The organism is Streptomyces sp. NPDC050549, from assembly GCF_040655035.1.
GTDB lineage: Bacteria > Actinomycetota > Actinomycetes > Streptomycetales > Streptomycetaceae > Streptomyces.
In genome coordinates, this window is sequence record NZ_JBFAJD010000046.1 from 1 (window position 1) to 57,671 (window position 57,671).

A 57,671-nucleotide genomic window follows, 5' to 3' on the forward strand; every position below is an offset into this window, starting at 1 on the left:
CCTTGCCAACGGCGCCGCCATGACAGCCATACCCAGAACCCCTGGGCCCTCCGATCTTACGAATGACCAGAGCAACCACCCTTGAAAGGTAGGACAGCCATCATGAACCCCTCGCGCTGCGCTCAGCGGGAGCACCGGTCCCAGGCGCCGCGGCTGCCCGCATCCCTTCTGGCCGCTGATCGGGCCTTCGCACTGATGGGCAGACGCTGGAACGGCCTGATCATCGCGGCCTTGGCTAAAGGTCCGGCCGACTTCGCCCAGGTTCGCGATCGAATCCCTGGCATCAGCGACCGAATGCTCACCGAACGCCTCAGAGAACTGGCCACAGTTGACCTCGTAACCCGAACTGTCCCGCCCGGCCCGTCCTCGCGAATCCTTTACGCACTCTCATCGCACGGCGACGCCTTCCTCATCCCCCTGGCCACCGTGATCGTGTGGGCGGAGGACCACTTCCCCGCGACGGGTTCACCGGCATCGCACTGATGGCCTTACCGGATCGTTGAGTATCGCTCCCCCGCAGGTGCCGACATCCGCAGTTCCGGGGCGACGACTGTGCGACATCCACAGCCGCCCGGTGTCGGCGCTCGGATGCGTTGCACGTGCATTGACCTGGCTCTCCGCCCTGCCTGCGGACGCGGTTACAGGAAATCCGGGTCTCAGCGAATTCACCAGAAGGAGAAGTCCTGCCATGCGCAAGACGACACTGCTTTCCAGCACTCTCATCGCTCTGGCACTTTCGACGACGGTCGGCTGCGCCGACAATGCGCCGGCTCCGGCCCCGAGCACCGGGGCGGCGATGCGAAGCCCCGGCACTGCGCGTGGCGATGCAGGCATCACTTCACCCGCTGCTGGTTCGAAGGGCACCCCGGACACAACCGCAGCCGCTGAGGCCGGCAGTGACACGTCACTCACCATCGGCAGCAGTTACAGCACGCGGGCCACCGACTGCACGGGGCACGATGTCGTCATCGAAGGCCAGGCGAACACCATCGGGCTCACCGGTAGATGTGGAACGGTCACCATCGGCGGCCGGTTCAACACCGTCACCGTGGAGACGGCCGACACCATCAGGATCACGGGAAACTCCAGCGCGGTGATCGCGGAGACCGTCGGCGCCATCCGGTTGGACGGCGCCACCTTCGTCACCGTGCGCTGGGTCAACGGGACCGGTGGCAAGGAGCCCACCGTTTCCGGTAGCGGCAGGGCCTGCACCGTGGACAAGATCAGTGGACAGGAGTACGAGAACGGGATCAGGCGCTGACACAGTCAGGGCACGCGGCCTGTGGCCGCGGCACGCGCTCAGCAGGCGTCACGTCCGATCTTCCTCGGTTCGTGATCGCTCGATCGTGGGACTGATCGCCACGCGAGGCAACCGTTCGCCATGAGCATGCCGGGCTGCGCGTATGGACCGAATACCGCATCCGAGCGACTTGTCGGACGAGCATTGGGTGTTGATCGAGCCGATGATCACGGCCTGAAGCAGGGCGGGGTGAGGCGACCGGAGACCCCGGGACCGGTGATCTCCGGGAGGCCGTGAACGCGATCTTCTACCAGAACCGGACAGGCTGTCAGTGGCGCTACCCGTCTCACGATCTGCCGGTCCGGTCGGCGGTGTTCTACTACTTCACGCTCTGGCGCCAGGACGGGCCCGACCAGTGGATCCACGAACTCCCGCGCTGCCAGGTGAGGGAGAAGGTCCGCCGATCAGAGGACCCGTCCCTCATGATCACCGACACCCGGTCCGTGCCTGCGGCCGCGGGTGTCCAGAAGACCACGACGGGACTGGATGTGAACGAGAGGACACCGGGACGCAGGCGGGGACTTGCCGTCGACGTGCTGGGGCCGGTCAGGCCACTGGATGCCGACCGGCGAGATCATCGAAGTGCGCGCCGACGTGGCTCATCGACTGCGGCGGGAAGTTCGGCGGGATGAGCGAGTGCCTCCTCGTCGGGAACGCCACCGTCCATAGCCGCGCAGTCTTCCCCGACACCGTGCCCTTCGCCGTCGCCACCCTCAACTAGCTGATGGCAGTGGCGCGGCACGTGGTCAACCGTTCCCGGGCGGCCCCGGGGACGAGGCGTTCGACTTCGGCGCCAGGCCACGGAGGGATGGTCAGCCGACGTGGCAGCCATTGCACCGCCGTACTCCCCCGGCGATCCCTCTCCGTACAATTTGATCCCGAACGACCAGTGTCAGAGAGAGGGAGCCCCCTGTGCCCGGCCATCGATCGATTACCGAAGCCGAGAAACTCGCCGCACAGAGGCTCGGCGGTTTCCCGATACGCCGGGATCAGATGGCGGCGGTCGCCAACATCCACCGGGCCGCGGCGGCGGTGCGCCAGCACCTGGAGAACTCCGTGCTGCGGGGCTCCGACCTGACCTGGACCGCCTTCGTCGTCCTGTGGGTCGTCTGGGTGTGGGACGAGTCGGAGACCCGGCATGTCGCGGAGGAGGCGGGGATCTCCAAGGGGACGCTGACGGGTGTGGCCCGCACGCTGGAGTCGCGTGGGCTGCTCAGGCGGGCCGGTCATCCGACGGACGGGAGGCTGGTCCTGCTCAGTCTCACGGACGAGGGCGAGCAGCTGATGCAACGGCTGTTCCCGCAGTTCAACGAGGAGGAGGCCTTCGTCACCGGGCAGCTCACCGACGACGACTGCCGCGGTCTCGCCGACATGCTGCGCCGCGTCGTGCTTCAGGTGGAGGACCACGGTGAGGAGCGCCGACAGTCCCTGCTGGACGGAGCGGAGCCGGCACCCCGACGCAGCGGGCGCCGGCCCAGGGCCTGAATCTCAGCGGGCTGGCCGGGCCTCCCGGACGAGGGCGTCGAACAGGCCCTGCTGCGCGGCGTTCCGGTGCGCGGTGTCCTCGGGATGCCACTGCACGGCCGTGAACCAGCTGCGGGCGTCGGGGAGTTCGAGCCCCTCGACAGTGCCGTCGGCAGCCCGTGCGGTCACCCGTACTCCGTCGCCAGGCCGGTCGACGCGCTGGTGGTGGTAGCAGGACACCTCCACCTTCTCCGCGCCCGTCGCCGCTGCGAGGACCGACCCGGGCTCCAGTGTCACGGGATGCACGACATGGCGATGTTCGCGGTCCGTTCCGCCCATGTCCTGTTCCAGGGTGCCGCCGAGGGCGACGTTGGCGACCTGGAGTCCGCGGCAGACGGCCAGCAGGGGCAGGCCCGACTTCAGTGCCTGCCGGGCGACTTCGAGGTCGAAGCCGTCCTGCTGTTCGTCGACGTCGTACACGCTCTCGTGAACCCCGTCCACTCCGTAGCGGTACGGCGCGAGGTCCCCTCCCCCGGGCAGCAGCACCCCGTCGAAGCGGGCGAGGCGGGCGGCGACCTCCGCCGGATCGGCGGTCCCGCCGGGGGCGTGCGGGTGGATGGTCGCGGGTTCGCCGCCCGCCCGCCACACCGCCTCGACGAGGGCCCGCGCGGTGACTTCCGCGGTGTATCGCAGCGCGGAGGCGGTGGCGGAGAAGCGGGCGGGCAGGGCGATCAGCGGGCGCGGCGGGACAGTCACAGCTGGATCCAGGTCGTCTTGAGCTCGGTGTACTTCTCCAGGGCGTGCGCGGACTTGTCACGCCCGTTGCCCGATTGCTTCATCCCGCCGAAGGGCACGGTCAGGTCGCCCTCCTCGTAGCAGTTCACCCACACCGTGCCCGCCTTGAGGGCGCGGGAGACCCGGTGGGCGGTGCCCAGGTCCGAGGTCCACAGACCGGCGGCCAGGCCGTACTCGGTTGCGTTGGCCAACTCCACGGCTTCCTCAAGGGTGTTGAAGGAGATGATGGAGAGGACGGGCCCGAAGATCTCCTCGCGCGACAACCGGGCGCCGGGGTCGACCCGGTCGAACACGGTCGGTTCGACGAAACTGCCGCCGGAGTCGGTACGGGTGCGCGCGCCTCCCGTGCGCAGCCGGGCGCCCTCGTCGACGCCCTGCCGCACATGGCCGAGTACGCGCTCCAGGTGTCCTTCGCCGACAAGTGCGCCCATCTCGGTCGCCGGGTCCAGGGGGTCGCCCACCCGCAGCTCCCGGGCCCGTGCGACGACGGCCTCGGTGACCCGCTCGGCGACGGAGGAGTGCACGAGCAGCCGGGAAGGTGCGGTACACATCTCACCCTGGTTGAAGAAGATGCCCCAGGCGGCCGTCGCGGCGGCCTTCTCCAGGTCGGGGGCGTCGGGGAGGACGATGTTGGGAGACTTCCCGCCCAGCTCCAGCCAGACGCGCTTCAGGTTCGAGTCGGCGGAGTAGCGCAGGAAGTGCCGGCCTACGGCGGTGGAGCCGGTGAAGGCGAGCACGTCGACGCCGGGGTGGAGTCCGAGCGCCCGGCCGGCGGACGGACCGTCCCCGGTGACCACATTGAGCACGCCCGGGGGCAGCCCGGCCTCAGTTCCGAGCCGGCCCAGCAGCAGGGCGGACAGCGGTGATTTCTCGGAGGGCTTCAGTACGACCGTGCAGCCGGCCGCGAGTGCCGGGGCCACCTTCCAACTCGCCAGCGTCAGAGGGAAGTTCCAGGGGACGACGGCGCCCACGACACCAGCCGGCTCACGGGTGACGAGGGCGAGCGCGTCCGGTGCGGTGTGCGGGGACTCGTCCGTCAGCTTGTCGGCCAACTGCCCGTACCAGCGGAAGGTGTTGATGGCCGCGCGGAGTTCGATGTCGTGGGCGTCCGTGACCGGCTTGCCCATCTCCAGGCTCACCGTGAGGGCCAGCGATTCCCGCTGTTCTTCGAGGAGTTGGGCGAGGCGGAGCAGGACGCGGCCTCGTTCGGCGGGGGCCAGGCGTGGCCACGGGCCGGTGTCGAAGGCGCGGCGGGCGGCGACCACGGCCGCGTCCACCTCGGCGGGCCCGCCGTCGGCGACCTCGCCGACCACCTGACCGTCGCGCGGGGAGACGACTCGGAAGGTGTCACCAGCCCCGGGTTCGTCGGCACCGTCGATGTGGTGGGCGCCGTACACCTGGAACGCCTTGGCGCGACGGAGCCATTCGTCATGGGTGACGACCGGCATGGGGATCTCCACTTTCGTCATCGGGTGTGGGGAGGGCGGTGCGTTGCTTGGGGCAGGTGGTGTCCGCACCTCCGGTGCGCGCCCGTATCGTCGGACGCGCACCGGGGAAGGGACACTCAGCCGTCGGCGTTCGACGCTCCTCGGCGGCTCAGCCGCGCGGTCACGATGCTCAATGCCATGACCACCGGGACCGACAGCGCGAGCCAGAGAGCCGTGGCACTGTCGCCGCCGATGAGCGTGGTGAAGTTGGCGAGGATGAGCCAGACGGCGCCGGCGACCGCGAGCGTGGCCAGGACGGGGGCGACCAGCGTGTTCCACAGCCGGACCTCCAGGCGTTCGCGGCGGAAGAAGACCACCACGGACACCGAGGTCAGCAGGTACAGGAGCATCATCGCCAGGACGGCGACCCCGCTGAACCAGGAGAAGAGCGTCAGGACCGGGTCCTTGTCCGCGATTGCGAACGGCACCACCAGGGCCACCGCGACGAGGGTCTGCACACAGCCGGCAGTCCAGGGCGCGTGGCGGGTGTTAAGGGTGCACAGGCGGCGGGGCAGCAGTCCGTCGCGGCCGAGTGAGAAGAGATAGCGGTTGGCCGAGTTGTGGAAGGTGAGCAGGCCGGCGAAGAGGGAGGTGGCCAGCAGGACCGGCAGCACGTCGTTGACCCAGCCGCCGAACTGCGCGGCGATCGGGGTGAAGACGAACGCCGTGGAGTCCCCACTCGTCAGTGCTCTGCCCGCCGCCGCAACGGCCTTCGAGGGGCCGTACGCGGCGACCAGCATCCAGGAGGTGAGTGCGAAGAAGCCGACGACCACGACGACCGCCAGGTAGGTGGCGCGGGGGACCGTCTTCTTCGGCTCGCGCGCCTCCTCGCCGTAGATCGCGGTGGCCTCGAAGCCGAACATGGAGGCGACGGCGAACATCACGGCCACGCCCGGTGCGCCCTGGGTCACGGCGCTCGGTGAGAACGTCTCGGTGAAGCCGAGGCCTTCCGGACCGCCGCCCTTGACGAGGGTGACGAGGCTGAAGGCCAGCAGGATGCTGAACTCCGCCAGGACGAACACGGCCAGCAGCTTGGCACCCATGTCGATGCCGGTGGCGCCGAGGACCTGCACGACGGCCATGGTCAGCAGCGACCACACCCACCACGGCAGGTCGAGTCCCGTGTGGGCGTCGACCAGGCCGCTGACGATGGAGCCGTACAGCCCGTACATGGCGGCCTGGATGGCGCAGTACGCGAAGAGCGCCACGCCCGCGCTGCCGGCCCCGGTGGTGCGGCCGAGTCCGGTGCCGATGTAGGTGTAGAAGGCGCCCGCGTCGACCACGTGCCGGCCCATGGTGACGAAGCCGACCGAGAAGAGCAGGGTCACCACGCCGACCAGGACGTAGGCGCCGGCGGTGCCGGGACCGTTGCCGATGCCGACGGAGATCGGGACCGCTCCGGCGATGCCGGTCAGCGGCGCCTGGGCGGACAGAACGAGAAAGAGGATGCCCAGCACGCCGAGCGCGTTGGGTTTGAGCGTGCCTGCCGTGGGTTCGTCCCGCACGGACCGCTGGGATGCGACCGCCTGACTGTCCACTCGGATCACCTGCCATGAAAGGGGATGGTCGTTTCAGGCCAAACGAGTTGCCTCATCGTGGGGCGGAACTATCCGTTTGGCAAGGGGGTGGCGCGGGGGAATCCGTGTGCGACGCGGATTTCTTACGGGGTCGTGATCGGCGAGAGGCGGGAGCGGGAGGTCACTTCCCGTCGCGCTCCCGTGCGAGCAGCCGCAGGACGTTGCGCAGCTCGTCGAGGGCGTCCTCGATGACCTCGCGCTCGCCGAAGACCAGTTGGTGCAGAACCAGGCCCTCCAGGGTGGCGAACACCATCCGGGACAGGCCCTCGTCGACAGGTCCGGGCAGCATCTGGGTCAGCTCGCGCCGGGTGGCGGCGAAGTACTCGTCGTAGAGCGCGCGCAGGTGGGACAGCAGCTCCGGGCGGCGCCGGGACTCCAGGAGCAGTTCGTACTGGAAGGCCTGGAGGTCCGGCCCCGAGTCCACCATCTCGGTCAGACCGTGCGAGAAGTCCTCGGGCCTTCCGGTGCCGGGTTCGAGGTCGCTGCTGCTGAGGGAGGAGCGGATGGCGTGGGAGAGCGCCTCCTCGATCAGCGCGTCGCGCGTCCCGAAGTGGTGCACCACGAGCCCATGGGTGACCCCCGCCTCCTCCGCGACGGCGCGGTAGGTGAGCCCGCGCAGCCCGCCACGTGCCACCACGCGCACCGCGGCGTCCAGCAAGGCCTCGCGGCCCTCGCCGTAGGTGACACGCTTGCGGGGGCGGCGGCCGGCGGACTCGGTCATGCGGGCGACCCTACCGGCGCCGGGGTGCTCACAGGCGCGGCGGACGGATGCCACGGAATTCCCAGTCGCCGCCGAGCGCGGTGGACAGTACTTCCTCGGATTCGGTGGGCTGGGCGCCGACGTCGGTGCGGATGGCGGCGGGTCCGGTGACGACGTGGTTGGTGAGTCTGCCCAGTCCTTCGACCTCGACCTCGACGACGTCCCCGGGCTGGACGGGACGCGAGTTGGCGGGCGTGCCGGACAGCAGCACGTCGCCCGGGTAGAGGGTGATGGTGCGGGCGATGTCGGCTACGAGGTAGTGCATGTCCCACTTCATCTCGTCGGTCGAACCGTCCTGTACGACCTCGCCGTTGACGTATGTCCGCAGCCGCTTGCCGCGGAAGTCCCAGTCGGTGACCAGGCCCGGGCCGAGCGGGCAGAGGGTGTCGGAGCCCTTGACGCGGAGCATGGAGCCGGCGTCTGTGTCGCGGAAGTCATGCAGGCCGTAGTCGTTGGCGACGGTGTAGCCGGCGATGTACTCGCCGGCCTCGGCCGGGGAGACGTTCCGCGCGGTCCTGCCGATGACGATGGCGACCTCGCCCTCGTAGTTGAGCCACTTGCAGCCTTCGGGGCGGACGATCGCGCCCTTGTGGGAGTTCAGGGAGGAGGTCGGTTTGTGGAAGTAGGTCGGGGTGTCCGGGAGATCGATCCGGAACTCGTCCACCCGGCTGCGGTGGTTGAGGTGGACGGCGACCACCTTGGACGGGACCACCGGGGGCAGGTGCAGCGCGTCGTCGGTCTTGACGCGGCGGCCGTCCCCGGCGACGAGTTCGTCCCCGTCGACGGTGACCTCGACGGTGGAGCCGTCCAGCAGAATGCGGCGGTACTCGGGCATGTCGCTCTCCTAGGGGCGGCTGTGCGGGGTGCGAGGTGAGGGGGGTACCGGCAGGTCGCCGCCGGTCCAGCCCGTGGCGGGGCGGTCGAACCAGAGGTGAACCTGGCCGGTGCCGACGGAGTTCTCGTACTCGCCGTATTGGCGGGCCCTTGCCGTACAGGCCTGTTCGCCGAGGGCACCGGCCAGCATCAGGTAGTGGAAGAACTTCGCCTCGGGCTTGTACTTCCAGAACTCCTCCATGGTGTCGAGGACCTTGTCGTGTCGGCCCTCCTTGAACCAGGCGATCCGCTCGTAGTCCGCCTCGCGGGCCTCGGGCGTACGGATGTGCGCGGGGTCGCTGGCCTCGTGGTCGCGGATCTCGCGCAGCGGCCAGAAGGTATGCGAAAGGGCACCGGACGCGATGACCAGGACCCGGCGGCCGGGAGTGGCCGCGATGCCGCCGGCGAGCGCGCGGCCCAGGCGCAGATGGTCCTCCATGTCCCCGGTCTGGCAGACGCCGATGGTGACCCACCGCTTGTCCGGCAGTCCCTCGCCGAGGAACTTCCAGAGGTTGATGGTGGCGTAGTACACGGGCAGGTAGTCGTCCTCGATCGGGGTGATCCAGGTGCCGTTCCGGTCGGCGAACTCGGCGATGTTGTGGGCGAGTTCGGGGTCGCCGGGGTAGTCGTACGGCATCCGGCACATGCCGCGCGGCAGCTCCTCGGAGGTGAAGAGCCCGGCGCGCCGCTGCTGGGCGGTGACCACGAACTCGACGGTCGTCGCCCAGTGGGAGTCGAGGACGACGACGGTGTCGTAGTCGTCGCGGTCGAAGACGTCCTCGCGGAGCTGGCGGAGACCGGTGACGAGGGTGATCTCCTTGCCCTCGTTCAGCTCCAGCCGATCCGCCTCGGGCAGCACGATGGTGGGGACATGGGCCAGCAGGCCGGCCCCGACGATCTCACCCATGGTTGTTCCATCCGTTCGGGGCGGAGACGGTGTTCTTCAGGTCGCAGTAGAAGTCGAAGCTCCAGGTGCCGCCCTCGCGTCCGACACCGGAGAGGCGGGAGCCGCCGAACGGTGCCCGGAGGTCGCGCACGAAGAAGCAGTTGACCCAGACCGTGCCCGCGACCAGCCGCGCGGTGACGCGCTCGGCGCGTTCGCGGTCGCCGGTGGCGAGGGTGGCGGCCAGCCCGAAGCGGGTGTCGTTGGCGAGCCTGACCGCTTCCTCCTCGTCGGCGAAGGTCTGGAGGGTCAGGACCGGTCCGAAGACCTCCTCCTGCACGATCTCCGAGTCCTGGGCGACGTCGGTGAGGAGGGTGGGTTCGTAGTACTGACCGCCGTTGCAGTGGCCGCCGACGACGACACGGGCCCCGGCCGCGACCGCCCGCTGCACGAACCCGTCGATCTTCTCCAACTGGCGGGAGTGGATGGTGGGTCCGAGGTCGGTGGCCTCCTCACGTGGATCGCCCTGGACCAGAGCCGAGGCCTTCTCCTCGAACCGTCGCGTGAACTCCTCGGCGACGGACTCCTCGACGAGGATGCGGGTGGCGGCCAGACACACCTGGCCGGCGTTGTCGTATTGCTCGACGGCGAGGTCCACGGCGAGCTCGAGATCAGCGTCCGCGAACACCAACAGCGGTGACTTGCCGCCGAGTTCGAGGCTGAGCGGGGTGAGGTGGGCGGCGGCCGACGCGGCAATCCGCCTGGCCGTGGGCACTGAGCCGGTGAAGCTGATCCGGCGTACATCCGGGTGCGAGGTGAGGGCGTCGCCGATCTCCGCGCCGTAGCCCTGGACGACGTTGAGGACACCGGGCGGCAGTCCGGCCTCGGTGGCGATGTCGGCCAGCAGAGAGGCCGTCAGCGGGGACCACTCGGCCGGCTTGAGGACGACGGTGTTGCCGGCCGCCAGGGCCGGGGCCACCTTCCAAGTGGCCAGCATCAAAGGGGCGTTCCACGGGGTGATCAGGACGCAGGGGCCGGCCGGGTCCCAGCTCACGTGGTTGGTGTGGCCGCGCGTCTCGAAGTCGTCGTGGTCGAGGGTGAGCAACCAGTCGGCGAAGAAGCGGAAGTTGTGCGCGACGCGGGGCATGACGCCACGGCGGTGCGAACGGAGGAGAGCGCCGTTGTCGTGGGTCTCGACGATCGAGAGTTCCTCGATGCGCTTCTCGACGCCGTCGGCGATGGCGTGCAGGATGCGGGCGCGCTCGGCGCGGGGAGTGGCGGCCCAGCCGGGAAACGCCTCGCGGGCGGCGCCGATCGCGGCCCCGGCCTCGGCTGGGCCGCCGCGGGCGATCGGGCCTAGGAGTTGGCCGTCGATGGGGGAGACGTCGTCGAAGGTGTCGGGGGAGGCGACGCGTCGGCCGCCGATGAAGTGCCGGGTGTCGACGGGGACTCCGGCGACGATGATCTTCTCTGGCATGGGAAGGGCTCCTGACGCAAAGGGGCGACGGGCGGACAGGGGGGACTAGTCGGCAGTTGCCGCCGATGTGCCGGACTCCAGCAGTCGGCCGCCGTCCCAGACGACCCCGACCTGTCGGTAGTACGCGGCGATCGGCTCGCGGACCTCCAGCCGGGCCAGCTCCTCCGTGGGTGCCTCGAACAGCGCCAACTCGGCGTCTCCGACCCAGGGTTGACCGCCCTCGAAGGCGGCGGCGCCCGTCTCGATCAGTTCGTCGAGTGCCAGGCCCTTGCCCTTCTCTATGGAGGGGAGCCAGCGGTGATGAGCCATGGGGTGGGCGTTCACGAACCCGTTCGCCTCCGTGGGTTCGCGCAGGGTCACCACGGTCTCGGCGAGGCGCCGGTCGGCCGCGGCGAGGGTCGCGCCGAAGCGGGCGCCCGCCTCGACGCGGGGCGCGGGGCCGTAGGGATGCGGCCGTGTCTGGTGGATGGAGCCGAGCTTCTTCGGATAGCCCTGGTGCAGCCCGCGCGCGATCGCGAAGTCCTTGTCGACCCAGATGTACACGCACCGCGAGTACGTCCGGCCCCGGAACGAGCAGCGCACGACCGCGAACGCCTCCTTGTACTGGGCGAGCACGGGGTCGAGCAGTTCGTCCCCCGTCTGCGAGCAGGACTGCCAGTCGGCCCAGATCAGCGCGACCGCACCGGGGTCCTCGTCGGCCAACTCCAGTGGTTCTGGAAGCAGTTCACGCACCCTTGCGGGATCCGTGCGGTACTCGACGGTGAGCAGGTCGCCGGAGTAGCGCCAGGGCGGCGCGGGGATCAGTGACGACGATCCGGTCGCGGTCTTGGGATGGAAGTAACCACGGACGCTGGCCATGACGTTGGTTCCTTACGCGGTGAGGGCGGGCTGCTGGAGGAGCGCGGTGCGGTAACGGGCGGCCCGCGCGGCCGTCGTGGGTGCGCCGAGCGCCACGACGCCGACGAGCAGGTCCTCGCGGTGGTAGCCGGCGATGAGGTCGCCGTCCGGGTCGCCGTCCAGGACCCGGACGTCGTCGAGGCCGAGCAGGGGCGAGCCGAAGGACTGCAACCGGAAGTCGTGCTGGTCGCTCCAGAAGGTGGGCAGCGGCGCGAAGGCTCCCAACTCGCCCTGGGAGTCGGTGAGATGGGCGACGAGACTCCTCGCCGCGTGTTTGGCGCTGTCCGTCGGGATCGACCAGTGCTCCACCCGGCGCGGCACCCCGTCGTAGCGGGCGTTGGGGAATCGGGCCACATCGCCGACCGCGACGACGGACGGCAGCCCACCTACCCGCAGCAACTCATCGGTGAGCACGCCGTCGCTCAGGTCGAGCCCATTGCCTTCCAGCCACTCGGTGTTGGCGAGCGAACCGACCGACTCCACCACCACGTCGGCGGCCAGGACGGTGCCGTCGCCCAGCACGACACCCGTCACCCGGTCGTCGCCCTCGAAGCCGGCGACCCCGGTACCGAGCGCGAAGCGCACCCCGTGCTGCTCGTGCCGCCGTACCAGGGCACCGGCCAGCAGTTCACCGAGCGGTCCCACCATGGGCAGCGGCAGCGGGTCGACGACGGTCACCTCGGTCACGCCGAGGCCCACGGCGGTGGCGGCCACCTCGCAGCCGATGAATCCGGCGCCCACCACGACCACGCGCACGCCCGGCCGGGTCAGTTCGGCGCGCAGGCCTTGCGCATCGGCGAGGGTGCGTACGGTGTGGCGGCCGGTGAGCGGTCCGGGGCAGCGCAGGCGCCGGGGGCGCATTCCGGTGGCGACGACCAGGCCGTCGTAGGAGAGGGTCGTGGTGTCGTCGAGGGTGAGGGTGCGTTCGGCGAGGTCGGCCGCTACGGCCCTTCGGCCGAGCCGCCATTCGACGTCGGCGGTGCTTGCCTTGGGGGTGAAGGCGAGGGAGTCGAAGGAGGCCTTGCCGGCGAGGACTTCCTTGGAGAGCGGGGGGCGATTGTAGGGCATGTGCGGTTCGTCGCCGATCACCGTCACCGAGCCGGTCCAGCCCGCCGTGCGGAGTTGTTCGGCGGCGCGCAGGCCGCCCATCGAGGCGCCGACGACGACCACGTTCCCGCCGGTCATCAGTCCTCGATCCGGATGGCCTGGAGCGGGCAGACGTCCGCCGCTTCCTCGACCTCGTCGCGCAGGGCGTCGTCCGGGTCGGGGACGTAGCCGAGGTGTCCGGCGTCGTCCAGCTGGAAGACGTCGGGTGCCGCGAAGACGCACTGGCCGTGGTCCTGGCACTTGTTCATGTCGACGACGACCTTCATGGCCGGCCTCCTGGAGTGAGGGCGTCGGGGAAGTGGTGGGGAGAGGGGCCCGGCACGGTGGCCGGGCCCCGGCCAAAGGGGCTCGAAGACCGCCCCTGACTCGTTTGGCTTCAAACAAGATAGGAAGCCGCCGAGGTGGGGTCAATACCTATCCGGATGGATAATTTTCTTGCCGTCGCCTCTTGCGGGATGCGAGGACCGCTCCTACCGTTTGGCGTCAAACAACATTGCCGGGGTCGCCCGCGACCGCTGTGTCCCGGCCCCTCATTCGCCCGCCTCCGGGCTCCCGACCCGGAAGTGCCCCACCGTCCGCCCGAGGAGACAACGGTGAGCGTTCAAGACATCCCGGAAGTCCGCCGCCACATGGAGCGACTCGCCGCCGAGGGCATCGACGTGGTCCGGGTGACCTACCCCGACCTCATCGGCACCGACCGCGCCCGCGACGTCCTGCTGGAGGAGCTGCCCCGGGCCGTGGAACACGGGCTCGCCTTCTGCCGGGCCGTCTACCACACCAGTCCACAGGGAGATGTGGTCCCGGTCCGCGGCGGCCTGGACGCGGGACTGCCCGACATCTGCGTACGCCCCGACCTGGACACCCTCGCGCCCCTCCCCTGGGAGCCCGGCGTGGCCACCTGCCTCGGCGAGGTTCTGGACCCGGCGACCGGCGCGCCCGCCCCCGAGTCCCCCCGCGACCTCCTCCAGGCCGTCCTCGACCGGTGCGCCGAGCACGGGCTGCGGCCCGTCGTCGGGCCCGAGCTGGAGTACTTCCTGTGCGAGCGGGACGCCGTCGCCGGCTGGCGCCGCTACGCGTCCGACCCCGGTGTCGTCTACACGGCCGGGCTGCGCGCCGACCCCGACAACCACCTCCTGCGCACCCTGCGCCAGGTCCGCGACCTGAACATCGGCGTGCTCAGCGGCAACCACGAGTTCGACGGCGGACAGTTCGAGATCAACCTCGTCCACTCGGAGGCGATGTCGGCCGCCGACCGGGCGTTCCGCTTCAAGGCCGCCATCAAGGAACTGGCCCGCAAGGAGGGCAGACTCGCCACCTTCATGGCGAAACCCTTCAACGACGCCGGAGGGTCCGGCTTCCACCTCCATCTGTCGAGCCACGACACCGAGGGCCGCAACGCCTTCGACGACCCGTCCGGGCCCTACGGCCTCTCGGCCACCGCACGGCACTCCGTCGCCGGGGTGATGGCGCACGCGCCCGCCCTCGCCGCACTCCTCAACCCCACCGTCAACTCCTACAAACGTTTCGGACCCGACACACTCGCGCCCTGGCTGATCGACTGGGGGCTCGACAACCGCAGCACCATGGTCCGCGTCCCGCCCGAGCGCGGCTCCGGGGCCCGGCTCGAACTGCGGCTCGGCGATGCCAGCGCCAATCCCTACCTCGCGATCGCCGGCACGATCGCCGCCGCCCTGCTGGGCGTGACGGCCGCGGAGGAGCCGCCCGCCCCGCTGGAGGGCTACGGCTACGACCCGGCCCGCTCCGCCCTCCTGCCGGGCACCCTGTCCGAGGCCCTCGACGCACTGGAGGCGGACACCGCCCTGGCCGAGGTACTCGGCAAGGACTTCACCACGTCCTTCCTCTCCTACAAGCGGAACGAGGTCGAGCGCTTCCAACGGCACGTCACCGACTGGGAGTTCACCGAGTACGCCTACCACCTGTGACATGCCGTACGACCCCGAGGAGCCACCGATGACCGAGACGACCCTGCCCGCCGCCGCGAACGAACCACTGCCTCTCGCGGCCGTCGACCTCGCGAACCTCGACAACTTCACCGACGGCGTGACCCCGTGGCGCATGTTCCACACCCTGCGCCACGAGGACCCCGTCCACTGGCAGCCCGAGGAGGCCCCCAACTCCGGCTTCTGGTCGGTGACCCGGCACGCCGACATCGCCCGGGTCGACCGGGACGCCGAGACGTTCACCTCCACCCGGTTCGTCAACCTCGAAGAGGTCGACGACGACCAGATCAAGAAACGCGCCTCCATCCTGGAACTCGACGGCGTCCGCCACCGGGCCCTGCGCAGCCTGATCCAGCGGCAGTTCGGGGCGGGGGTGATCAACAGCTACGCGGACTTCCTGCGCGGCCTGACCGCGAAGACCCTGGACGCGGCGCTGGCCAAGGGCAGCTTCGACTTCGTGAAGGAGATCTCCGCCGACTTCCCCATCAATGTGCTCGCCCGGCTGCTCGACGTCCCGCCGGAGGACAACCAGCGGCTCATCGACTGGGGCAACCGCATCATCGGCAACACCGACCCCGACTACGCCGACGTGCTCCTGCACAGCGAGGAGAGCGAGAAGTACCGCGACCTGCCGTTCCGTTCGCCCGCCTCGCTCGAAGTCTTCGAGTACGGGCGGGAGCTGGCCCGCCGGCGACGCGGCGGCGAGGGCACGGACCTGGTCTCCAAACTGGTCAACACCACCCCGCGCGACGGAGTCCCGCTCTCCGTGCAGGACTTCGACAACTACTTCCTGCTCCTGGTCGTCGCCGGCAACGAGACCACCCGGCACACCATCACCCACTCCATGCTGGCCCTGCTCCAACACCCGCAGCAGCTGGCCCGCTTGAAGGACGACCCGTCCCTGATCCCCACGGCGGTCGAGGAGTTCCTGCGCTGGGCGTCTCCCGTCTACCACTTCCGCCGGACCGCGACGCGGGAGGTCGAACTCGGCGGCAAACGCATCAAGGAGGGCGACAAGGTCGTCATGTGGTATGCCTCAGGGAACCGCGACGAGGAGGTCTTCGCCGACCCCTACGACCTCGATGTGGCCCGGCAGCACAACGACCACGTGACCTTCGGCAAGGGCAGCCCCCACCTGTGCCTGGGCAACCTGCTGGCTCGCACCGAGATCCGCATCATGTTCGAGGAACTCATCCCCCGCCTCGCGGACATACGCCTGACCGGTGAGGTCCCCCGCGTGCGCTCGAACTTCGTCAACGGCATCAAGAAACTGCCGGTGGAGGTGACGCTCGCGTGAAAGGAACCGAGTGAGGGTTCCGCGAGAGGTCAATGGTTCTCATCGCACTTGAGGGCGGCTTGTCGGCTTCCGGGGCCTCCCCGTCGGCCGAGCGCGTGATCTGCCGGGAAGTGCGGACGGGCGTCAGCCGTACCCGAGTGATCCAGCGGATGCGGCATGGGAGTTGATCAGGCCGGTCGTCACGGCCTGGACGACGAGGCACTCCTCGGTCAGCGGGCATGCGGGCCAGTACGAGATGCGGGAGGTCGTCAACGCGATCCTCTACCGGGCCCGGACCGGCTGCCAGTGGCGCCATCTGCCGCACGGCCTCCGCCCAAGAGCGCGATTTACTGCTACGCCCTCTGGCGCGACGACAGCACCCCTGAGACCGTCCACGACCTGCTGTGTCGGCAGACCCGGGAAATACGCAAGCGGCATGAGGACCCCACTGCCGTCGTCCTGGACTCGCAGACAGTGCGGACCCCGGTGAACGCGCTGAAGGACACGACCGGGCTGGATCCGGGCTTGAAGAGCCCGGGCCGCAAGCGGGGCATCGCCACCGTTGCCCTCGGCCTGATCATCACGGTGGCCGTGGTCGCCGCGAGCGTGCACGACAACGCGATCGGCATCGCCCTGCTGGACATGGTCGCTGCCACCGCACCCACGGTGACCAAAAGCTGGGTGGACGCCAGTTCAAGCGGGCTGTGATCGAGCAAGTCGCCGGCCCCGAGGCATCTACGTGGAGATCGTCGCACATGCCTCGGGGCAAGAGGGTTCACCCCGGGACCGAAGAGACGGGTGGTGGAGCAGACCTTCGGCACCCTCCGGCTGCGCCGCAGACTCGTGCGTGATTACGAGGTCCGGCCGGCCAGCTCGGTGGCGGTGATCCACTGGGGCAGGTACGCCCACTGGATGCCGGTGCGCAGGACGAAGAGGATCCCGCACAGGGCCTGGCGGTCTGGAACCCGAGCTCTGCCTTCGGCCAACTTCGGACCTGGTTCGGGCAGCAACGTCCCAATGAGCGACCCCAGTTCATCCGACACGATTCACGGCCGCGACTGAGGTCGCCCCAACACCACAGCAACGAACGGACAGGCCGACAGACACATGATCGATAGCTCTTCTTGGAGCCGGGAAGCCGCTCAGTACGCTCAGCTCAGCGGTCTCCGATGAACTCGGCCCACCATGTCGTGCCGTGCTCTGCCACCCGACAGCCGTGTGCTGCGGACAGGCAATCGACGATGATCAGCCCCCGGCCGTGTTCGTCCGGGTCGTCCGGCGTCTCGATACACCTCGGATCTCCAAACTTTCCTCCGTCCGTGATCTCGACGCGGACGCTCCGTGCCTCTGTGCGGCATATCGCGAGGAAGATCGGGGGCCGAGCGTGCCGGACTGCATTCGTCACCAGTTCGGACACCACGAGGAGTACGTCATCGGCAGTTCCGCCGAGGAGCAGCCACTCATGAAGCACTGGGGCAAGGAGGCTCCTGGCCGTCTGAGGCGCCCCGGCATCATGCACCAGGGCCCAGCGGCCGGACGCGGCATTTGATGTCAGGGACGGCAGCGCGGTCGCTGCGCGATTGCCGAGTCGCCGGGGAACCGGCGTGGCCAGGACCGGGGCGGCAGCCGGATGGAGAGGTGTCCCGCCGGTCAGGGGGAGGGCGTCACGGGTGACGTGGGCGGAGAAAAAGGAATGTGCATACATCACAAGGCATTTCACTCGACGGCGTTGACTGGCGGCGCGTCACGGACGGCGAGAAGTGTCTCTGGCGCTGTGATACCGGAGCGGTCCGTGAACAGGAAGCCGATAGGAGACCTTTGTTGCTCGTTTCCTGCCCCGCCGTTCAAGCGGATGCAGTCCGTCTAGCTATATCGATCTAGCGAGATTAGCAGATGCCACTCTTGGACGCGATGTCTTCGCAAGGCTGGATCATTCAGGCAGGCGCGCCAGTCGAGTTGCCTTGCCGACGAGACCCGCTCACAGGGGCACAGCCCGTCGGGAGCCGGGCAGCCGCGCCCTGACGCTCATCATCAAGGACTGACTCTTCGGTCAATGACGGTTGCGGACAGCCCTGGTTGTCACCTTCGCCGATGACGAACACGAGGGCGCCCAGAGCCAGGACGGTGGTTGCCGCACCAGCAGCATCGGGCCAGTGGGGATGAACCTCCTTGGAGTTGGACAGGACGGCGGCAGGCGTCGCGGGCAGGTCGATACGGCGCCGGTAACAGAGATCGACCGTCAGGAGAACCGCCCCAACAGGGCTGTGGCAACGGAAAGACGTCACTGGTGTCGACGAAAGCGATCCCGGACAGCGTCAGCTGTCACCGTGATGCCGCCGGTGGTCGTCCAGTGCCGGCCGAGAAATGTTGTCCCCCAGCAGGCGGCGAGCGGCCGGTATGCGAGCCGACGAAAGACGCAAACAAAGGTTGCACCACCGCATCCTGGTGGCCCTGGATCCCTCCTGCTAGCTTCCGCCTGCGTCAATCAGACAGTGACAAATACCCGGGCCTCCGGCATGAAACCATGCAGAATCGCCTCTTCTGCATCGCCGCTGGAATATCAAAAGCAGGTCGCGAACCCGTACGAAAAAGAGCCTCGTGAGAAGCGCCATGCATCAGGACGAGATTGGAAATCCTGGCCCCCTGGCCCTGATGCCGAGGCACCCGCACGCCGAGCCGCGGACGACCGACACGATCGGGAGCGCCATCGCCGTTCGGAGTGAGCAGCAGGCCGCACGGGACGAGAGTGTCGCGCTGCTCATCCTTTGTCACACCAGTCCGAACCCGTAGTGCTGTCCGATGGACGCCGAAGTCAAGTGCAGCAGAAAGGCCCCACCGCATGCCCATGTCCATAAGACGACTGGCCGCAGCCGCCATTGGCATTGTCCTCCTGGCAACCGGATGCACTTTCCAGGCCAACGACAGCGCCCCGCACGCGGGCCCTGTCGTCTTGGGCTTCATCAACGGGGGTACCACTTCGTTCCACACTTGCCTGCAGACAGCGGTCACGAAGACAACGACGAACAACCTGGCGAAAGTGGTGGTCGCCAACTCGAACGGGAGCAAGTCGGCGGAGCTGCACAATGTACAGGACATGATCACGGACAAAGTCGACGCCATCATCCTGCTCAGTGTGGACGCCGACGCCTTGAACGCCGACATTGACGCAGCCCACAAGGCAAAGATACCGCTCATGCTGATCGCAGTGACGCCTTCGGACGACAGCGAAACCCTCGGCGCCGTCATCAGTGACCTACCCGGGATAGGCAAGTTGGACGCGCAATGGGTCGACGACGACGCCGTCGGAAATCCGGTCAGGGTGGCTGTCGTCTCCGGCGACGGGGGTACGGCATCCAACCTGATGGTCAGCGGATTCACCAAGAATCTGACACACAACGTGAAGCTGGTGGGCGGCGGGCGTGGCATGTTCAACCGTACGACGGCCAAGGATGTCGCGACTAAAATGATCAAGGATCATCCCGACATCCAGTACACATTCGTCGCCAACGAGGACATGGCCTTCGGTGTCCGTGAGGCCTTCGATGCGGCGGGAGCCAACGGAGTGAAGATCGTGACCGTCAACGGTACCGACGAAGGGCTCGCCGCGCTCAAAGATGGGAAGTTCGCAGCGACGGTCTCCAATTCGGTCCAGGACTTGGGGTCACTGGCGGTAACACACACTCTCGCCCTCCTTCGCAATGAAGAGGAGAACAAGATCTCTCGCGTCGGTGCTCGTCTGATTACCAAGGCCAATGCGGACACCGCACCCCTGTACTGCGATACGGATGGCTGAGCGTCCGAATATTGCCGTGGTTCGCCCTGTGACTGTCAGCGGCGGCTGCGTCCTCGTGCACAAGAACCGCTGCTCTCAGCGCAGTGGTGATAGTGATGCCGTGCGCAGCGGGCGAAAGCTGATGTTGCACCCTGAACGGAGCGTTGGCAGTCACAACACTGGTCAGGCACCTCTTCCAGCAAGTTGTTTCACAACCCACGGCCGGCGTCGAGTAGACGTTGGAGGCGGTCGGCGGTTGCGCGTCCCGCGCGCTCGGCCGGCCATCGGGGATTCTTCAGGCCCGCGGGCCCCGGCATGCCGCGCACCCGGCGCGTCGCACAGACCGCCGCAGCTCGACCCCCTGACTGCAACGCAGCAAGAGTTCGCCGTTCGAGTCCGCAATCGTAGTTCCTTTGATCACGCGAAGGGCTGCCCCGCCGCCATGTCAGCGGCGGCTTCACACGATGGAGAGGCGGCCGAGTGGAGAGAACGCCGATCGGCGACCAAGCCAGTTGGTTCACCAGGGCGACCATGAACTCAGCCACCACGAGCGGGAGTTGCCGCTCCACTCATACCGCGCGCCGTCACCGTCCGGCCGCGGGTGTCGGGGCGGCAGGTCGTCAACGGGATCGTCCGCAAGCCCCGGCCCGGGAGCTACTGGAGTGACCTGCCGGCACGCTACAGACAGGTGGCCTGGATCCGGAGAGTGGGGACCAGGGCCGCACGTCCGGCCAACGGCACCGCGCGCCAGTGGCAGATGCTGCCCACTGGAAGACAGGCCCGGAGCACGACGAACACAGTCCGGGCCACGTCCGCCCGACGCGCCACGGAGTTCTCCGGACGCCACCCGCCCGCCGAAGCGGCCAGGTGACGGTGGACGAAGGGCATCTGCTCCCCCCGACGGGATGCCGCCGGGCTCGGCCTGGGCCGGTTGCTCGGCCTGGGCGCCGGATCGTCGGCCCGGCGCCGGCCCGACGTGGGCACGCCGCTCCGGCCGCAGTCGCGTGGAGCGCAAATACAGTTCGGACTCACGTTGCACGAGGGATCAAGCCGACTGGGATGTCAGGCGCGTAGCGCTTCGACACGACGCATCACGTCACGACAGAACACGCCGATCCCGTCCGGGTCGTCGATGAACTGGTTCGGCTTGATGCAGAAGGTGGTGAAGCCCTGCTCCATCTGTTCCGGGATGGCCGCGAGCGCCGCGCCGAGGTCCGCCGGGGAGTGGTCGTCGGGGAACACCGCCTGGGTGCCGCCGATCATCTCCAGCTCGGCTATGTCCCGTCCGACCGCCGCCAGGGCGTCCTTGAGCACCTGGATGTCCTGCGGTGTCGGCCGCCCCAGCGGATGGAAGCCGTAGCCGTACCGCACGAGTCGGCGCAGAACGGGGCCGCCCAGGCGTTGTCCGCCGAACCACAGCCTCGGCCCCTCGGGACGGTATGCCTTGGGTTCGAAGTACACGTCCCGGAACCGATAGTGCTCGCTCTCGTGGGAGATCGGTGAAGGCCCCCAGGCCTTGGCCCAGACGGCGAGGTGTTCGTCGAGCAGTTGCCCGCGCCTGTCGAAGGGGACGCCGAGGGCGTCGTACTCGTCCTTGCTCCAGCTGACCGTCGGCTGCACCAGCAGTCGCCCCTCGCTGATCAGGTCGAGGGTGCCCAGCTCCCTGGCCATGAGCAGAGGATGGCGCAGGGGTGCCAGCACCGCGGCGGCGGCCAGGCGGAGGCGTTCGGTGACGGAGGCGATGGCCGACAGCAGGAGCAGCGAGTTCGGCCAGGGAGTGTACGGGTCCTGGTTGCCCGGGAGGGCATAGTCGCGGGGGTTTCCCATGACGCCGTTGGACGCCGCGTCCGGGCCGAGGACGATGTGCTCGCTGACCATGACCGAGTCGAAGCCGGCGTCCTCGGCCTCGCGCGCCCACCGCACGGCGGCAGGCAGGTCGGCTCGGCCACCTGTCAGGGTCCAGTTCTCGCTGAGGACGAGCAGCATGCGGGGTGTGTCAGTCATCAAGGACGTCCTTCGCTTGCGGGGGCCGTGAAAGGCCAGCATTTCATTTGACCTCAAACGTATCTAGGGGATCGTCCGACATCGGAGGCCGGTGCTGTCAGCGTTCATGGACCACGCGTCCGTCGAAGACCGTCAGGTCCACCTCGACGTCCGTGATGGAGTGCGGGTCCAGACCCAGCAGAGTTCGATCCAGCACGCACAGGTCCGCGACCTTGCCGACCTCGACGGACCCTTTCCAGTCCTCGGCAAAGTCCTGCCGGGCGGGATTGACCGTGTAGGTCCGCAAGGCTTCGGCGAGCGACACACACTGCTCGGGACCGCTCTGCCGGCCGCTGGCCTTCGACTCCCGCAGCATCATCGCGGACACTCCCTGCCGCCAGTCGGGCTCGGTGATCGGTGCGTCGGAGCTGGCACAGACCGTGACCCCGGCCTCGACGGCGGACCTCACGGGCCACTGGTACGCGGAGCGGCAGGGGCCGACGACCTCGTCCATCAGGTCGGAGATGGTCCACTTGATGGCGGGGTTCATATTGACGCCGTAGCCGTGCGCGGCCAGCTTGGCGAGGCTGTCGGCGCTGACGAAGTCTCCGTGGATGACGTAGTGCCGGGCGTCCGGGCGCGGTACGGCGTCGTTCGCGGCGAGGAAGGCGTCGACCACCGTGTCGATGGCCAGGTCGCCGGTGACGTGCACGCCGAGTTGGAAGCCTGCCTCGTGGGCGACGCGGATCATTTCGACCAGTTCGCCGCTGCGGAGTGCGGGGGTGTCGCCGTGCACGCACAGCGCGCCATGGCCGCCGTCCGCGTACGGCTCTCTCATCCAGGCAGTCCGGTTGGGCGGCACACCGTCGGCGAAGATCTTGACGCCGATGGCGTTCAGCAGACGCGGGTCGGCCGACTCGGGGCGCTGCAGTTCGACCAGGCCTTTGCGGACGTCATCGGCCGAGCCGCCCATGGGAGCGGGCAGCAGGAGGACGCTGACTCGGGCCTGTAGTTCGCCGCTCGCGGCGAGGTCGGCGTAGGCCGTCCAGTTGTCGGTGCTCAGGCCGCCGAAGAGGGAGGTGGCACCGCCCGGGCCGAGGCCTGGTTCGGTGTAGCTGGTGATGCCCCGGGAGTGCAGTTCACGCACCATGCCCTGGATGGCCTCGCGCCGTCGGCCGACTGCGGGCGAGGGCAGGCATGCCAGGACGAGCTGCTGCGCGGCCTCGCGCAGAATGCCGGTGGGCTCCCCGCCGGAGTCGAGGTCGATGACTCCGCCGGACGGCGGAACGCTCGCGGTGTCGATGCCGCAGCGGCGCAGCGCCGCGCTGTTGACCCACACGAGGTGCGAGGAGAAGTGGGTCAGACAGACCGGGTTCTCCGGTGCGATCCCGTCCAGGTCCCGGCAGTGCGGGAACCGCCGTGCATCGGCTCGGCACTCGGCCAGGTAACCGGCGTCCCAGCCGAGTCCGATGATCCACTCGCCGGGCCGGGCCGCCCGGGCCGCCCGTTCCACGACGGTGGCGATGTCCGCGATCGAACCGACCGCCGGGTGGCCGACATCGAGGGCGAAGGGCGGCTTCGTCATGCCGTATGCCGCCCCGTGCAGATGCGAGTCGTTGATGCCCGGCAGGACGGTCCTGCCGTCGAGTTCGATGATCCGGGTGCCGGGTCCGGCCAGGGCGCGCAGGTCGGCGTCGCTGCCGACAGCGACGATGTCCCTGCCGTGTACGCCCACGGCTTCGGCGACCATGAAGTCGCGGTCCATGGTGAGTACCTGGCCACCGGTCAGAATCAGGGAGGGGGTGCAGTCGCTCACGCGTGGCCTTTCTGCAGGGAGGGTTCGGGGCGAGGAATTGGTCACCGCGTCAGCCGTGGGCCGAAGCAGGCGAGCGCGGCACCGGCAACCAGAGCAGTGCCCTGCGCCATCTGTTGCCAGAACGTGGGCACGCTCAACAGCGTCAGCCCGTTCTGCAGACAGCCGAGGAAGAGCACGCCGAGCAGGACACCGAGGACGGAACCGGAGCCGCCGGTGAGCGCGACCCCGCCGAGCAGTACGGCGGTGAGCACGGTCAGTTCGAACCCGGCCCCCGACGTTCCGGACACGACACTGTCGAGCACCGACGCCTTGATCGCACCGGCCAACGCCGCGGCCACACCAGTGACGACGAACAGTGCGAAGGGCGTACGGCGAACGTTGATGCCGGAAAGATAGGCGGCCTCCCGGTTGACGCCTATGGCGAAGACGTGCCGCCCGGCCGGGGTGAGCGCCAGGAACAGAGCGCCCGCCACGAGGACGAGCACGGCGATGACGATCGGCGCGTCGATCCCGGCGATCCGTGATCCGCCGAGCCAGGCGAACCCGGACCCGAAGCTGCTCAGCGGCAGCGGAAAGAGCTGCTGTGCCAGTCCGCGGACCGCGGTCAGCATGCCCAGCGTCACGATGAACGCGGACAGCCCGAGGTAGCAGCAGAGGATGCCGTTCACGGCACCCACCGCCGCGCCCACGATGAGCGCGCCGAGTACGGCGACGACGGGCGACTGGTGCTGCTGTCCGGCGAGCCAGCCGGCCACCAGTCCTCCCAGCGCGAGCGTGGAGCCCACCGAGAGATCGAGATAGCCGCTGATGACGAGCAGTGCCAGCGGCACCGCCACGACGGCGAGGGTGGCCGCGTCTGTGGCGATCCCACGCAGGTTGCCGGGGTCGAGGAAACTCCCGGTGGTCAGCTGGAAGACCAGCACCATGAGGGTGAGGACGACCAGCAGGGGGTGACGCCGTACGGCGTTCAGCCCACCCCCGGCCAGGACACGCGGGCTCGGGATCAGGCGGTTCGCGGGGGCGGTGGTCGCGGTCGTCATGCCGCTCCTTCCGGGGTCATGGGGGCGGTGTTGTCGACGTTGTGGACGGCCGACATCAGGGCGGCTTCGGTGAGTTCGGCGCCACTGAGTTCGCCGCTGATCCGTCCTGCCGAGACGATCAGACAGCGGTCGGCAAGGGCGACGACCTCCTCCGGGTCACTGGAGGCGAACAGCACGGCCGTCCCACGCTGGGCGGTGAGCGCGGAGACGACCTGGTAGATCTCCTGCCGAGCGCCCACATCGACACCCTGGGTGGGCTCGTCGAGGAGCAGGACGTCGATGCTGCGCGCCTCGTTGATCCAACGGCCCAGAACGAGTTTCTGCTGATTGCCACCGGAGAAGGCGGCTGCCGGCAGACGCGGCCGGGCGGGGCGCAGTCCGACCGCGTCGGACAGCGCACGAAAGACCCTCCGCTCGGCAGCCAGGGCCCGCACCCGGTGTCGGGCGAGCCGACGGATCGACGGCAGCAGCACGTTGTCCTGGGCGCTCAGCAGCGGGAACAGGCCCTGCCTGCGCCGGTCCGCCGGCACCAGGGCGATCCCGGCGGCCAGCCCGTCCGCGGGACACGCGGGCGCGACGATCCGCTCCCCTACCGTCACCCTTCCGCTTGAGGCACGGCGCCCGCCGAAGAGGGTCTCCAGGATGCGCGTACGGCCTGAGCCCATGAGCCCGTACAGCCCGACGATCTCCCCCTCGCCGACGCTGATCTCCACGGGGCCGAACCCCGGGCCGCAGAGCCCGTCCACGACAAGCCCGGGGACACGCGGAAGGGCCGAGGTGCCGTCTCGTGCGACGACGGTGGCGGAAGCGGCGGTCCGCGCGGGGCTGCAGAGGTCGTCCGGGACAGGTTCGGGTCGGCCGACGATGGCTTCGACCAGCCCACGCCGCGTGTGACCCGCGACCGTCGAGTGGTGGGCGACCCGGCCGTCGCGCAACACCGTTACCGCGTCCGCCAGCCGCTCCACTTCGCCCAGCAGATGGGTGACGTAGACGATGGCCAGCCCCTGGCTGCGCAGGTCCTCGACGCGTTCGGACAGGGCATCGCTCTCGGCCCCGGACAGCGCGGCGGTCGGCTCGTCCAGGACCAGCACCGAGGCGCTACGGCTGAGAGCCTTGGCGATCTCCACCAACTGCCTTTGCCCCATGGGCAGTTCAGCGACCCGGTCGCGCGGCGAGCAGCTCGCAGCGACCCGCTCCAGCAGTTCCGCGGCCACGTCCTCCTGGGCCCTGCGGTGAACAGTGCCGTACCGCGTCCACTCCTGGCCGAGGAAGATGTTCTCGGCCACCGTGAGGGAGTCGACGACACTGAGTGTCTGGAAGATGATCGCCACGCCGGCGGCGATCGACTCGCGTGGGGTCAGACGCGCATGGGATGTCCCGCCCACCTCGATCGTGCCCGCATCCGGCGGAAAGGCACCGCCGAGACACTTGATCAAGGTGGACTTGCCGGCGCCGTTGTGACCGAGCAGGGCGTGGACCTGCCCTGCCGGGACGGTCAGGTCCACGCCGTCCAGGGCCCTGACGCCGCCGAAGGACTTGCTCAGCCCGCTGATACGGAGGTTGGGTTCCGTCATGGCGGGCGCCTAGGAGTTCTGCGCGAGAAGGTCGTCGATACGCGCGATGTCCCCGTGCCCGACGAGTGTGATCGGCACCTGGACGCTTGGGTGCGCCTTCCCGGCGGCGACGGCCAGGGGGACCTCGACGACAGCGTCCGCGATGTCCTTCGGCGCCAGAGCGGCCGAGGCCCGGTAGAAGGTGCCCTGCTTGATGGCAAGAAGGGAGGGGGCCGCGCCGTCCTGGCCGCCGACGAAGGTCCTGGCGTCGGTCGACTTGCGGCCCGCCTGTTGGAGGGCCTTGAAACCACCGTACGCGGCGGCGTCCGTGACCCCGAGGATGAGATTGAGGTCCGAGTGCTTGGCGAGGACGGCACGGGACTTGGACAGTCCGCTGTCGGGGTCGATGGCCTGCTCCTGGGCGACCACGTCGACGCCGGGCGCGTTCCTGGTGAAGGCGTCGATCATGCCCTTGGACCGCTCGCGACCGAGTTCGATGGTGCTGTCGGTGAGGAAGGCGACCTTCCCCTTGCCGCCGAGCGTCTCGTTGGCCCACTTGGCGGCGGCCTCCCCGAGGAGCGTGCCGCCCTCAAGGAAGCTGAACTGGATGTCCGCGCTCTGGTGTTGCAGGGATCCGCCGTACGTCACCCAGATCAGGCCCGAGTCCAACGCCCGCTTGGCGATCGCCTCGGTGGCCTCGAAGACCATCGGGAAGGACACGACGGCCGGCATCTTCTGTGTGACCCAGGTCGTGAGATCGGTGGCCTGGGTGTCGGCGCTGCTTGCGTCGCTCGTGGTCAGCAGGGAGACGTTGTGCTTCTTGGCCACGGCAGTGGAGAGTTTCACGAGCGTCGCGTAGAGCGGAAGCTGGGTGAAGGGATAGTCCAGGCCGATCTTGGTGAGGCTTTTCGACCCCGCCGACGAGTCGGCGGCATCCACCGTGCTCGTGCCGCCGCCCGGCGCGGAACAGCCCGCGAGGGACAGTGCGGTAGCGGCGGCAACGCCACCGGACAGAGCCAGGAACTGGCGGCGCGAGGCCGGCGAAGGACAAGAGGATCTGGACATGGCGGGGCTCTCCGAGGGGATGCGGCCCGATACCGCTGGTGTCGGGCATCCGGCTGTGCCGAACAGAAAAGACCCGGGCGTGCCGTCCCCGCCATCCGTAGAAATACCGACCGCCCGAGCCGTGCGGTGGTGAACGTCTTGTCCGACCCACCCCGAAACCCATACCGTTAGGAGCCAAACGACACCTTGGTCGTGGGGTTCCCGGAGGCCCGCATGGTCAGCTACCAGCAGCTCGCGGCAGCCACCCGCATCGGCATGCTCACCCGCGAACGCGACACCGCGTCGGCCTGTGCCCAGGCGCTGCACGAGCTCCGCCGCGCTCTGCCCCTCGACGCCGCCACCCTGCTCACCATCGATCCGATCACCGGAGCACATCTGCAGGTCGCGGGTATCGGTTACACCACCATGACGTCCGAGTCGATGGCCGCCGAGTTCGTCTCGACCCCGTGGTACGCGAACGTCGTACGGCAGACGCTCCCGCCGTCCATCACGGAAGACGCCGAAGACGCGGCATCCGGCGCGCAGCGTTTCCGCAACGGCTGGTTCTACGCCGAGCGGGTCCGGCCCGCCGGGTTCCGTGACGCGCTGACCGGCGCCCTGCGTCACCACGGGCGGGTGATCGGTCTGGTCACCCTGTCCGTCGAAGGACCGGGCACGTACGACACGAACGCGCGCCAGCTGCTCGCCTCGGTCCTGCCGGCACTGGGTGCCCTGGCCGAGCCGACGGCCCATACCAGTGACCCGCACGACCTTCCGGTGAACGCGGGGGCGAACCTCGTCACGGCCGACGGTGTCATCGACCTCCCCGGCCACGGCCCCGCCCGAGTCCTGGACGACGAAGCATTCCGACAGCTGGTGGAGGCGTTCGCCGGCTCGGACGGCTTCCGGCTGCGGGTCCTGTGGCCGGTCGGCCAACACTGGAACCGTGTGGTGCTCCGCCGGTGCACGACGGGATCACCCCTCGCACGAAGGGCGGTCCTGGTGTCCGAGGCGCCCACACAACTGCCGTACTCCCTGAGCCCCCGCGAACTGGAAGTACTCACCCGGGCCGCCAGGGGTCAGACCAACCAGACCATCGCGCAGGCGTTGTTCCTGTCTCCGCGGACGGTACACAGTCACATCGAGCACGTGCTTCGCAAGACCGGCAGCGCCTCGCGCGCCGAGGCCACGGCCCTCGCCGTACGCGACGGTGTACTCAAGCCCGGCGCTGAAGACCTGGAGCACTTCGTTGAAAGGACGGGCGCAGGGCAGGCTCAGAGGTAGAAGCCCTTCCACCGGCGCTCAGCACGGCTTGCACACTTGTGTCCCGATGCTCCGACCTACCGTTCTCGGCTGCTCCGGAGCACTCGGACACCGGAGGGGACGCATGACAAGAACCGCGCGACAGCCTCTCAAGGAACTCCGTCAATCCGGACAGCGGGCCGACTGGTACCTTCACGTGCTCGGGCACGGGGGCCGGGCTCTGTCCGACCTGGTGACACCGCTACCGCCTGCCTGGGTCTCGGCGCCGAGACCCACATGCCGTACATGTTCAGCGCGGCTTCAAAGGAAGGTTTGACTCTCTCGCGGGAGCGGCCGCATTCCACGGGCGTGGAGTCCACGATCCCCAGGTCGTCGCTCCACACGGATGTGTCCGCGGCCGGCAGCCGGGAGATCCGGTGGAGCAGCTCGACGGGCTCGCGCAGATGCTCGTTGCAGCCAGGCTGCTGGGGCACGCACGGAAACAGATGCCGCAGGTGAGCGCGGACGTGGCGGAGCCGCTTCACCTCGGAGGCGAATCCGAGCAGGGCCTGCACCACCGCGAGGGTGACCAGCTCGGCGTCGGTGAGTTTCGGAGTGATCCCGACAGCCGGTCCCCACGGCGCGAGATGCGGCGACGCCTTCAGCACGTCCTCGGTCTTCACGTACAGCGTGGCGGCGAGGGAGTCCAAGTCTGGTGTCACAACCGCACTTTGGGCTCCCCCGCCTCATGCGCGCAGTCGATGGTCGGGGGTGGTCGGGGACGGCATACATTGGCCGGGGTCGCGGGTAAGCGTTCGCTTAGCCGCGTTCGGTGCGGTCGGCGGCATCGCGAGAGAGGTAGGTGCACCTGATGCCGGTCGTTGATGCGTGGATGCAGCACCCCGCACTCCGTCACTCCAACCATGAGATGTTCGAGTCGCTGCGCCGGTGGACGGGGCGGGGCCTGCTGGAGGAACCGTTGCCGGTCAAAGTCACGCTGGCTGCGTTGACGGCCGCTGATGTGGAGATCGGACTTTCGGCGGCCTGGTACGGGCCCCAGGGGCCACTGATCAGCAACGACGAAGTGGCCGAGTTCGTCGCCCAGTCCGAGGGGCGGCTGCGCGGGGTGGCCGGCGCGGATCTCACCCGGCCGGTCCAGGCCGTGCGGGAACTGCGCCGGGCCGTGGAGGAATTCGGCTTCGTGGCCCTGCGGATCATGCCCTGGCTCTGGCAGCTGCCGCCCACCGACCGGCTCTGCTACCCGCTGTACGCCGCCTGCGTCGACCTCGGCATCCCCTTCTGCACCCAGGTCGGCCACACCGGTCCATTGCGCCCGTCCGAGACCGGCCGCCCCATTCCCTACATCGACCAGGTTGCGCTCGACTTCCCCGAACTGGCCATCGTGTGCGGGCACATCGGCTACCCGTGGACCACGGCGATGATCGCGGTGGCCGACAAGCACGCCACCGTGTACATCGACACCGGCGCCTACACCGCCCGCCGCTACCCGCCCGAGCTGGTCGACTACCTGCGCGACCGGGGCCGCAGGAAGGTGCTGTTCGGCACCAACCACCCCATGATCACCCCCGGCTGGGTGCTGAAACACCTCGGCGAACTGGGCCCGGGCGAGGAAGCCACCGAGCTGTTCCTGTCCGGCAACGCACGACGGATCTTCAGTCTCTGACCGCAGCGTCACCGCCGGGCCCAGATGAGGATCGCCGCGAGATGGAGTGCTGCTCGACGGGCGAGAGCAAGCTTGTCGGTCCGCATGGCCACGCCGCGCCGCTGCTTGAACCGGTTGATCTCCTCGTGCCGGATGACCGGGACCAGCTTCTGCGGCATCTTCGGCTGCCGGACCCGCTCCATCGGCGACCGGTCGATCTCACCCTCGTCGAGTCATCAGCCATTTGAAGAACTGCTGCAGCGCCTTGCGCTTGTTCAGCGCCGTCGACGCCGACCGCGTCCCGATCATCCACGCCTGGAACGCCTCGACATGGGTGCGGCTGACTCCGCTCGGGTCCTCGGCCGCGTCGTCGGCCTCCGGATCCGGCGAGTACTCCCCCAGACAGCGGCCCAGCTGGGCGGCCGCCAGCAGATAGTTGTAGCGGGTGGTCTCCGGATAGTTTCCCGACCGCAGCGAGCGGTTCCAGTCCCGCAGAAAACCCCACCAGGTCTTCGACAGCCCCGCAGTGATCTTGTCCAGGTCCAGCAACGGCATCTTCGCCCGCCTCCGAGCAAAGGCGCCGATGAGCGGCATGCTCAACCCCGAAGACCGGAAACGGCCCATACGAAAAGGGCCCCCGCAGGCTCTCGCCTGCGAAGACCCTTCGCACCGTCGGGACGACAGGATTTGAACCTGCGACCCCTTGACCCCCAGGAGTGAGGACCACGGGAAATATCTCCGCACATCAGGCAGAACTGGAGTGCAGGACGTGCGTCCGTGTGGGGGCCGCTCAGGGGCGCAAGCACCGTGTGGTCCCCAACTGGTCCCCAGGGCAGCGGTGCCGGCTGACATGCGGAGAACAACCGACGTCAGCGAAACCCTGTTCTCGGACCTCACGCCGGGGTGTCATATCGCCTCGCCACCAGCGTTACGGCGGCCATTTCTCGTACATGGAGATCACCGGCGACGCTTTGGATCATGACGGCGATGTCGACCTGCACGCGCGACTGGTCCACAAGGTGACATCCCGTATGACGGCCGGGAGGTCCAAGGTCACAGAGCCCCTCGGCTCGCCGGTGCGGGGCGAGCGAGCCGTACTGCGCGGCGGGGCACGGCCCTGTCGACGAGTTGCAGGAGGGGGCTGGTCAGCGCGGTGGTCACCAAGGCCATCACCAGGAACGCGACGAAGATCGGCCTGGTCAGGATCCCTGCGTCGTAGGCGACTTGAAGGACGATGATCTCCGTGAGGCCGCGAGTGTTCATGAGCGCGCCCACCCGCAGCCCCTCCCAGTGCCCGTAGCCGCCGAGTCTCGCGCCTGCGTAGCCGCCGAGCACCTTGCCGATGATGCCCAGCAGGGTGGTCAGCACGATGAGAAGGAATGGGGTCGAGTCGAGTCCCCGGGTCAGCACGGTCAGTCCGCTGACGACGAAGAAGACCGGCAGCAGGATCCGGCCGGTCCGGGTGACCGAGGCTACTGCCCGCGTCCAGGGCGACGTCTTCCGCGCGGGCACGGCCAGACCTGCGAGGACGGCGCCGAAGACGGCGGTCATGCCGGCTCCCTCCAGCACGAGTGCCATGACGATCGCCATCGCGCCGATCAGCACAGCAGCGCCTGCGGGATGGCGCCCGCACACTCTCTCGGCCCTGCGTCCGCCCAGGAGGCGGCGCAAGGTGTATGTCACGGCCAGGCCGGCCGTCAGCGCCGCCAGCGAGCCGAGGAAGCCACCGAGCCGTCCCGTCCTCAGGCCCACGGCCACCGCGAGCGTGAGCCAGGCAACGGAGTCGATCACGATCGCCGAGGTGAGCGCTGTGCGCCCGGGCGCTGTTTCGGTCATGGCGCGGTCGGTCAGGATCCTGGCCAGCACAGGCACCGCCGTGATCGACAGGCAGACGGAGAGGGTGAGGACCAAGGAAGGCAGCGGCGCGTCGCCGCGTACGTGATGGTCGTTCGCGTGGACCAACCAACCGGCCAGCAGAGCGCCGAGGACCATGGTGGGCAGCAACGATCCGGCGACGACCCAGCCCGTGGTCCGCGCGGACGGGCGCAGGGACCCGAGCCGCAGTTCGTGGGCCAGTCCGACCATGAACAGCACCAGCCCCGCCTCGGCGATCAGATGGAGTCCGTCGCGGATGTTCCCGGGCAGCAGCGTTTCGAAGGTCCGTTCCCCGAGGAGCCGGACCAGGGCCGGACCGACCAGTAGCCCGGCCATGATCTCTCCGATGACTTCGGGCTGGCGCGCCCCGCGCGCCGCGCGCCGTCCCACTGCTGCGACAGCCAGTGCCGTGCCGAGGGCCACCGCCAGATGAGCGAGATCGAGCAGACGATCCGAGGTAGTCATGATGAGGGTCCCGTCGGGGTCGGCTGACGAGCGGTGGGTTGCTGGGCCCACCGCCCGTACGGCGGGTCGAGATCACTTGTTGTGGATGCGGCGGAGGTAGTCGTAATTCGACGGGAGCGTCTTCAGCAGTTCATCCCGCCGACGGCCGACCTCCGCGAACACGGCCTCGGCCGATTCGATGGACGACGGCCGGTGGCTGAGCAAGGGCATGGAGTGGTCCGGCAGGACGTCGAGCCCGGCGAACACGCAGTAATAGTTCGCATTGCTCCAGAAGTTGCGGAACTCGGCCTCGAAGTTGCCGTAGTAGTTGGCCTCGTCGGTGGCCGGCAGTTCCACTCCGAGACCCGACTTGTACAGCGCGACCTTCTCCTTGAAGTCGTCGGCGAGTTCGAGTTCCTTGCAGGCACGCCAGTACGCGGTGTCGTTGCGCGGGGCGAGGCTGAAGTGCGCCTGGATGAAGTCCCGGGTGTCGTCGAACATGACCTCCACCTCCCGGTTGAACCGGTTGACCAGAACCTCGTCGAACCGCTTGTCCGGGAAGTGCTTCACCAGGTGGTAGAGCGCCGCGTAGACGAAGTAGATGCCCGTGGACTCCAACGGCTCGACGAAGCAGGACGACAGGCCGATGCCGACGACGTTCTTCACCCAGGCGCGTCGGTTGCGGCCGACGCGGAACTTGATGTGGTTGAGGGGCTGGGTCGCCGGGTCGAGATTCCACATCCGGCAGAACTCCTCGGTCGCCTCGTCCTGGGAAGCGAACCGGCTGGAGTAGACGTAACCGGTTCCGAACCGGCCCAGCATCGGGATCTTCCACGTCCAGCCCGACGACATCGCGATCGCCGAGGTGAACGGCTCGACACCGTCCGTCTCGTCGTCGTGCCGCACCTGAGTGGCCACCGCCCGGTCGTTGAGCAGGTGGTCACTCATGTCCAGGAACGGTTCCTTCATCACCTGGTTGATGAGCAGTCCGCGGAAGCCGGAGCAGTCGACGAACAGGTCGGCCTCCAGCCTGCGCCCGCTCTCGGTGGTGATGGAGATGATGTGGCCGCGCTGGTCGACCTCGGACTCCGTGTACCGGTCCTCGATGTGGATCGCGCCCTGCTTCTCGACGGCGAAGCGGCGCAGAAAGTCCGCGACCAGATTGGCGTCGAAGTGCCAGGCGTAGCTGGCCCATCGGGTCCCGTCCAGATAGCGGGGCGACAACTTCTGATCGAAGATCGCCGACTGGGTGTAGCAGGTCTGGTCGAACTGCTCGTCCGTGGTGCCGTTGAGCCGCTTGTACGTCCAGTAGTGCGACAGCGGTAGACCCTCGTGGCTCGGCAACAGGCCGAAGAGGTGGTCGAAGTGGTCCCGCCGGTTGGCATGCGGGCGGGGCTCCACGGCACCGGCGCCGGGCGTCCGCCAGTTCACGAATCTGATGCCCATCTTGAAACTGGCGTTGCACTCGGGCATCCACTCCTCCTCGGACAGGCCGAGGAAGTCGAAGAACACCCTCTGGAGGTTCGGGATGGTGGCCTCGCCGACGCCGATCCTCGGAACCGCCGGCGCCTCCAGCACCGTGATGCGCACGGTGGGCCCCAGGGCTCTGCCCAGGTACGAGGCGGCCATCCAGCCCGCCGTACCGCCTCCGAGCACGAGTATGTTCTTGATGCGGTTGTCACCCACGGCAGTCAGTCCTCCAGAGCAGATCGTTGGTCGTGTTCACGGAACGGACAGGATGGCGCTCAACGGGTCGCGTCGAGATCACCCCCGTTCGCGGCGGGGCCGGGCCAGCGGGCATAGCGACGCAACCCGTACAGCAATGGGGCGGGGGCGAGATCTCGTGTGATGACCCGCTTGACCTCCGCGAAGACCGCGGTGTGGTCCCCGATCACGGTCGTGCTCAGCAGGGCACAGTCCGCCGTTGCATGGGCGTCCGCGCGCAGGTGCGGGCCCCGGGCCCGGGGCGGGAGCTCCCACTCGGTTTGGTCGAAGCGTTCGGGATCCCCGGAGCTGAACCGGTGGGATGTGGTCTGGGCACGGGCGTGGAGCAGGTTCAGCGCGAAGCCTCCGTGTTCCTGAATGGCATCGAGGGTCGGACTGGCGCTGCGCAGGCTGACCACGAGACTGGGCGGATCGAGGGAGACGCTGCACAGCGAGGTGCAGGTCATTCCCCAGGGCCGGTGGTCCACGTCGAGGGATGTGATGACGGCGACACCGGTGGGGAAAGCTGCCATGAAGGGCCGCAGATCCACGTCCGCAGGGGCTGAGGTCGGGGCGGCGGTTTGGGCCGGGCGAGGCATTTTGGACTCCCGTGGGTCGACGGCTCAGTGGCCGTGCAGCTGACGCAGGTAGTCGTAGGTGCTGGGCAGGGTTTCCAGCAGGTGCCGCTCCTTGTTCTTGACCTCAGCGAAGAGCGGCTCGGCGCCTTCCACCGAGCGGGGCCGGTGGGCCAGTGTGGGCAGCGGCGCGTCGGGGAGCAGGCCCAGGCCCGCGAACATGCAGTAGTAACTGCCGTTGGTCCAGAAGTTGCGGAACTCGGCGTCGAAGTTGCCGTAGTACGTGCTCTCGTCGGTGATCGGCGGATTCACCGGCAGGCCGGCCCGGTAGACGGAGATCTTCTCTCGTATGTCGTCCGTCAGGGCGAGGTCCTTGTTGGCCTTCCAGAAGGGGGTGTCTTCCCTGGGGGCGAAGTAGAAGTGCGTCTGGATGAAGTCCCGGGTGTCGTCGAACATCGTCTCGATCTCCCGGTTGAAACTCTCGGTCAGCGCCTCGTTGAACGACCGGTCCGGGAAGTGCTTGGCGAGCTGGTAGATCGCGGCGGTGATGAAGTAGATGCCGGTGGACTCCAACGGCTCCAGAAAGCAGGACGACAGGCCGATGCTGACCACGTTCTTCACCCAGGCGCGTCGGTTGCGGCCGACGCGGAACTTGATGTGGTTGAGGGGCTGGGTCGCCGGGTCGAGATTCCACATCCGGCAGAACTCCTCGGTCGCCTCCTCCTGGGAAGCGAACCGGCTGGAGTAGACGTAACCGGTTCCGAACCGGCCCAGCATCGGGATCTTCCACGTCCAGCCCGACGACATCGCGATCGCCGAGGTGAACGGCTCGACACCATCCGTCTCGTCGTCGTGCGGAATGGCAGTGGCCACGGCGCTGTCGCACAGCAGGTGGTCACTCATGTCCAGGAACGGCTCCGACATGGCCTGGTTGATGAGCAGTCCGCGAAAGCCGGAGCAGTCGACGAACAGGTCACCCTCAATGCGTTCGCCGCTCTTCGTCTCGAGCGCCTCGACGAAGCCGCGGTCGTCGGTGCACACCCGCGTCATCTCGTCCTCGACGTGCCGCACGCCCTGCTTTCGGGTCGAGAAACGGCGCAGGAAGTCCGCGACGAGTTGGGCGTCGAAGTGCCAGGCGTAGCGAGTGGAAGGGGTGCCGTCCATCCAGCACGGGGACTTCTTGGCGTCCATCACGGCGGGTTCGGGAAAGCAGGCGTACTCGAACGGCTCGTCGGTCCGGCCGTGGTAGCGGCGGTGGTACCAGTAGTGGGACAGTGGCACCTGGTCGTGGTCGGGCAGCAGTCCGAACGTGTGGTAGAAGTGGTCGCCCCCACCTTCGGGCAGCGCACGCGGAGCGGCCTCGCCCCGGCCGCCGGTCCGCCAGTTGATGAAGCGGATGCCCATCTTGAAACTGGCGTTGCACTCCCGCATCCACTCCTTCTCGGACAGGCCGAGGAAGTCGAAGAACACCTTCTGCAGGTTCGGGACCGTGGCCTCGCCGACACCGATGCGCGGGATGCTCGGCGCCTCCAGCACGGTGATGTCGGCGGTGCCCTGCAGCGCCTTGCCCAGGTAGGCGGCGGTCATCCAGCCGGCGGTGCCACCGCCGAGGATGACGACCTTACGAACACGGTTGTCGGGGTGCTCCATGTGTATTCCTCGCGGGGTTGTGGGGCGGGGTGGTGGTTGTGGCCGGTGGTGCGGGAACGCGTCAGGAGAGGACGGATCCGCCTGTACCGCGGTCCGGCCGGGTGCGGCGGTAGTCGAGGGCGACGTAGACGCGGTGCAGCCAGCGATCGGTACCGTCGTAGCGGGGGGTGAACGCGGTACGGCCGTGGACGGCGAGCCGGTTGTCGACCACGGCGAGGTCTCCGGCGCGCAGTGGGTGGGCGACCGTGCTGGCGGAGAGGGCGTCGCCGAGTTCCACCATGGCCGCGGCGGCCCGCTCGTCGAGGGGATGCGTGGCAGCGAAGTCCACCAGCAGGTCAGGGTCTTCGGGTGCGCCGCGCAGCAGAGCGTGGTTCGGGGTGACGCCGCCCGGCCCGCCGAATGACGGCGGCGGCTCCGTTATGAAGCGCTCCTCCGACAGCACCTGCCGGGTGGCCTCCGACAGCAGCGGCAGGGCACGGCGCACAGAGGCCGTGCACAGCCGAGCGTCGCCGGTCGGGTCGTCGCGTACGCACAACAGGCCGACGTAGTCGGGCCGGTTGGGGTGGAAGGCGTTCTCCGAATGCATCTCCAGCCGGACTGATCCGGCGTTGCTCTGCTGGCGTTCCCGGCCGGGCACGGGAACGACGTTCTGGACGAGGGCGCCGCCCTTTTCGTTGCGGAAGGCGATCACCTCACCGAGGTGGAGCATCGCGATGGTGACAGCCGCCGCGGCCGTGGTCGGGGTGCGCTCCACGGAGTCAGGGTGGGTGGGGGTGGGCGGCACGGCCGCGCCCACGGGAAGGTTGCGGACCAGCAGCATGCCGTCTGTGCCCGCGTCGTATCGGAAGCGCCGCAGTGCGGTGCGCAGTTCGCAGGGGAGGCGGGCGGACGCTGCGCGGGCGGCCGTCAGCCAGGCTGCGCTGTCCAGCGTCGTCGTCACGGACTCCAGCAGCCCGGCCGCCACCTCGCCGATCCGGTCGTGCTGCGTGTCGTCAAGGGTCAGTGATGTTCCGGTCTTGAGGGGAAGTGTGTCTGTCTCGGCCATGGGTCATCTGCCTTCTCGCCGGAGCCATGGAATTCGACGCCAGGCTGCGCGAGCCCGCTATAAACCCGCTATACGGAGCCGGTCGCGAGGCACTGTAGGAAATGCATAGAGCCGCGTCGCAGACTCCCGTGACAGCCGCTGAAGCCTTGAACAAAAGCCAGTCGATGGGAGACAGGCATGGCAACCTCGGAAAGAACTGTGCTCGCGGACGCGGAGCGTCGGCGTATCAAGGAACTTGTCTGTGAAATTCTTGAGCTGAATCCGGACGACGTCTCGGACAGCAGCCTCTTCCGGGACCACGGTGCAGATTCCCTGGGGTTGCTGGAGATTCACGCCAGCCTGGAGCAGGAATACAGCATTTCGCTGGAGCAGGTGCCGCTGCAGGACATGACCGATCTGACGGCTGTCTACTCGGCCGTGGCCATGGCTCGGGGCCAGGCCGGGGAACGGTGAGCCGCCTCCGGGTGGAGGCCCGTCGTCGGGTGGTGATCACCGGTATGGGAGCCATCAGTTGCATCGGCACGGGCACCGCCGGATTCGCGGCGGGGCTGCGGGCCGGCCGTAACGGGGCCAAGCCGATCACCGCGTTCGACACCACGGGCTTCTCGCACGCCACCGCGTGCGAGATAACCGACGCGGACCCGGCCGACTGGCTGCGTGTCCTGCCCGCCGACGAGCTGGGACGAGCGGCTCAGTTCGCGGCGGCCGCGAGCCGTATGGCAATGGAGGACTCCGGACTCGGCGAGGACGCGGTACGCGCGACGCGTTCGCTGGTGTCCATGGGGACGAGCGACGGCGAGAGCCGGGACCTGGACCATCTGGTGGCCCTGCAGGTCGCCCACGGAGCTGACCGAGTCGACCCGGTCGTCGCCCGCCGGACGTCCCCGGGCCATCTGTCCACGGGCGTCGCCCGGGAACTCGGTCTGGAGGATGTGGAGGCTGTCACCGTGCCCACTGCCTGCGCCGCGGGCAACTACGCCATCGGGTACGGCTACGACAGCATCAGTGCGGGCGATGTGGACCTGGCGCTGTGCGGCGGAGCCGACGCCCTGTGCCGCAAGACCTTCACCGGCTTCTACCGGCTGGGCACCGTCTCCCCGCAGGTGTGCCGCCCCTTCGACCGCAGCCGTGAGGGTCTGCTGGTCGGTGAGGGGGCCGGCGTGCTGCTGATGGAGAGCCTGGAGTCGGCCCTGGCGCGCGGGGCGCGGGTGCACGCGGAGGTCCTGGGGTACGGGTTGTCGTGCGACGCCCGGCACCCGGTCGCCCCCGACCGGGACAGCATTGCCCGCGCGATCAGGGCCGCGCACCGGCACGCCGGGGTCGCTCCCGAGGACGTGGACCTGATCTCCGCGCACGGGACGGGCACCCGGGCCAACGACGTCACCGAGGTCGGCGCCATCCGCCAGGTGTTCGGGGACGGCACCCCGCGCACGGTCTCCATCAAGTCGATGATCGGCCACACGATGGGCGCCGCCAGCGCGCTGGCCGCCGTCGCGTGCGCGATCGCGCTGCGGCAGGGCTTCGTCCCGCCGACGATCAACCACATCGAGACCGACCCGGAGTGCGCCGTGGACTGCGTTCCCAACAAGGCGGTCGAGGCGGATCTGCGCGTGGTGGAGAACCACGGGCTCGCGTTCGGCGGCAACAACGCCGTCCTCATCCTCGCCAGGTACGACGGATCCGGCGCGGTCGCCCGCAAGGGCGTCGGCACGGGCGTGAACAGCTGAGGGAGGATGTCGATGGCACACGCCCCGGACGGCCCGGTCATCACGGAGATGGCCGTGGCTTCACCGTACGGCCTCGGAGAGACCGCGTTCACCGAAGGAGTCCTGGCCGGGCGGCCGGCAGCGGTCCCGCTCGACCGCAGGGTCTGGCCCGTCCCGCACCGCATGGCCGGCCTGATTCCCGGCTTTGACATCGCCGGCGCCCTTGGCCCGAAGGGAACGCGGTCCATGGACCGGCTCACCGGCATCGCCGTGACGACCGCCGGCCTGCTGCTCGACCGGTGCGGCGCCCCGCTCGCCGACGATCCGGAGGGAACGGGGCTGGTCCTCGGCACCCCCGGCAGCGTGCAGAGCGTCATGGCGTTCACCCGGGACGCGCTCAGCGGGCAAAAGCCCTTTCACGTCAACCCGGCCCACTTCCCCAACACGGTCCTCAACCACCCCACAGGGCGCAGCGCCATCTGGCACGGCCTCAAGGGGCCCAACGTGACTGTGTCGGGCGGTACCGCCAGCGGTCTGCTCGCCCTCACCTACGCGTCCCGGCTGCTGCGGGCCGGGCACGCGAGTGCCCTGCTGTGCGGCGCCGCCGACGAGTTCTCCGTGCAGCGCGCACACCTGGAGAACGCCGTCACAGCGGGCGCGGACGAGTCGCTCGGCGAAGGGGCCACGCTGTTCCTCCTGGAGTCCGCGTCGAACGCGCGGCGCGGCGGACGCACCCCCCGGGCGGAACTGCTCGGCTGCCGCTTCCGGGTGGTGTCCGACCCCGAACTCGCCGACAAGGCCCTGGCCCTGTGTGTACAGGACCTGCTGCGGGACACGGGTGTGACAGCCGACGACATCGCCCTGGCCGTCCCCACAGCCGCCCCGGGCTTCCTGGGCGAGCAGGAGACGACGGCCCTCGACGAAGTGCTGGGCACCACCGACCGGGTGGAGTTGCGTCCCCTGCTCGGCGACGTCGGAGCGGCTTCGACGGCGCTCCAGTCCGCCGTCCCGCTCGCGCTCGTCCGATCCCGGCCCCGGTACTCCGGGCGTCCCGCGCTGGTGACGACCTCAGACCGCAGCGGCACTGTCGCCTGCGCCCTGATCAGACCCACCGAAGGCCACTCATGACCACAACGGACCAGACCCGCCCCCTCTCCGTCGTCCAACAGTCCATGTGGACCACCTACCGCCTCGCGCCCGACAGTTCCGCCTACAACACCGTGCTGCGGCTCAGGGTGCGAGGGCGCGTCGACACCGAGGCTCTGACTCGGGCGGTGCGGGCGGTGCAGGAGCAGCACGAACAGGTGCGGTCGCTGTTCATCGAGCACGGGGGCTGGCCCTGCCGGGTCCCGCTCGACGAGCCGCTGGACGCGTTCGTCCTCCTTGACCTCGTCGGCGCCGACGAGGCGGAGTTGCTCAACGCCTCGCACTCGGCCTGCATGACGCCGTTCCGGCTGGAGACCGAGGGGCCGCTGCGTATCGTGCTGGTACGCCGGGCCCCGGACGACGGCGTGCTGGTCGTCGCCGCGCACCACATCATCAACGACTTCGTCTCCCGCGCCTTGTTGGTCCGGGATCTGCTGAGCGCCTACGCCGACGCGGCCGTCGGCCGTGCGCCTGTGCTGAAGCCGATCACGGCATCGTACGACGAGCACGTCGGCGCCGAGAGCCGGTTCCTGGCCTCGGAGGCGGGCGACAAGGCGGCGGGACGGTGGCGGCAGTCCCTCGCCGGGGCCGAACCGGCCGAACTCCCGCTGGACCGACCCCGTCCCGTGGTGCGCGCCTACACCGGCGACACGGTGGAGCGGCGGCTGCCCGCGGATCTCGTGGTAAGCCTGGCGGGGGCCGCCGAGGCCGCCGGGGTGACGACCTTCGCGTTTTTGTTGGCGGCCTTCCAGACGGTGGTGCACCGCTGGACGGGTCAGGACGACTTCCTGCTGGGCGTGCCCGCCACCGCGCGTTTCGGCCTTGGGATGCGGGAGGTCGTGGGCTGCTTCACCAACCCCCTTCCGGTACGGGCCAGTTTCCGCGCCGGCGACACCTTCCACGACGTGGCGTCCGCGGCCGGCCGGGAGGTGCTGCGGGCGCTGAGCGACAGTCGGTATCCGAGTGCTCTGCTGGGCCACTCCACTGGCGAACAGGCCGCCCCGCTCTACCACATGGCGCTGTTCCTCGTGGACACGGAGCGCATGTACCGCTCGGTGCCCCGCCCTCCGGAACACGGCCGGTCGGAGGGACCCGCGGTCACCTGCGCGGGGCTCCGGATCACCATGATCGACACACCCCAGCAGGAAGGCCAGCTGGACCTGCTGCTTCGGATGGAACAGGGCCCGGAGACGATTTCGACGGCGTACTCCTACGACATCGAGGTCCTGAGCCGGGCCACGGTCGAGCGGATCGCTGACGGTTTCGAACGTGTCCTGCGATCCGTCGTCGCGGCAGTCGGCACCCCGGTCGCCGACATCCCGCTCACGGTCGGCGAAGACCTGCGCGAGCTGCTGAGCCTGGGCGACATGACGAGTGGAGGGGGCACACTCCCATGAGCGGCACTTCCCTGAGCGGCCCCGGTCCGCGCATCGCGGTGGTGGGCGGTGGGATCGGCGGTCTCACCACCGCGGCCGCGATGGTCCGGCGCGGGCTGGATGTCACCGTGTACGAGAGCGCCGACACCCTGCGCGAGGACGGCGTCGGCATGCATCTCGGCCCGAACGGCACCCGGCTCCTTCAACGCCTGAGGCTGTCCGACGCGCTGGCCCGAGAGGCCGTACGGCCCGACGCGCTGGAGGTGCGCACCGCCGACGGCGGACTGGTCGTCCGGCAGCCGATGGGCGAGACGTGGGAGACACGGTACGCAGCCCCCTATCTGACAGTGCATCGCGGCACCCTGCACCACATGATCGCCGCGCTCTTGCCAGGAGGCCGCGTCTTCACGGGCAAACGTCTGGTGAGCCATGAGGAGACCGCGACAGAAGTCCGGCTGCGGTTCGCCGACGGCAGCCACACACGCGTGGACGTGCTCGTCGGCGCCGACGGCGCCCGCTCGCGGGTGCGGCGCACGATCGCGGGGGAGGATCGGCCGGTCCACTCGGGCAGCAGCGCGTTCCGTGGGATCGTCGAGGCACACCGCGTCCCGGCCCTGTCCGCCCGGCTGATGTACATGTTCGTGGGCCCGACAGCCCGGCTGCTGTTTTACCCGATCGACGGCGGACAGCACTTCACGTACGTCGCCGTCGTGCCTACGGCGGAGCCGCTGGAGGAGTCGTGGACCAGCGCGGCCGAACCCGCCGATCTCGCCGGAGCGTTGGCCGGCTGGGAAACCGCGGCGGCCCGTCAGGTCGTGGCGGCTGCCACCGACGTGCGGTGCTGGGGACTGTACGACCGTGAGCCGCTGGAGCGGTGGAGCACCGGACGTACGACGCTGCTGGGCGACGCGGCCCATCCCATGCTCCCGCACCACGGCCAAGGAGCGAACCAGGCCATAGAGGACGCCGTGACCCTGGCGATCTGTCTCGCCGGGACCCCGCGCGACGCCGACGCCGTCGCCGCCGCCCTGCAGAACTACGAGCGGGTGCGACGCCCGCACACCACCCGGGTGCAACTCGGCTCCCGGGAAGGCCGTATGCCTGCGGATCCGGTGGCGCGGGGCGGCAGCCGACTGGACCACATCATCCAGGGCACCGAGTGGATCCACCGCCACGACGCCGAGGCCGTCATCGCCCACTCTTCACCGGCCTTTATAGACGGAAAATAGCGCACCGGCCGAGGATTGACCTTACCGGCACCACACCAATAAAAAGGGGAGGCCGTGGCCACAGAGGGGCTCAAGGGGATCCTTTCGACCATCGGCAACACACCACTGGTCGAGCTGGAACGGCTACTGGTCGGCCATCCTATACGGGTATTCGCAAAGGTCGAACGGTTCAACCCCGGTGGCAGCATCAAGGATCGGTCCGCACTGGGAATGCTGTTGCGTGCCATTCGGTCCGGTGAACTCGTGCCCGGGAAATCCACCGTCGTCGAATCCAGTTCCGGGAACCTCGCCATCGGAATCGCCCAGATATGCCGCTACTTCGGCATTCGATTCATCTGTGTCGTGGACGCCCGGACCACCGACCAGAACATCGCGATCCTGCGGGCGTACGAGGCCGAGATCGAGGTCGTCACCGAACCCGACCCGGTCTCCGGCGAGTTGCTGCCCCAGCGGCTGCGCCGGGTCGAGGAGTTGATGCACACCGTGCCGGTGGCTTACCGGCCCGATCAGTACACCAACCCCGCCAACCCTCAGGCCCAGTTGGAGACCATGAGGGAGATCGTCGAGGCCCTCGACGGCGCCGTCGACTATGTCTTCTGCGCCGTCGGCACGGCGGGCACTCTGGGCGGCTGCGCCAGCTATGTGCGCGAGCACGCCCTGCCCACCACGATCGTCGCCGTCGACGCCGTCGGCAGTGCGATCTTCGACTCACCGACGACGTGCGACCGGCTCATCCCCGGGCACGGTGCCGCGTGTGTCCCGGCACTGCTCGACCCCGCCGACGCCGATCTGGTCGTGCACGTCGACGATCTGGGGGCGGTGGTCGGCTGCCGCCGGTTGATGCAGCGCGAGGCCATCCTCGCGGGCGGTTCCTCGGGGGCCGTCGTCACCGCACTGGAGAGCGTCGCCCCGGAGATCCCGGCCGGTTCCACCTGCGTCCTGGTGCTGCCGGACGGTGGCGACCGTTACCTGGACACCGTGTATTCCGAAACCTGGGTGCGCCGTCACTTCGGAGACGTCGCCCACCTCTGGCAGGACCTCGTCACAACAAACCCGCAGTCGAGGGAGACCGTACGTTGCTGATCATCGGCCACCGCGTGGTGCGCGACCTCCTGGCGGACCAGGAGAAGCACCTGCACGATCTCATCGCCGACACCTACCGTCTGCACGACGAGGGCCGGACCGCCGTGCCCCACTCGGTGTTTCTGCGCTTCCCCGACAACACCCGCAACCGGATCATCGGTCTGCCCGCATACGTGGGCGGTGAGGAGGCGATGGCCGGCATCAAGTGGATCGCGAGCTTCCCCGGGAACGTGGACCGCGGCCTGGAGCGGGCGAGCGCCGCCATCCTGCTCAACTCCATGGCCGACGGCCGCCCCGAAACACTCGTCGAGGCGTCCTTGATCTCGGCTCGGCGCACAGCCGCCTCCGCCGCTTTGGCAGCCGCCGAGTTGACGGCGGAGCCGGAACCGGCCGGCATCTCCCTGATCGGCTGCGGTCCGATCAACCGCGAGATCCTGCGGTTCACGCACGCCGCGCTGCCGTCCCTGCGCGAGGTGGCCCTGCACGACCTGGACCCCGCACGGGCGAAGGCGTTCGCCGAAGAGGCCCGCGGCCTGTTGCCCGGTGCCCGGTTCACCGTGCACCGGCGGGCAGAGGACGCCCTCGCCACGTTCCGGCTCGTCTCCCTGGCGACCACTGCGAGGGAACCCTACCTGGGCCTGAGCTCCTGCCCTCCCGGCAGCACCGTGCTCCACGTCTCGCTGCGCGACCTCACGGTCGAGGCGATCCTCGACGCACAGAACGTCGTCGACGACGCCGACCACGTGTGCCGCGAACGGACCTCCTTGCACCTGGCCGAACAGGCCACGGGTGGACGGGACTTCATCGACACGACCATCGGCGCACTGCTGCGCGGGAACTCCGGGTTCCGTCGTGACCCCGACCGGACGGTCGTGTTCTCGCCCTTCGGCCTGGGCGCCCTGGACATCGCCCTGGCTCGCTGGGTACGGGACGCGGCCCGGCGCCAGGGCAAGGGCATCGACATCGACGGTTTCCTGCCCGAACCGTCCTGACGACCACTTCTCACACCTCGTGAACCTCTTTGAGCAGGAGCCCTCTCATGGACGACAGCAACTCCACCACGGGCCGGACGTACAGCGTGGTCCACAACGACGAACAGCAGTACTCCATTTGGTGGGCCGACCGCGCGCTCCCCGACGGCTGGCACCCGGAAGGCACTGAGGGGAGCCGCGAGGAGTGCCTTGCCCGGATCGGCGAGCTGTGGACCGACATGCGGCCGCTGAGCCTGCGCCTCCGGATGGAAGCAGCGCCCTCCCAATAGGGGCCGCCGCTCCCCGTGCGCGAAGTCGCTTCCCCCTGTCCCGCCCCCGTGGGGCCATCTTCCGAGGGAGTACTTGTGAACGACGCAACGGCGCTGCCCGAGTTGTTCGCCGCGCAGGCCGCTCGCAGTCCTGACGCGATCGCGGTGGAGACCGTGGCCGACGGAGCTTCCGGTCCCGCGACCGTCATGACGTACGGCGTCCTGGAGCGGCGGGCCAACCGGCTTGCGCACCGGCTGCACACGCTCGGCGCCGGCCCGGGCACCACGGTCGGTGTGTCGCTGCGCCGTGAGCCGGACCTGCTGGTCGCCCTGCTGGGCGTATGGAAGGCGGGCGCGGCCTACGTGCCGCTGGACCCCGACCATCCGGTGGAACGGCTGGCGTGGGCGCTGTCCGACACCGGTGCCCCACTGATCCTCATCGGCGGCGACACGGCGCCGACCGGCGCCGTCCGCGCGGTCCCGGTCGGCGCCGCGGACGAGCACGGGTTCCCCGACACCTCCGCCGGGCTGTGCCCCTCCGATCCGGCCCGGCCTGCCTACGTCCTGCACACCTCGGGGTCCACCGGCCGGCCCAAAGGGGTGGTGATACCGCACGCGGGCATCGCCAACCGCGTACGCCATCTGACGGAGCGTCACGGCATGGGTGCGGGCGACCGGGTTCTGCAGAAGACGACAATCGGGTTCGACGCGGCCGCACTGGAGCTGTTCGCCCCGCTGATCTGCGGAGGCACGGTGGTGCTAGCCCCGGACGGGGTGACCCACGACCCGACGACGATGGTTCGAGCGGTCGCCGAGGGACGTGTGACGGTCCTGCAGGCGGTTCCTTCGGTTCTGCGGGCGCTGGCGGACGCCCCCGGCTGGGCCGGGTGCCGCGCGCTGCGGCTGATCTTCAGCGCCGGCGAACCCCTGCATGCGGAGCTGTGCCACCGACTGCTGGCGCATGTGCCGGACGTCGAGATCTGGAACACCTACGGTCCGACCGAGTGCTCCGTCGATGTCACCGAGCACCGCTTCGACCCGGCGCAGGCAACCGGTCCGGTACCGATCGGGCGGCCGCTCACCGAACTGCGGGTGCTGCTCCTGGACACGTACGGCCATCCAGTGCCGCGCGGCGCCGTCGGGGAACTGCACGTCGGCGGAGTCGGACTCGCTGACGGCTATCTCGGCCGGGCGGGGCTGACCGCCGAGCGTTTCGTCCCCGACCCGTACGGGGCGCCCGGCGCTCGGCTGTACCGAACCGGGGACCGGGCGCGCTGGCGCTCGGACGGGGCCCTGGAATACCTCGGCCGACTGGACCAGCAGGTCAAGGTGAACGGCGTACGCATCGAACCCGGCGAGGTGGAGGCGGCATTGGCCGCTCACCCCGGGGTGAGCGCCGCGGTGGTGGGCGCCCGGGCAGACCTCGGCCCCGGCCACCGGCTCGTCGCATGGATCCAGGCGCGCGGCGCCCAGCCGTCCCCGCAGGACCTGCGGGCCTTCCTGCGGCGCACGCTGCCGGCGTCGTTCGTCCCGTCGGTCTTCGTACCCGTGGACGACTTCGCCCGGACCTCCAGCGGCAAGATCGACCGGAACGCCCTGCCCGACCCCGCGTCCGCCGAGGAGACACTTCACGGGCACGTGCCCGTGAAGAGCGACAGTGAACGTCAAGTGGCCCAGGTCTGGGCGGACATGCTCGGCATCCCCGTCGACACGGTCGGCGCGCACGACGACTTCTTCCAGCGCGGCGGCTCGTCGCTGGTGCTGACCCAGCTCGCCGAGCGCCTGCACGACGCCAGTGGCCAACAGGTCGATCTACGCGCCCTGTTCAGCACCACCACGGTCCGGGGACAGGCCGCCCTGCTTGCCGGGGGGACGGCGGAACGGCGGAACGAGCCGGTCACACCCCAGCCGCGCGACGTCCCGCTGCCGCTCTCCCCCGGGCAGCAGGGCCTGTGGCTGTCGGAGCAGATGCGGCCCGGCAGCCCGGAGTGGATCGCCCCACTGTGGATCCACCTCCCCGCAAGCTGGAGCGACCGCGTCATCCGCACCGCCCTGGAACTGCTCGCCGCGCGGCACGAGATCCTGCGCACCCGTTACGCGCTGCGCGACGGCACCCCGGTCCAGACGGCCGATCCGGTTCCCACGCCGCCCGAGCTACGCGTGGTCGAGGTACTGGACACGACCACCGAACGGGCGGCACTCGACGAGGAGTTCAGCCGTGGCTTCGACTTGGAGCACGGGCCTGTGTGGCGGGCCCTCCTCCTGCGCCGGCCCGGCGGGGCGGCCCCTGTCCTCGTGGTGACGGTCCATCACATCGCCTGCGACGGCTGGTCGGCGGTGATTCTCGCCCGTGACCTGCGGGCCCTCGGCGAGGCCACGCACGAAGGCACACCGGTCCTTCTGCCCGAGCCGCCGGTACAGTACGCGGACCACGCTCTCTGGCAGCACCGGCACCTCGACGAGGTCGCCCTGGGCGAGCAACTCGGGTACTGGCGTGCCGCGCTCAAGGGCAGCTCCGTGCTGGACCTGCCCGCCGACCGGCCGCGGCCCGGTGAGCGCGACGCGCGGGGGGCCGTACGCACCTTCACCGTCCCGGCCCGACTGGCCGACCGCGTCGAGGCGCTCGGCAGGAGTGTCGGCGCCACCGCGCACCAGACCTTCCTCACGGCGTACGCCACGCTGCTCACCCGGCTCACGGGCCGCCAGGACGTCGTCGTCGGCGTGCCGGTTGCCGGCCGGAACCGGCCCGAGGTCGCGGAGACGGTGGGCTTCTTCGTCAACACCCTCCCGCTGCGGCTCGGACCGCGAGCCGACCGCCCCGTCACCGACGCCGTCGCCCATGTCCGGGACGCCGTCCGGGACGCCCTCGCGCACCAGGACGTGCCGTTCGGCCGGCTCGTACAGGAACTCGCGCCGCCGCACGACGCCGCCCGCACGCCGCTGTACCAGGTGATGTTCGACTTCCATGAGGAGGGCCGCACCGGCATCGGCGGCACGGACCTCGACGCCTTCCGGGCCACCTGGCACAGTGCCCGAACCGACCTGACCCTCGTGGTGCAGCGGCGGCCGGACAACGGGCTGCAGTGTGTGATGGAGTACGCGACCGCGCTGTTCGACGCCGCCACCGTAGACCGGTTCGCGGCCTGCTGGACGAGGCTGCTGGAGTCATTCGCCGCCGCTCCCGACGGCCGCCTCGGCGAGGCCGAGATGCTGCCGGCCGACGAGGCCACCCGCATCCTGGCCCTCGGCACCGCACCGACGGCACACCGTCCTGTCGAGGGCTGTGCCCACACCGCTTTCACGGAGACGGTACGGCGGACTCCCCGGGCCACCGCCGTCGTGCATGCCACCGGTGAGCTGACGTACGAGGAACTGGACGAGCGCGCCAACCAATTCGCGCACCGGCTGCGCGGCCTGGGGGCCGGTCCGGAGACCACCGTCGGACTCATGCTGGGCCGGACCCCGGACCTGATCGCCGGCATGCTCGGCGTCTGGAAGGCGGGCGCCGCGCAGGTGCCGCTCGACCCTGCCGCCCCGGACGAGCGGCTGGCGCACATTCTGGCCGACGCGGACATACGCGTCGTCGTCGCCGACGCGCCGGGTGTGCGGCGCCTCTGCAGCCTGAGCGACGTCCGCGCGCTGGCCGTCGACGACCCCGGTCTCAAGGACGCCCCGCGCACCCCACCCGCCGTCACCCTCTCTCCCACCCACCTCGCCTACGTGCTGTACACCTCCGGCTCCACTGGCCGTCCCAAGGGCGTCGGCGTCGAGCACGGCTCCCTGCTGCGCATGCTGCACGCCTCGCGCGAGAACCTCGCCTTCGGACAGGGGCCCGAAGACGCCTGGCTCGCCCTCGCCCGGCCCACGTTCGACATCTCCTTCACGGAGTTGTTCATGCCGCTCGTCGCCGGCGGCCGGGTGGTCCTCGCCGACGAGCCGACCAGCGGGGATCCCGCGGCACAGCTCGACCTCGTCGAGCGGCACCGTGTCACCCACCTTCAGGTCGCGCCGTCGCACTGGCGGATGCTCATCGACGCCGGTCTCGGCGAGCGACCGCTGATCGGGCTGACCGGCGGCGAGCCGTGCCCACCCGCGCTCGCCCGCGATCTGACCCGCCGACTCAAGCGCTTCCTCAACGAGTACGGCCTCACCGAGACCACCATCGCCGCGACCCACTGGGACGGCGACGAGACCGCCGCGGTCGTCCCGATCGGGCGGCCCTACCCGCACGCCACCGCCCGCGTCCTCGATCCCTTACTGCGGCCCATACCGCCGGGCGTGGACGGCGAGCTGTACATCGGCGGCGCTGGAATCGCCCGCGGCTATACCGGGCAGCCGGGGCTGACCGCGGAGCGGTTCATGCCGGACCCCCACGGCGCCCCGGGGGCCCGCCTGTTCCGCACGGGTGACATCGCCAGGATGCTGCCAGACGGTCAGCTGGTCTTCGCCGGTCGCCTCGACGGGCAGGTCAAGATCCGCGGCCGGCGGGTGGAAACCGGTGAGGTGCGGGCCACGCTCGTGGAACACCCCGGCCTCGCCGAGGCGGCGGTCACGGCGCACGGCGCGGGCGAGGACGCCCGGCTCGTCGCCTACTGCGTCCCCGCGGGCGGCGCTCTCCCGTCGACGGCCGAACTGGTCGCCCACTGCGCCCGCCGACTGCCCGACCACATGCTGCCGGCGCTCTTCGTCCCGCTGGCAGCCCTGCCGCTGACCCCGCACAACAAGGTCGACACCGCGGCGCTGCCCGTTCCCGACCTGGCCACCGCGGCGGCCGACGAGCCGTACACCGCGCCGCGCGGGCCCGCCGAGGAGGTGATCGCCGAGATCTGGGCCGAGGTGCTGTCCGCGCCCGACGGGCGCGCACCCCGGATCGGAGCACACCACGACTTCCTCCGCCTGGGCGGGGATTCGCTGCGGGCCGCCCGGCTGGTGGCCCAAATCCGCGAGACGTTCGATGTCAACCTGCCGCTGCGCACGGTCTTCGCGCGGCGGACCGTCGCCGAACTCGCCCTGGCGGTCGAGGAGGCGCTACGGGCGGAGATCGCGGCCCTCACCAACACCGAACTGGCCGACACCCTCAGGGAGCACCACCCGTGACCGCACCCGCCGACCACCCCGCCGCCGCGGACAACGGCGCCGCTCTGCGGGAGGAGTTGCTGCGCCGCCGCCTCGGCGGTGCCGCGGCCCGGCCCCGCCCAGAGATCCCTCGCGTCCCACGCACCGTGCCGCTGCCCCTGTCCGCCGGTCAGCGCCAGCTCTGGTTCCTGCAGCAGCTGGACCCGGACAGCCCGGCCTATCTGCTGCCACTGGTGCACCGGCTGCACGGGCTGCTCAACACCGACGCGCTGCGCGAGGCCGTCGGCCTGCTGACCGAGCGCCACGAGATCCTGCGCACGCGCTATGTCATCGGCGACGGCGAGCCGTTCCAGGTCGTCGACCCGCCCGGCCGCCCAGTGTTCGAGCGGACGGACCGGCACGGACTGACCGAGGCCCAACGGGACATGGCCGCCGCCGAGTTCACCGACATGGAGCTGCGGACCCCCATCGACCTGGCCGCCGGCCCCCCGCTGCGGGTGCGGCTTCTCCGCCTCGCCCCGGACGACCATCTGCTGGTGGTCGTCGTCCATCACATCGCGTGCGACGCGTTCACCCGGGCCCTGCTGCTGACCGAGCTGGGCGAGTTCTACCGCGCCCGAACCGAGCACCGGGCGCCTCGGCTCCCCGAACGACCGACGCAGTACGCGGACTACGCGGCCTGGCAGAACGAGCAGCAGCGCAGCGCGGCAGCACAGCGCGAACTGGCTTGGTGGAAAGAGCAGTTGGCCGGAGTGGCCCCGCTCGATCTGCCGACCGACCGCCCACGACCCACCCTGCGGTCCTGGGAGGGCGCGGAAGTGCGGTTCACCGTTCCCGCCGAAACCGGCAAGCCGCTGCGGGACTTCGCCCACGAGCACGGCGCGTCCCTGTTCACCGTGTTGCTGACCGCCTTCCAGGTGCTGCTGTCCCGGCACACCGGTGCCCAGGACGTCACAGTGGGGACCGCCGTCTCCACGCGGAACCGTCCGGAGCTGACGGGGATGGCCGGGTACGCCTACAACAGCCTCGCGCTACGGGCCCGTTGGCAGGGCGACCCCTCGTTCACGCGGCTCGTCCAGGACAACCGGGAGCGGCTGCTCGCAGCCTTGGACCACCGGTCCACTCCGTTCGACCGGCTGGTCGACACTGTCGATCCGGCCCGGGACCCGGCGTCCACGCCGGTGTTCCAGGTGATGCTCGACCTGGTCACCTCGGACGGCGACTCCGGGCTGCGGCTGCCGGGTGTCGATGCCCGGCCCGTCGCACCGCCCTGCCATGTCTCCCGCTTCGATCTCACCGTCCATCTGGAGGAACGGCAGGACGGTTCGCTGGACGGCGCGCTGGAGTTCGCCACAGCTCTGTTCGACGCCACGACCGCCGGCCGCTTCGCGGGTCACTTCACCAGGCTGCTGGCGTCGGCAGCCGCGACGCCGGAGGCGCCCGCCGCCGCGTTGGACCTCTTCGACGACACCGAGCGCGCCCTGCTCCTGGACGGCCCGAAGCGACCCGTCGGTACCGCGAGGGTTCTGGACCTGAGCGCCCTGCGCCCGGTCCACGAGGACGTCCGGCGGCAGGCACTCCGGACACCGGAAGCGGTCGCCGTCGTCCACGGCGACCTGCGGATGCCGTACCGCGAACTGAACGCGCTCACCGATCGCATCGCGGGACGGCTGAACGTTCTCGGGGCCGGAGCCGAGGATACCGTCGCCGTCCTGCTGGACCGCGGCCCCGACCTGGTGGCCTGTCTGCTGGGCGTCTGGCGGACCGGCGCCGCCTACGTGCCGCTCGACCCCGGACATCCCGACGAGCGGCTGGCGTACATCCTCGCCGACACCGGCACCCGGCTGGTGGTCACCGAACGCCGGTACTCGGACCGGCTCGCCGGCAATGGCGTACGGCTCGTCGTGATCGACGACGAGGACGAACGCGCCGCCCTGCTCGACTGCCCGCCCCCGCCGGCCGACACAACCGGTCACGATCTCGACCGGCTCGCCTACGTCATCTACACCTCGGGGTCGACCGGACGGCCCAAGGGCGTCATGGTCACCCACCGGGGCCTCGCCAACTACCTGGGCTGGACCGCGCAGGCATACGCGAGCGCGGGCGACGGCGGTGCTCCCGTGTTCTCCTCCATCGCCTTCGACCTCGGTATGCCCGACCTGTTCACACCGCTGCTCACCGGGCAGCCGGTGCATCTGATCGACCAGGACGTCGACATCGACGACCTCGGGGCCAAGCTGCTGGCCGGAGCGCCGTACGCGTTCGTCAAGCTCACCCCCGGACACCTGGATCTGCTGCTCCGGCAGCTCCGGCCGGAACAGGTGGCACGGCTCGCCGGGCTGGTCATCGCCGCCGGGGACTCGTTCACGGGACGGCTCGCCGACCGCTGGGCGGAGGCGGCGGGGCCGGGCGGGACCGCGCTCGCCGCCGAGTACGGGCCGACCGAGATCACCGTGGGCAACTCCGCCTACTTCGTCGACGGCCCTGTCGACACCGAGCTGGTCTCCATCGGCCGGGCCATCCCGCACACCACGATGCTCGTCCTGGACGAGCACCTGCGGCCTGTGCCGCTCGGCGGTGTCGGCGAGGTCTGTATCGGTGGTATCGGCGTCGCCCGGGGCTATGCGGGCCGCCCGGAGCTGACCGCGGAGCGCTTCGTCCCGGATCCCTACGGTCCTGCCGGCTCCCGCATGTACCGCACCGGAGATCTCGCACGCGTGCTGCCCGACGGCAACGTCGGTTTCGTCTCCCGGACCGACCACCAGGTCAAGCTACGGGGATACCGGATCGAGCTGGGTGAGATCGAGAACTCGCTGACCGCCGACGCCGCCGTCGCCGAGGCGGTGGTCGTCGTACGGGAGGACCGGCCGGGCGACAAGCGACTCGTCGGCTATCTGGTGGCCGCTCCCGGGGCCGATACGGCGGCGCTGGAGCCGGCGCGCCTACAGGCGCTGCTCGCCCGGTCCCTGCCCTCCTACATGGTGCCGGCCGCTTTCGTCCGGCTGGCCGGGTTACCGCTGACCGCCAACGGGAAGCTCGACCGGAAGGCGCTTCCGGCGCCCGGCCGGGCGGCCACGGCCGCGGCCGAGCACACGGCGCCGCGTACGGGGGCGGAGAGCGCGATGGCGTGTGTGTGGGCCGAGGTGCTGGGTCTGGACCGGGTCGGCGTCCACGACAACTTCTTCGATCTTGGCGGGGATTCGCTGCGCGCGGTCGCCCTGGCCGGCGCGCTTCGCGACGCCGGGACCGCCGTCTCCGTACGGGATGTGTTCGAACACCGCACCGTGGCCCGGCTCTGTGCGGCCGTGGGCTCGTCCCCGGTCGTGAACTCACCGGAGCCGGTGGCTCCGTTCGCACTCATCGATCCGGAGGACCGGGACAACCTGCCCGCCGACGCGGTCGACGCGTATCCGATCTCCCGCGTCCAGGCCGGGATGATCATCGAGATGTTCGGCTGCAGCGGGCAGAACCGTTATCACAACATCACGTCGTTCCGGATCCGCGACGACCGGCCCTTCGCCCCCGACGCCTTCCGGGCCGCCTGCGCCCTGGTCGTCGCCCGGCACGAGGTGATGCGGACCTCGTTCGCGCTCACCGGATTCTCCCGGCCCCTGCAGATCGTGCAGCGGCACGCCACGCTCCCGTTCACCCCCCACGACCTGCGACACCTGCCGGAGCCGCTGCGCCGGCGGGAGCTGGAGGACTGCGCCGCGCGGGAGCGGGCGGTGTTGTTCACCCTCTCCGAACCGCCCCTGATGCGTATGAACACGCATGTCCTGGACGACGAGAGCTGGTGGCTGTCGATCACCGAGGCCCACCCCGTCATCGAGGGCTGGAGCTACCACTCCCAGCTCATGGAGCTGCTGCGGAGTTACGAGCGGATCCGGGACGGTCTTGAGCCGGATCTTCCGCCCGTTCCCGGCAGCGTCCGCTTCGCCGACTTCATCGCCGCCGAACTGCGGGCCCTGGCCTCGGACGGGGACCGGTCCTTCTGGCACCGCGTCCTCGACGAGAACGAGCAGTTCCGCATCCCCCACGAGTGGGCCGGGCCTCCTGCTTCGACGCCGGAGCGCTACCGGATCGACATCCCGCTTGGCGACCTCGAACCGGGACTGCGGCGACTGGCCTCGGCGACCGGTACGTCGTACAAGAGCGTGCTGCACTCCGCGCACGCCAAGGTGCTCGGACTGCTCGCGCCGCCGGGGGCGTTCCGCGGCGGCATGGTGATCGACGCCCGGCCCGAGGCGCCCGGCGCCGACCGGGTCTCCGGCATGTATCTCAACTCGGTGCCCTTCCCCTACCCGCGAGCGACCGGGACATGGGGCGAACTGGTCCAGGAGGTCTACGACCGCGAGGTCGGGCTGTGGCCGCACCGACGATTCCCGATGCCCTCGATGCGGCGCCACGCCGACGAAGGGCACCTTGTCGACGTCCTCTTCCACTACCTGGACTTCCACCAGCTCGACACCGACCTCGTCGACATCACGGCCAGCCGCGACGACAGCCCCAACGAGTTCGCCCTCGTCGTCGGCACCCCCTCCGCCGGCCATCTCAGCATCGCCTCCGATACGCGGACCCTGCGGCGGGAGTGCGGGAAGCGGCTTGCCCGGATGTATCGGGCCGTGCTGTCGGACATGGCCCGAAAGGGGGCGGAGGGTGACGCGCGCAGGTCGTACGCCGACGATACCGAGGAGCCGCCGACGCCCCTCTCCGGGCCCGAACCGGCCGAAGCACTGGCCGCATTCGAGGCGCAGGTCCGCCGGACGCCCGACGCCGTCGCTGTCACGGCCGGTGCACGGAAGGTGTCGTACGCCGAGCTTGATGCCCGCGCCAACGGCCTGGCGCACCGGCTGCGTTCGCTCGGTGCCGGGGTGGAGAGCCGGATCGGAGTGCTGCTGGACCGTGGGCCGGACCTGGTCGTGACTCTGCTGGCGGTATGGAAGGCGGGGTCGGCGTATGTGCCCGTCGATCCGGAGATGCCGGACGCGCGGGTGCGGGCCCTGTTCACCGATTCCGGGTGCGCCATGGTGGTGGTCGAGGAGCGGTATGCGGAGCGGATCGGCGGACTGCGGTCGCTGTTCGTCGACGCGGCCGAGACATCGTCCGCCCCGGTCCGTGAGGGAGCTGCGTGCGACCGGCAACGGCTCGCCTACGTCCTGCACACGTCCGGGTCGACCGGTGCGCCCAAGGGCGTCATGGTCAGCCAGCACGCGCTCGCCCACTACCTGGGTTGGGCCGTCGAGAACTATCTGACGGCCGACCGGGGCGGGGCCCCGGTCTTCACCTCCATCGGCTCCGACCTCGGCGTGACCGCCCTGTTCGCGCCGCTGATGTGTGGCCGGACAGTGCACCTGCTGCCGCAGCGGTGGGCGCAGGCCGACCTGGGGCGACAGCTCCTCGCGTACGCGCCCTACGCCTACGTCGGGCTGACGCCAGGTCATCTCGCGTTGCTGGAAGAGCAGTTGAGCGACACCGAACTGGCGTCACTCACCGCCACGCTGGTCTGTGCCGGCGACGCCTACCCAGGTGATCAGGCCGACCGCGTGCGAGCCCGGGCCGGCGAGGGGACCCGGCTGGCGTCCGAGTACGGGCCCACCGAGGCGACCGTGGCCGCGGCGGCACACCGGCCGGACGGGCCGGTACTGCGTTCCCTGGTGCCCCTGGGACAGGCCCTGCCCGGCACGACCCTGCGGGTGCTCGACGCGGGAGCCGATCCCGTGCCGACGGGCGTCGTCGGTGAGCTGTACATCGGCGGCCCCGGCCTGGCCCGCGGATACACCGGGGATCCGACGCTGACCGCAGAGCGTTTCGTCCCCGACCCGTACGGTCCGCCGGGAGCACGGTTGTACCGCACCGGTGACCTGGCCCGGGTGCTGCCTGACGGCGAAATCGAGTTCTGCTGCCGGGCAGATGACCAGATCCAGGTGCGCGGGCACCGGGTGGAGCCCGCCGAGATCGAGGCTGCGCTTGCCGCCGACCCGACTGTGCGCGAGGCGCTGGTCGCCGGCGTGCCCGGACCGGCCGGTGAGCCGCGGCTCACCGCCTGGGTGGTGCCCACCGACGCCCGGGCCGCCTCTCTGTCCCCCGTCGCGCTCAGCGACCGACTCCGCACGCTGCTGCCGGAACCCCTGGTCCCGGCGAGGTACGTGACCATCGACGCGCTGCCGCTGACCGCGCACGGCAAGCGGGACCGCAGGGCCCTCGTAACGGCCGCGGCCGCCGGCCGCTCGGCCTACGCCGTCGGCCTGCCTTACCGCCCGCCCCACACTCCGAACCAGCGGACGCTGGCCGACGTCTGGCGCCGGACGCTCGGTGTCGACCGGGTCGGGCTGGACGACGAGTTCCGCGCGCTGGGCGGCGACTCGCTGACGGCGCTGTCCGTCCTGTCCGCCGCCCGGCGGGCGGGGCTCGACCTGGACCTGGCCACCGTTCTGAAGCATTCCACGATCGCCGCGCTGGCCGAGGCCAGCACACTTCGGGAGGTTGACCACCGTGAAGCACCATCCAGTACGCCACTTGATATCGCTGGACGATCTGACGGACGACGATCTGCGTGAGGTGGTCGAGCGCGGGGCCCAGCACGCGGCAGCCTCCGATGCCGCCACATCCGGAGCCGTGGACCGGCCTCTCGAAGGGCTCGTCGCCGGTATCTACTTCGTCAAGACCTCGACGCGCACCCGGACGGCGTTCTCGACGGCCATGCTCCGCCTCGGCGGGACGATCGTCAGCTACGGTCCGGGCGACCTCCAGACAAACACCGGCGAGACGAACGAGGACACCGGCCGGGTCCTGTCGCGCATGCTCGACCTGCTGGTCGCCCGCACGGCCGGCGACCCGGGCGAGATGCGCCAGTGGGCCACGCAGAACCGGATGGCGGTCGTCAACGCCATGAGCGCCGACGAACACCCCACCCAGGCCCTGGCCGATCTGACCACACTGACCCGGCACTTCGGGCGGGTCGAGGGACTACGGCTGCTGTACGTGGGCGAGGGCAACAACACGGCCGCGGCCCTCGCCCTGGCCCTGAGCCGCTGTCCCGGCGCGGAGCTTCACCTGCGCACACCCCCCGGCTACGGGCTGTCGGCCGCGATCCTGGAGCGGAGCCGGCGACAGGCCGCCCGCAGCGGCGCGGCGGTACTCGAACGGCATGACATGGATGTCCTGCCCGGAGGCGTCGACGCCATCTACACCACGCGCTGGCAGACCACGGGCACGGTGAAACCCGATCCCCGTTGGCGGGAGACCTTCGCGCCCTTCCAGATCACCGACGCGCTGTGGGAGCACAGCCCGCGTGCCGTGTTCCTGCACGATCTGCCCGCACACCGCGGGGAAGAGGTCACCGCGGATGTCCTGGACGGGCCGATGAGCATCGCCTTCGACCAGGCCGAGAACAAGATGTACAGCGCGATGGCCGTCCTGGAGTGGTGCCGAGCGGGCCAGTGGCAGCACGTCGACGGCGGGATCCCGGCCACAGCGAGCGCGGGACGAACATGAGTCTCGCCGGGGCTCCGGCCGACCGCCGGTCCCCGCTTCGGGAGAACCGGGACTTCCG

The 57,671-nt window shown here is 69.7% G+C and carries 45 protein-coding genes and 3 pseudogenes (1 of these 48 running past the window's edge); 23 read left to right on the forward strand and 25 right to left on the reverse strand.

Annotation, left to right across the window (positions count from 1 at the left end; genetic code table 11):
• Positions 1-102 precede the first annotated feature (102 nt).
• The 4 genes and pseudogenes from AB0I51_RS41040 (at position 103) to AB0I51_RS41055 (ending at position 2,785) form a co-directional block, all read left to right on the forward strand.
• Entirely contained in the window at positions 103-483 is a 381-nt protein-coding gene (locus AB0I51_RS41040; RefSeq protein WP_362983484.1) for a helix-turn-helix domain-containing protein, read from the forward strand.
• Positions 484-688: 205 nt separating this feature from the next.
• Complete coding sequence (locus tag AB0I51_RS41045) at positions 689-1,261, forward strand: DUF3060 domain-containing protein (RefSeq protein WP_362983485.1); 573 nt, start codon at positions 689-691, stop codon at positions 1,259-1,261.
• 142 nt (positions 1,262-1,403) lie between these two features.
• Positions 1,404-1,842, forward strand: a pseudogene (locus tag AB0I51_RS41050) (transposase); the annotation flags it as partial.
• A 370-nt stretch (positions 1,843-2,212) separates the two neighbouring features.
• Positions 2,213-2,785: a MarR family transcriptional regulator gene (locus AB0I51_RS41055; RefSeq protein WP_362983486.1), complete on the forward strand. Its 573-nt coding sequence runs from the start codon at positions 2,213-2,215 to the stop codon at positions 2,783-2,785.
• Positions 2,786-2,788: 3 nt separating this feature from the next.
• Here the strand turns inward: AB0I51_RS41055 and AB0I51_RS41060 are convergent, their stop codons facing one another.
• The 10 genes from AB0I51_RS41060 to AB0I51_RS41105 all read right to left on the reverse strand — a co-directional run bounded on the left by AB0I51_RS41060 (position 2,789) and on the right by AB0I51_RS41105 (position 12,886).
• Complete coding sequence (locus tag AB0I51_RS41060; protein ID WP_362983487.1) at positions 2,789-3,520, reverse strand: gamma-glutamyl-gamma-aminobutyrate hydrolase family protein; 732 nt, start codon at positions 3,518-3,520, stop codon at positions 2,789-2,791.
• Positions 3,517-5,007, reverse strand: coding sequence for an aldehyde dehydrogenase (locus tag AB0I51_RS41065; RefSeq protein ID WP_362983538.1), 1,491 nt, complete (start codon positions 5,005-5,007; stop codon positions 3,517-3,519). Before AB0I51_RS41065 ends, AB0I51_RS41060 begins: the two co-directional genes overlap by 4 nt.
• A gap of 116 nt (positions 5,008-5,123) precedes the next feature.
• Positions 5,124-6,584 carry an APC family permease gene (locus AB0I51_RS41070; RefSeq protein ID WP_362983488.1) on the reverse strand — a complete coding sequence of 487 codons (1,461 nt, stop codon included), beginning with the start codon at positions 6,582-6,584 and terminating at the stop codon, positions 5,124-5,126.
• A 160-nt stretch (positions 6,585-6,744) separates the two neighbouring features.
• On the reverse strand, positions 6,745-7,344 hold the full coding sequence (locus AB0I51_RS41075; RefSeq protein WP_362983489.1) for a TetR family transcriptional regulator: 600 nt from the start codon (positions 7,342-7,344) through the stop codon (positions 6,745-6,747).
• A gap of 28 nt (positions 7,345-7,372) precedes the next feature.
• A complete protein-coding gene (locus AB0I51_RS41080) occupies positions 7,373-8,218 on the reverse strand; it encodes a fumarylacetoacetate hydrolase family protein (RefSeq protein ID WP_362983490.1) in 846 nt (281 codons plus the stop codon).
• Positions 8,219-8,227: 9 nt separating this feature from the next.
• Entirely contained in the window at positions 8,228-9,163 is a 936-nt protein-coding gene (locus AB0I51_RS41085; RefSeq protein WP_362983491.1) for a 3,4-dihydroxyphenylacetate 2,3-dioxygenase, read from the reverse strand.
• Complete coding sequence (locus AB0I51_RS41090) at positions 9,156-10,616, reverse strand: aldehyde dehydrogenase (protein WP_362983492.1); 1,461 nt, start codon at positions 10,614-10,616, stop codon at positions 9,156-9,158. The genes AB0I51_RS41085 and AB0I51_RS41090 overlap by 8 nt, the downstream gene beginning before the upstream one ends.
• Before the next feature lie 45 nt (positions 10,617-10,661).
• Complete coding sequence (locus tag AB0I51_RS41095) at positions 10,662-11,474, reverse strand: acetoacetate decarboxylase family protein (protein WP_362983493.1); 813 nt, start codon at positions 11,472-11,474, stop codon at positions 10,662-10,664.
• A gap of 12 nt (positions 11,475-11,486) precedes the next feature.
• Positions 11,487-12,698, reverse strand: a complete 1,212-nt coding sequence (locus AB0I51_RS41100; RefSeq protein WP_362983494.1) for an FAD-dependent oxidoreductase — start codon at positions 12,696-12,698, stop codon at positions 11,487-11,489.
• The gene (locus AB0I51_RS41105; protein ID WP_362983495.1) at positions 12,698-12,886 is read right to left on the reverse strand and encodes a ferredoxin; all 189 of its coding nucleotides are present in this window, start codon (positions 12,884-12,886) and stop codon (positions 12,698-12,700) included. The genes AB0I51_RS41100 and AB0I51_RS41105 overlap by 1 nt, the downstream gene beginning before the upstream one ends.
• Positions 12,887-13,249: 363 nt before the next feature.
• Here AB0I51_RS41105 and AB0I51_RS41110 point away from each other — a divergent pair, with 363 nt between their 5' ends.
• From AB0I51_RS41110 to AB0I51_RS41125, 4 genes are all read left to right on the forward strand, one after another.
• Positions 13,250-14,563 (forward strand): glutamine synthetase family protein, encoded by a 1,314-nt coding sequence (locus AB0I51_RS41110; protein ID WP_362983539.1) that lies wholly within the window; start codon positions 13,250-13,252, stop codon positions 14,561-14,563.
• 28 nt (positions 14,564-14,591) lie between these two features.
• A complete protein-coding gene (locus AB0I51_RS41115; RefSeq protein ID WP_362983496.1) occupies positions 14,592-15,878 on the forward strand; it encodes a cytochrome P450 in 1,287 nt (428 codons plus the stop codon).
• A 163-nt stretch (positions 15,879-16,041) separates the two neighbouring features.
• Entirely contained in the window at positions 16,042-16,347 is a 306-nt protein-coding gene (locus AB0I51_RS41120; RefSeq protein ID WP_362983497.1) for a transposase, read from the forward strand.
• Complete coding sequence (locus AB0I51_RS41125) at positions 16,344-16,565, forward strand: hypothetical protein (RefSeq protein WP_362983498.1); 222 nt, start codon at positions 16,344-16,346, stop codon at positions 16,563-16,565. The genes AB0I51_RS41120 and AB0I51_RS41125 overlap by 4 nt, the downstream gene beginning before the upstream one ends.
• Before the next feature lie 185 nt (positions 16,566-16,750).
• Here the strand turns inward: AB0I51_RS41125 and AB0I51_RS41130 are convergent.
• Both AB0I51_RS41130 and AB0I51_RS41135 read right to left on the reverse strand, forming a co-directional pair.
• Positions 16,751-16,903, reverse strand: a pseudogene (locus AB0I51_RS41130) (transposase); the annotation flags it as partial.
• A 110-nt stretch (positions 16,904-17,013) separates the two neighbouring features.
• Positions 17,014-17,562 carry an ATP-binding protein gene (locus AB0I51_RS41135; RefSeq protein ID WP_362983540.1) on the reverse strand — a complete coding sequence of 183 codons (549 nt, stop codon included), beginning with the start codon at positions 17,560-17,562 and terminating at the stop codon, positions 17,014-17,016.
• 1,134 nt (positions 17,563-18,696) lie between these two features.
• Here AB0I51_RS41135 and AB0I51_RS41140 point away from each other — a divergent pair.
• Positions 18,697-19,650 carry a substrate-binding domain-containing protein gene (locus AB0I51_RS41140; RefSeq protein ID WP_362983499.1) on the forward strand — a complete coding sequence of 318 codons (954 nt, stop codon included), beginning with the start codon at positions 18,697-18,699 and terminating at the stop codon, positions 19,648-19,650.
• A gap of 1,041 nt (positions 19,651-20,691) precedes the next feature.
• Here the strand turns inward: AB0I51_RS41140 and AB0I51_RS41145 are convergent.
• From AB0I51_RS41145 to AB0I51_RS41165, 5 genes are all read right to left on the reverse strand, one after another.
• A complete protein-coding gene (locus tag AB0I51_RS41145; RefSeq protein WP_362983500.1) occupies positions 20,692-21,633 on the reverse strand; it encodes an LLM class flavin-dependent oxidoreductase in 942 nt (313 codons plus the stop codon).
• A 97-nt stretch (positions 21,634-21,730) separates the two neighbouring features.
• Positions 21,731-23,428, reverse strand: coding sequence for an amidohydrolase (locus tag AB0I51_RS41150; protein ID WP_362983501.1), 1,698 nt, complete (start codon positions 23,426-23,428; stop codon positions 21,731-21,733).
• 41 nt (positions 23,429-23,469) lie between these two features.
• Positions 23,470-24,468, reverse strand: a complete 999-nt coding sequence (locus AB0I51_RS41155) for an ABC transporter permease (RefSeq protein WP_362983502.1) — start codon at positions 24,466-24,468, stop codon at positions 23,470-23,472.
• The gene (locus AB0I51_RS41160; RefSeq protein ID WP_362983503.1) at positions 24,465-26,042 is read right to left on the reverse strand and encodes a sugar ABC transporter ATP-binding protein; all 1,578 of its coding nucleotides are present in this window, start codon (positions 26,040-26,042) and stop codon (positions 24,465-24,467) included. Before AB0I51_RS41160 ends, AB0I51_RS41155 begins: the two co-directional genes overlap by 4 nt.
• A 9-nt stretch (positions 26,043-26,051) precedes the next feature.
• Positions 26,052-27,086 (reverse strand): substrate-binding domain-containing protein, encoded by a 1,035-nt coding sequence (locus AB0I51_RS41165; protein ID WP_362983504.1) that lies wholly within the window; start codon positions 27,084-27,086, stop codon positions 26,052-26,054.
• 192 nt (positions 27,087-27,278) lie between these two features.
• Between AB0I51_RS41165 and AB0I51_RS41170 the strand changes: the two genes are divergently transcribed.
• Positions 27,279-28,349, forward strand: a complete 1,071-nt coding sequence (locus AB0I51_RS41170) for a LuxR C-terminal-related transcriptional regulator (protein WP_362983505.1) — start codon at positions 27,279-27,281, stop codon at positions 28,347-28,349.
• 128 nt (positions 28,350-28,477) lie between these two features.
• On the opposite strand, the gene AB0I51_RS41175 is transcribed toward AB0I51_RS41170, so the two are convergent.
• A complete protein-coding gene (locus AB0I51_RS41175; RefSeq protein WP_362983506.1) occupies positions 28,478-29,029 on the reverse strand; it encodes a hypothetical protein in 552 nt (183 codons plus the stop codon).
• Positions 29,030-29,178: 149 nt separating this feature from the next.
• Here AB0I51_RS41175 and AB0I51_RS41180 point away from each other — a divergent pair, with 149 nt between their 5' ends.
• Positions 29,179-29,991 (forward strand): amidohydrolase family protein, encoded by an 813-nt coding sequence (locus AB0I51_RS41180; protein WP_362983507.1) that lies wholly within the window; start codon positions 29,179-29,181, stop codon positions 29,989-29,991.
• An 8-nt stretch (positions 29,992-29,999) separates the two neighbouring features.
• Here the strand turns inward: AB0I51_RS41180 and AB0I51_RS41185 are convergent.
• The 7 genes and pseudogenes from AB0I51_RS41185 to AB0I51_RS41215 all read right to left on the reverse strand — a co-directional run.
• A pseudogene (locus AB0I51_RS41185) lies at positions 30,000-30,110 on the reverse strand (IS5/IS1182 family transposase); the annotation flags it as partial.
• Positions 30,111-30,189: 79 nt separating this feature from the next.
• A complete protein-coding gene (locus AB0I51_RS41190; protein ID WP_362983508.1) occupies positions 30,190-30,525 on the reverse strand; it encodes a phage integrase N-terminal SAM-like domain-containing protein in 336 nt (111 codons plus the stop codon).
• A 498-nt stretch (positions 30,526-31,023) separates the two neighbouring features.
• Positions 31,024-32,310, reverse strand: a complete 1,287-nt coding sequence (locus AB0I51_RS41195) for a cation:proton antiporter (RefSeq protein ID WP_362983509.1) — start codon at positions 32,308-32,310, stop codon at positions 31,024-31,026.
• A gap of 72 nt (positions 32,311-32,382) precedes the next feature.
• Entirely contained in the window at positions 32,383-33,975 is a 1,593-nt protein-coding gene (locus AB0I51_RS41200) for a tryptophan halogenase family protein (RefSeq protein ID WP_362983510.1), read from the reverse strand.
• A gap of 59 nt (positions 33,976-34,034) precedes the next feature.
• Complete coding sequence (locus AB0I51_RS41205; protein WP_362983511.1) at positions 34,035-34,526, reverse strand: flavin reductase family protein; 492 nt, start codon at positions 34,524-34,526, stop codon at positions 34,035-34,037.
• Positions 34,527-34,616: 90 nt separating this feature from the next.
• Complete coding sequence (locus tag AB0I51_RS41210; protein WP_362983512.1) at positions 34,617-36,218, reverse strand: tryptophan halogenase family protein; 1,602 nt, start codon at positions 36,216-36,218, stop codon at positions 34,617-34,619.
• Positions 36,219-36,279: 61 nt separating this feature from the next.
• Positions 36,280-37,263: a TauD/TfdA family dioxygenase gene (locus AB0I51_RS41215; protein ID WP_362983513.1), complete on the reverse strand. Its 984-nt coding sequence runs from the start codon at positions 37,261-37,263 to the stop codon at positions 36,280-36,282.
• A gap of 177 nt (positions 37,264-37,440) precedes the next feature.
• On the opposite strand from AB0I51_RS41215, the gene AB0I51_RS41220 reads away from it, so the two are divergent.
• The 12 genes from AB0I51_RS41220 to AB0I51_RS41275 form a co-directional block, all read left to right on the forward strand.
• Positions 37,441-37,716 carry an acyl carrier protein gene (locus tag AB0I51_RS41220; RefSeq protein WP_362983514.1) on the forward strand — a complete coding sequence of 92 codons (276 nt, stop codon included), beginning with the start codon at positions 37,441-37,443 and terminating at the stop codon, positions 37,714-37,716.
• On the forward strand, positions 37,713-38,990 hold the full coding sequence (locus AB0I51_RS41225; RefSeq protein WP_362983515.1) for a beta-ketoacyl-[acyl-carrier-protein] synthase family protein: 1,278 nt from the start codon (positions 37,713-37,715) through the stop codon (positions 38,988-38,990). Before AB0I51_RS41220 ends, AB0I51_RS41225 begins: the two co-directional genes overlap by 4 nt.
• Positions 38,991-39,002: 12 nt before the next feature.
• On the forward strand, positions 39,003-40,097 hold the full coding sequence (locus AB0I51_RS41230) for a beta-ketoacyl synthase N-terminal-like domain-containing protein (protein ID WP_362983516.1): 1,095 nt from the start codon (positions 39,003-39,005) through the stop codon (positions 40,095-40,097).
• Positions 40,094-41,512: a condensation domain-containing protein gene (locus tag AB0I51_RS41235; protein WP_362983517.1), complete on the forward strand. Its 1,419-nt coding sequence runs from the start codon at positions 40,094-40,096 to the stop codon at positions 41,510-41,512. The genes AB0I51_RS41230 and AB0I51_RS41235 overlap by 4 nt, the downstream gene beginning before the upstream one ends.
• Positions 41,509-42,720 (forward strand): FAD-dependent monooxygenase, encoded by a 1,212-nt coding sequence (locus AB0I51_RS41240; RefSeq protein ID WP_362983518.1) that lies wholly within the window; start codon positions 41,509-41,511, stop codon positions 42,718-42,720. The genes AB0I51_RS41235 and AB0I51_RS41240 overlap by 4 nt, the downstream gene beginning before the upstream one ends.
• 54 nt (positions 42,721-42,774) lie before the next feature.
• Positions 42,775-43,803: a 2,3-diaminopropionate biosynthesis protein SbnA gene (sbnA, locus tag AB0I51_RS41245; protein WP_362983519.1), complete on the forward strand. Its 1,029-nt coding sequence runs from the start codon at positions 42,775-42,777 to the stop codon at positions 43,801-43,803.
• A complete protein-coding gene (gene sbnB, locus AB0I51_RS41250; protein WP_362983520.1) occupies positions 43,797-44,795 on the forward strand; it encodes a 2,3-diaminopropionate biosynthesis protein SbnB in 999 nt (332 codons plus the stop codon). The genes sbnA and sbnB overlap by 7 nt, the downstream gene beginning before the upstream one ends.
• A gap of 47 nt (positions 44,796-44,842) precedes the next feature.
• Positions 44,843-45,064 carry an MbtH family NRPS accessory protein gene (locus AB0I51_RS41255; protein ID WP_362983521.1) on the forward strand — a complete coding sequence of 74 codons (222 nt, stop codon included), beginning with the start codon at positions 44,843-44,845 and terminating at the stop codon, positions 45,062-45,064.
• Between the two features lie 75 nt (positions 45,065-45,139).
• Entirely contained in the window at positions 45,140-50,140 is a 5,001-nt protein-coding gene (locus AB0I51_RS41260) for an amino acid adenylation domain-containing protein (RefSeq protein ID WP_362983522.1), read from the forward strand.
• A complete protein-coding gene (locus tag AB0I51_RS41265) occupies positions 50,137-56,676 on the forward strand; it encodes an amino acid adenylation domain-containing protein (protein ID WP_362983523.1) in 6,540 nt (2,179 codons plus the stop codon). The genes AB0I51_RS41260 and AB0I51_RS41265 overlap by 4 nt, the downstream gene beginning before the upstream one ends.
• Positions 56,612-57,613 (forward strand): ornithine carbamoyltransferase, encoded by a 1,002-nt coding sequence (locus AB0I51_RS41270; protein WP_362983524.1) that lies wholly within the window; start codon positions 56,612-56,614, stop codon positions 57,611-57,613. The genes AB0I51_RS41265 and AB0I51_RS41270 overlap by 65 nt, the downstream gene beginning before the upstream one ends.
• Positions 57,610-57,671, forward strand: the 5' end (the start) of a protein-coding gene (locus AB0I51_RS41275; protein ID WP_362983525.1) for an MFS transporter. It continues 1,180 nt past the right edge of the window; only the first 62 of its 1,242 coding nucleotides appear in the window; it begins with the start codon at positions 57,610-57,612; the stop codon falls past the right edge of the window. The genes AB0I51_RS41270 and AB0I51_RS41275 overlap by 4 nt, the downstream gene beginning before the upstream one ends.

Bases quoted from the DNA above. Each gene is read 5' to 3' on its own strand.
- AB0I51_RS41040 (WP_362983484.1), top strand. From the start codon at position 103: ATGAACCCCTCGCGCTGCGCTCAGCGGGAGCACCGGTCCCAGGCGCCG.
- AB0I51_RS41045 (WP_362983485.1), top strand. From the start codon at position 689: ATGCGCAAGACGACACTGCTTTCCAGCACTCTCATCGCTCTGGCACTT.
- AB0I51_RS41065 (WP_362983538.1), bottom strand. From the start codon at position 5,007: ATGCCGGTCGTCACCCATGACGAATGGCTCCGTCGCGCCAAGGCGTTC.
- AB0I51_RS41075 (WP_362983489.1), bottom strand. From the start codon at position 7,344: ATGACCGAGTCCGCCGGCCGCCGCCCCCGCAAGCGTGTCACCTACGGC.
- AB0I51_RS41080 (WP_362983490.1), bottom strand. From the start codon at position 8,218: ATGCCCGAGTACCGCCGCATTCTGCTGGACGGCTCCACCGTCGAGGTC.
- AB0I51_RS41085 (WP_362983491.1), bottom strand. From the start codon at position 9,163: ATGGGTGAGATCGTCGGGGCCGGCCTGCTGGCCCATGTCCCCACCATC.
- AB0I51_RS41090 (WP_362983492.1), bottom strand. From the start codon at position 10,616: ATGCCAGAGAAGATCATCGTCGCCGGAGTCCCCGTCGACACCCGGCAC.
- AB0I51_RS41095 (WP_362983493.1), bottom strand. From the start codon at position 11,474: ATGGCCAGCGTCCGTGGTTACTTCCATCCCAAGACCGCGACCGGATCG.
- AB0I51_RS41100 (WP_362983494.1), bottom strand. From the start codon at position 12,698: ATGACCGGCGGGAACGTGGTCGTCGTCGGCGCCTCGATGGGCGGCCTG.
- AB0I51_RS41105 (WP_362983495.1), bottom strand. From the start codon at position 12,886: ATGAAGGTCGTCGTCGACATGAACAAGTGCCAGGACCACGGCCAGTGC.
- AB0I51_RS41110 (WP_362983539.1), top strand. From the start codon at position 13,250: ATGGAGCGACTCGCCGCCGAGGGCATCGACGTGGTCCGGGTGACCTAC.
- AB0I51_RS41115 (WP_362983496.1), top strand. From the start codon at position 14,592: ATGACCGAGACGACCCTGCCCGCCGCCGCGAACGAACCACTGCCTCTC.
- AB0I51_RS41135 (WP_362983540.1), bottom strand. From the start codon at position 17,562: ATGTATGCACATTCCTTTTTCTCCGCCCACGTCACCCGTGACGCCCTC.
- AB0I51_RS41140 (WP_362983499.1), top strand. From the start codon at position 18,697: ATGCCCATGTCCATAAGACGACTGGCCGCAGCCGCCATTGGCATTGTC.
- AB0I51_RS41145 (WP_362983500.1), bottom strand. From the start codon at position 21,633: ATGACTGACACACCCCGCATGCTGCTCGTCCTCAGCGAGAACTGGACC.
- AB0I51_RS41155 (WP_362983502.1), bottom strand. From the start codon at position 24,468: ATGACGACCGCGACCACCGCCCCCGCGAACCGCCTGATCCCGAGCCCG.
- AB0I51_RS41160 (WP_362983503.1), bottom strand. From the start codon at position 26,042: ATGACGGAACCCAACCTCCGTATCAGCGGGCTGAGCAAGTCCTTCGGC.
- AB0I51_RS41165 (WP_362983504.1), bottom strand. From the start codon at position 27,086: ATGTCCAGATCCTCTTGTCCTTCGCCGGCCTCGCGCCGCCAGTTCCTG.
- AB0I51_RS41180 (WP_362983507.1), top strand. From the start codon at position 29,179: ATGCCGGTCGTTGATGCGTGGATGCAGCACCCCGCACTCCGTCACTCC.
- AB0I51_RS41190 (WP_362983508.1), bottom strand. From the start codon at position 30,525: ATGCCGTTGCTGGACCTGGACAAGATCACTGCGGGGCTGTCGAAGACC.
- AB0I51_RS41195 (WP_362983509.1), bottom strand. From the start codon at position 32,310: ATGACTACCTCGGATCGTCTGCTCGATCTCGCTCATCTGGCGGTGGCC.
- AB0I51_RS41205 (WP_362983511.1), bottom strand. From the start codon at position 34,526: ATGGCAGCTTTCCCCACCGGTGTCGCCGTCATCACATCCCTCGACGTG.
- AB0I51_RS41210 (WP_362983512.1), bottom strand. From the start codon at position 36,218: ATGGAGCACCCCGACAACCGTGTTCGTAAGGTCGTCATCCTCGGCGGT.
- AB0I51_RS41215 (WP_362983513.1), bottom strand. From the start codon at position 37,263: ATGGCCGAGACAGACACACTTCCCCTCAAGACCGGAACATCACTGACC.
- AB0I51_RS41220 (WP_362983514.1), top strand. From the start codon at position 37,441: ATGGCAACCTCGGAAAGAACTGTGCTCGCGGACGCGGAGCGTCGGCGT.
- AB0I51_RS41230 (WP_362983516.1), top strand. From the start codon at position 39,003: ATGGCACACGCCCCGGACGGCCCGGTCATCACGGAGATGGCCGTGGCT.
- AB0I51_RS41235 (WP_362983517.1), top strand. From the start codon at position 40,094: ATGACCACAACGGACCAGACCCGCCCCCTCTCCGTCGTCCAACAGTCC.
- AB0I51_RS41240 (WP_362983518.1), top strand. From the start codon at position 41,509: ATGAGCGGCACTTCCCTGAGCGGCCCCGGTCCGCGCATCGCGGTGGTG.
- AB0I51_RS41255 (WP_362983521.1), top strand. From the start codon at position 44,843: ATGGACGACAGCAACTCCACCACGGGCCGGACGTACAGCGTGGTCCAC.